42 protein-coding genes are annotated in these 41,401 nt (G+C 68.6%); 14 read left to right on the top strand and 28 right to left on the bottom strand.

The window, feature by feature from the left end:
- Positions 1-164: 164 nt before the first annotated feature.
- Positions 165-1,847, top strand: coding sequence for a bifunctional diguanylate cyclase/phosphodiesterase (locus tag C998_RS0112065; RefSeq protein WP_018871129.1), 1,683 nt, complete (start codon positions 165-167; stop codon positions 1,845-1,847).
- A gap of 83 nt (positions 1,848-1,930) precedes the next feature.
- On the top strand, positions 1,931-2,503 hold the full coding sequence (locus C998_RS0112070) for a hypothetical protein (protein WP_018871130.1): 573 nt from the start codon (positions 1,931-1,933) through the stop codon (positions 2,501-2,503).
- A gap of 36 nt (positions 2,504-2,539) precedes the next feature.
- On the opposite strand, the gene C998_RS0112075 is transcribed toward C998_RS0112070, so the two are convergent.
- The 4 genes from C998_RS0112075 to C998_RS0112090 all read right to left on the bottom strand — a co-directional run bounded on the left by C998_RS0112075 (position 2,540) and on the right by C998_RS0112090 (position 7,230).
- Complete coding sequence (locus tag C998_RS0112075) at positions 2,540-2,830, bottom strand: hypothetical protein (protein WP_018871131.1); 291 nt, start codon at positions 2,828-2,830, stop codon at positions 2,540-2,542.
- A 107-nt stretch (positions 2,831-2,937) separates the two neighbouring features.
- A complete protein-coding gene (locus C998_RS0112080; protein ID WP_018871132.1) occupies positions 2,938-4,608 on the bottom strand; it encodes a BCCT family transporter in 1,671 nt (556 codons plus the stop codon).
- 35 nt (positions 4,609-4,643) lie between these two features.
- Positions 4,644-5,816 carry a putative zinc-binding metallopeptidase gene (locus C998_RS0112085; protein ID WP_018871133.1) on the bottom strand — a complete coding sequence of 391 codons (1,173 nt, stop codon included), beginning with the start codon at positions 5,814-5,816 and terminating at the stop codon, positions 4,644-4,646.
- A 64-nt stretch (positions 5,817-5,880) separates the two neighbouring features.
- Positions 5,881-7,230 carry an alpha/beta fold hydrolase gene (locus C998_RS0112090; RefSeq protein ID WP_018871134.1) on the bottom strand — a complete coding sequence of 450 codons (1,350 nt, stop codon included), beginning with the start codon at positions 7,228-7,230 and terminating at the stop codon, positions 5,881-5,883.
- A gap of 189 nt (positions 7,231-7,419) precedes the next feature.
- Between C998_RS0112090 and gdhA the strand changes: the two genes are divergently transcribed.
- Positions 7,420-8,769 carry an NADP-specific glutamate dehydrogenase gene (gdhA, locus tag C998_RS0112095; protein ID WP_018871135.1) on the top strand — a complete coding sequence of 450 codons (1,350 nt, stop codon included), beginning with the start codon at positions 7,420-7,422 and terminating at the stop codon, positions 8,767-8,769.
- 33 nt (positions 8,770-8,802) lie between these two features.
- Here the strand turns inward: gdhA and C998_RS0112100 are convergent, their stop codons facing one another.
- Positions 8,803-9,180, bottom strand: a complete 378-nt coding sequence (locus tag C998_RS0112100) for a hypothetical protein (RefSeq protein WP_196799391.1) — start codon at positions 9,178-9,180, stop codon at positions 8,803-8,805.
- A gap of 161 nt (positions 9,181-9,341) precedes the next feature.
- Between C998_RS0112100 and C998_RS0112105 the strand changes: the two genes are divergently transcribed.
- Positions 9,342-10,592 carry a PQQ-dependent sugar dehydrogenase gene (locus C998_RS0112105; RefSeq protein ID WP_018871137.1) on the top strand — a complete coding sequence of 417 codons (1,251 nt, stop codon included), beginning with the start codon at positions 9,342-9,344 and terminating at the stop codon, positions 10,590-10,592.
- Positions 10,593-10,681: 89 nt separating this feature from the next.
- Here the strand turns inward: C998_RS0112105 and clpB are convergent, their stop codons facing one another.
- Positions 10,682-13,264 carry an ATP-dependent chaperone ClpB gene (gene clpB, locus C998_RS0112110; protein ID WP_018871138.1) on the bottom strand — a complete coding sequence of 861 codons (2,583 nt, stop codon included), beginning with the start codon at positions 13,262-13,264 and terminating at the stop codon, positions 10,682-10,684.
- A gap of 220 nt (positions 13,265-13,484) precedes the next feature.
- Here clpB and C998_RS0112115 point away from each other — a divergent pair, with 220 nt between their 5' ends.
- On the top strand, positions 13,485-14,276 hold the full coding sequence (locus C998_RS0112115; protein WP_018871139.1) for a ferredoxin--NADP reductase: 792 nt from the start codon (positions 13,485-13,487) through the stop codon (positions 14,274-14,276).
- 10 nt (positions 14,277-14,286) lie between these two features.
- On the opposite strand, the gene C998_RS0112120 is transcribed toward C998_RS0112115, so the two are convergent.
- Both C998_RS0112120 and C998_RS0112125 read right to left on the bottom strand, forming a co-directional pair.
- The gene (locus tag C998_RS0112120) at positions 14,287-14,934 is read right to left on the bottom strand and encodes a DNA-J related domain-containing protein (RefSeq protein ID WP_018871140.1); all 648 of its coding nucleotides are present in this window, start codon (positions 14,932-14,934) and stop codon (positions 14,287-14,289) included.
- On the bottom strand, positions 14,931-15,344 hold the full coding sequence (locus C998_RS0112125; RefSeq protein ID WP_018871141.1) for a YchJ family protein: 414 nt from the start codon (positions 15,342-15,344) through the stop codon (positions 14,931-14,933). The genes C998_RS0112120 and C998_RS0112125 overlap by 4 nt, the downstream gene beginning before the upstream one ends.
- Before the next feature lie 95 nt (positions 15,345-15,439).
- Here C998_RS0112125 and C998_RS0112130 point away from each other — a divergent pair, with 95 nt between their 5' ends.
- Complete coding sequence (locus C998_RS0112130) at positions 15,440-16,279, top strand: SDR family oxidoreductase (RefSeq protein ID WP_018871142.1); 840 nt, start codon at positions 15,440-15,442, stop codon at positions 16,277-16,279.
- A 114-nt stretch (positions 16,280-16,393) separates the two neighbouring features.
- Here the strand turns inward: C998_RS0112130 and C998_RS0112135 are convergent, their stop codons facing one another.
- Together C998_RS0112135 and C998_RS0112140 are read right to left on the bottom strand one after the other, a co-directional pair.
- On the bottom strand, positions 16,394-17,020 hold the full coding sequence (locus C998_RS0112135) for a peroxiredoxin (RefSeq protein WP_018871143.1): 627 nt from the start codon (positions 17,018-17,020) through the stop codon (positions 16,394-16,396).
- A 243-nt stretch (positions 17,021-17,263) separates the two neighbouring features.
- Positions 17,264-17,872 (bottom strand): DUF938 domain-containing protein, encoded by a 609-nt coding sequence (locus C998_RS0112140; RefSeq protein WP_018871144.1) that lies wholly within the window; start codon positions 17,870-17,872, stop codon positions 17,264-17,266.
- Between the two features lie 157 nt (positions 17,873-18,029).
- Between C998_RS0112140 and C998_RS0112145 the strand changes: the two genes are divergently transcribed.
- Positions 18,030-18,908, top strand: coding sequence for a bifunctional nuclease family protein (locus tag C998_RS0112145; protein ID WP_018871145.1), 879 nt, complete (start codon positions 18,030-18,032; stop codon positions 18,906-18,908).
- 31 nt (positions 18,909-18,939) lie between these two features.
- On the opposite strand, the gene pgi is transcribed toward C998_RS0112145, so the two are convergent.
- Positions 18,940-20,601, bottom strand: coding sequence for a glucose-6-phosphate isomerase (pgi, locus tag C998_RS0112150; RefSeq protein ID WP_018871146.1), 1,662 nt, complete (start codon positions 20,599-20,601; stop codon positions 18,940-18,942).
- A 123-nt stretch (positions 20,602-20,724) separates the two neighbouring features.
- Here pgi and glgA point away from each other — a divergent pair, with 123 nt between their 5' ends.
- Positions 20,725-22,203 (top strand): glycogen synthase GlgA, encoded by a 1,479-nt coding sequence (gene glgA / locus C998_RS0112155; RefSeq protein ID WP_018871147.1) that lies wholly within the window; start codon positions 20,725-20,727, stop codon positions 22,201-22,203.
- A gap of 96 nt (positions 22,204-22,299) precedes the next feature.
- Positions 22,300-25,152, top strand: a complete 2,853-nt coding sequence (gene ppc / locus C998_RS0112160; RefSeq protein ID WP_018871148.1) for a phosphoenolpyruvate carboxylase — start codon at positions 22,300-22,302, stop codon at positions 25,150-25,152.
- A gap of 69 nt (positions 25,153-25,221) precedes the next feature.
- On the opposite strand, the gene panD is transcribed toward ppc, so the two are convergent.
- From panD to C998_RS0112200, 8 genes are all read right to left on the bottom strand, one after another.
- The gene (gene panD / locus C998_RS0112165) at positions 25,222-25,602 is read right to left on the bottom strand and encodes an aspartate 1-decarboxylase (protein ID WP_018871149.1); all 381 of its coding nucleotides are present in this window, start codon (positions 25,600-25,602) and stop codon (positions 25,222-25,224) included.
- 86 nt (positions 25,603-25,688) lie between these two features.
- Positions 25,689-26,561 (bottom strand): pantoate--beta-alanine ligase, encoded by an 873-nt coding sequence (panC, locus tag C998_RS0112170; RefSeq protein WP_026279612.1) that lies wholly within the window; start codon positions 26,559-26,561, stop codon positions 25,689-25,691.
- Positions 26,562-26,594: 33 nt separating this feature from the next.
- The gene (gene panB / locus C998_RS0112175; RefSeq protein WP_018871151.1) at positions 26,595-27,389 is read right to left on the bottom strand and encodes a 3-methyl-2-oxobutanoate hydroxymethyltransferase; all 795 of its coding nucleotides are present in this window, start codon (positions 27,387-27,389) and stop codon (positions 26,595-26,597) included.
- A gap of 9 nt (positions 27,390-27,398) precedes the next feature.
- A complete protein-coding gene (locus C998_RS0112180) occupies positions 27,399-28,049 on the bottom strand; it encodes a deoxynucleoside kinase (protein ID WP_018871152.1) in 651 nt (216 codons plus the stop codon).
- On the bottom strand, positions 28,046-28,636 hold the full coding sequence (gene folK / locus C998_RS0112185; RefSeq protein ID WP_018871153.1) for a 2-amino-4-hydroxy-6-hydroxymethyldihydropteridine diphosphokinase: 591 nt from the start codon (positions 28,634-28,636) through the stop codon (positions 28,046-28,048). Before folK ends, C998_RS0112180 begins: the two co-directional genes overlap by 4 nt.
- A complete protein-coding gene (gene pcnB, locus C998_RS0112190) occupies positions 28,633-30,066 on the bottom strand; it encodes a polynucleotide adenylyltransferase PcnB (RefSeq protein ID WP_018871154.1) in 1,434 nt (477 codons plus the stop codon). The genes folK and pcnB overlap by 4 nt, the downstream gene beginning before the upstream one ends.
- A 40-nt stretch (positions 30,067-30,106) precedes the next feature.
- Positions 30,107-30,556, bottom strand: coding sequence for an NUDIX hydrolase (locus tag C998_RS0112195; protein WP_018871155.1), 450 nt, complete (start codon positions 30,554-30,556; stop codon positions 30,107-30,109).
- Positions 30,549-30,980 (bottom strand): RNA-binding S4 domain-containing protein, encoded by a 432-nt coding sequence (locus tag C998_RS0112200; protein ID WP_018871156.1) that lies wholly within the window; start codon positions 30,978-30,980, stop codon positions 30,549-30,551. The genes C998_RS0112195 and C998_RS0112200 overlap by 8 nt, the downstream gene beginning before the upstream one ends.
- Positions 30,981-31,138: 158 nt before the next feature.
- Here C998_RS0112200 and C998_RS0112205 point away from each other — a divergent pair, with 158 nt between their 5' ends.
- Complete coding sequence (locus C998_RS0112205; protein WP_018871157.1) at positions 31,139-31,825, top strand: glutathione S-transferase family protein; 687 nt, start codon at positions 31,139-31,141, stop codon at positions 31,823-31,825.
- On the opposite strand, the gene C998_RS0112210 is transcribed toward C998_RS0112205, so the two are convergent.
- Genes C998_RS0112210 through C998_RS0112220 form a run of 3 tightly spaced genes read right to left on the bottom strand, consistent with a single transcriptional unit; the run spans position 31,826 to position 33,564 of the window.
- Entirely contained in the window at positions 31,826-32,329 is a 504-nt protein-coding gene (locus C998_RS0112210) for a gamma-glutamylcyclotransferase (RefSeq protein ID WP_018871158.1), read from the bottom strand. It abuts the gene before it with no gap.
- A 21-nt stretch (positions 32,330-32,350) separates the two neighbouring features.
- Positions 32,351-32,860, bottom strand: a complete 510-nt coding sequence (locus C998_RS0112215; protein WP_018871159.1) for a YcgN family cysteine cluster protein — start codon at positions 32,858-32,860, stop codon at positions 32,351-32,353.
- Complete coding sequence (locus C998_RS0112220; protein WP_018871160.1) at positions 32,857-33,564, bottom strand: hypothetical protein; 708 nt, start codon at positions 33,562-33,564, stop codon at positions 32,857-32,859. Before C998_RS0112220 ends, C998_RS0112215 begins: the two co-directional genes overlap by 4 nt.
- Before the next feature lie 97 nt (positions 33,565-33,661).
- Between C998_RS0112220 and C998_RS0112225 the strand changes: the two genes are divergently transcribed.
- The 3 genes from C998_RS0112225 to C998_RS0112235 all read left to right on the top strand — a co-directional run bounded on the left by C998_RS0112225 (position 33,662) and on the right by C998_RS0112235 (position 35,573).
- Positions 33,662-34,825: a hypothetical protein gene (locus C998_RS0112225; RefSeq protein WP_026279613.1), complete on the top strand. Its 1,164-nt coding sequence runs from the start codon at positions 33,662-33,664 to the stop codon at positions 34,823-34,825.
- 66 nt (positions 34,826-34,891) lie between these two features.
- Entirely contained in the window at positions 34,892-35,107 is a 216-nt protein-coding gene (locus C998_RS0112230) for a hypothetical protein (RefSeq protein ID WP_018871162.1), read from the top strand.
- A 19-nt stretch (positions 35,108-35,126) separates the two neighbouring features.
- Entirely contained in the window at positions 35,127-35,573 is a 447-nt protein-coding gene (locus C998_RS0112235) for a hypothetical protein (protein WP_018871163.1), read from the top strand.
- Between the two features lie 24 nt (positions 35,574-35,597).
- Here C998_RS0112235 and C998_RS0112240 read toward each other — a convergent pair whose 3' ends face one another.
- Positions 35,598-36,263: a tetratricopeptide repeat protein gene (locus C998_RS0112240; RefSeq protein ID WP_018871164.1), complete on the bottom strand. Its 666-nt coding sequence runs from the start codon at positions 36,261-36,263 to the stop codon at positions 35,598-35,600.
- Between the two features lie 249 nt (positions 36,264-36,512).
- Between C998_RS0112240 and C998_RS0112245 the strand changes: the two genes are divergently transcribed.
- A complete protein-coding gene (locus C998_RS0112245) occupies positions 36,513-36,788 on the top strand; it encodes a hypothetical protein (protein WP_018871165.1) in 276 nt (91 codons plus the stop codon).
- A 132-nt stretch (positions 36,789-36,920) separates the two neighbouring features.
- Here C998_RS0112245 and C998_RS0112250 read toward each other — a convergent pair whose 3' ends face one another.
- From C998_RS0112250 to C998_RS0112265, 5 genes are all read right to left on the bottom strand, one after another.
- Positions 36,921-39,065 (bottom strand): TonB-dependent receptor domain-containing protein, encoded by a 2,145-nt coding sequence (locus tag C998_RS0112250; protein WP_018871166.1) that lies wholly within the window; start codon positions 39,063-39,065, stop codon positions 36,921-36,923.
- A gap of 220 nt (positions 39,066-39,285) precedes the next feature.
- Positions 39,286-39,504 carry a hemin uptake protein HemP gene (locus C998_RS14665; protein ID WP_019569228.1) on the bottom strand — a complete coding sequence of 73 codons (219 nt, stop codon included), beginning with the start codon at positions 39,502-39,504 and terminating at the stop codon, positions 39,286-39,288.
- A gap of 58 nt (positions 39,505-39,562) precedes the next feature.
- Complete coding sequence (bfr, locus tag C998_RS0112255) at positions 39,563-40,039, bottom strand: bacterioferritin (RefSeq protein WP_018871167.1); 477 nt, start codon at positions 40,037-40,039, stop codon at positions 39,563-39,565.
- A 232-nt stretch (positions 40,040-40,271) separates the two neighbouring features.
- On the bottom strand, positions 40,272-40,706 hold the full coding sequence (locus C998_RS0112260) for a hypothetical protein (RefSeq protein ID WP_026279615.1): 435 nt from the start codon (positions 40,704-40,706) through the stop codon (positions 40,272-40,274).
- Positions 40,707-40,742: 36 nt separating this feature from the next.
- Positions 40,743-41,401 (bottom strand): energy transducer TonB (locus C998_RS0112265; protein WP_018871169.1); only part of this gene is annotated, 659 nt, incomplete at its 5' end.

Here is a 41,401-nt window from a genome sequence, read left to right on the forward strand (position 1 = left end):
TCGGCCGCTTTTGCGCGCGCACGGCGTTGCGGCTCCCTTGTGCAGAATGACTGCACGGCGGTCGCCGCGCCTTGTTCACTCGCAAAAGCGACTCGAGCGCGAGCGTGTACATGGATCAGTGTTTCCCTTGCATCCACGGCAGCAATACTCCAGAAAGGGACATCATGGACATACAACAGCTGCTCGACTCCCGCTGGCGGCCCGAACCCTGGCTGGAGATTTCCGGTGGCCGACGGCTGGCCGCCCTGGTACTCATCCTCATCCAGATGGGTGCCGTGGTCGCCCTGGTCCTGCGCACCGGCGGTACCGCCACCGCCTACCTGAATTTCATCCTGATCCCGATCCTGGCCGGGGCCGCGATCTTCGGCCCGCGCGGCGGCGCCGCGCTGGGCCTGCTCGCCGGCCTGGCCCTGGGCCCGTTCATGCCCCTGGACACCAGCACCGGACAGATGCAGCCGCTGCTCAACTGGACCACCCGTGCAGGACTCTATGCCTTCCTCGGCGGGGTCACCGGCTGGATGTTCGCCCAGCTCCACGGGCACGCGCGGCGTCTGGTGGACCAGGCGCTTGCCAACCCGCTAACCGGCCTGCCGAACCGCCAAGCACTGGAGCGCGACCTGGCGGAGCCGGGCATCCCCCGCCCGGCATGGCTCGCGAGCCTGCGAATGGACAACTATGCGGATGCCGTCAGCGCCCTGGGGCTGGAAGCCGAACGCCGCCTGGTGCAGGCCATCGGCCAGCGGCTGCAGACCATGGCCGGGGAAACCGGCAGTCGCCTCTACCATATCCACGACGACCATTTCGCCCTGATCGTTCCGGCCAACGGCGAGGCCCCCTGCACCGAGATCACCCGTCTGGCCGTGGAGCGGCTGCAGGCCCCGTTCCTGGTTCGCGGCATCCCGGTTTATCTGGGGGCGCACGCCGGGGTCACGGCCTTTCCGACCGGGCCTCGCGAGGATCCTGCCGGTTTGCTGACCCGCGCCTGGATGGCCATGCACGAAGCGCGCACCAGCGGGCTTCCCTGCCGCATCTGGAACGCCGAGCAGGAAGAGCGCTCGCGGCGCACGGTCGAGCGTCTCGGCGAACTGCAGGAGGCACTCGGCCGCGACCAGCTGCACCTGTGGTATCAGCCCAAGACCCGCCCCGACGACGGCCGCCTCCTCGGGCTGGAAGGCCTGCTCCGCTGGGAGCACCCGCGGCTCGGCAACATCCCGCCCGACGAGTTCATGCCGCAGGCCGAACACACCGGCCTGATCCACCCGCTGACCCGCGAACTGCTGGATCGCGCGGCCGCCGACACGCTGCGCCTGCGCGAATCCGGGATCGACGTGCCGGTGAGCGTGAACGTGTCCGCCCGGAATTTCCTCGATCCCGAGTTCGCCGAGCGCGTGCTCGCAATCATCCGGGGGGCCGGTCTGTCACCCCGCGACCTGGAGCTGGAATTCACCGAGACCGCGGTCATGGCCAACCCCGAGGAGGTCATCGCCGCCCTCGACCGCCTGCAGAACGCCGGAGTCGACGTGGCGATCGACGACTTCGGCACCGGCCAGGCGTCGCTGTCCTACCTGCGCCGACTCCCGGTGCACGCCCTCAAGCTCGACCAGGCGTTCGTACGCGACATGACCCGGCGTCCGGTCGACGCACAGATCACCCGCGCCGCCATCGGTCTGGGCCATGACCTGGGGCTGCGGGTCGTGGCCGAGGGCGTCGAAGACGACCGGACCCTGCTGGAGCTGGAGCATCTGGGCTGCGATGCGGTTCAGGGCTACGGCATCGCCCGGCCAATGCCGCTGGACGACGTGATCCGCTGGACACACGCGAATTCGCCGCCGGCGCCGGCCACCTGAGGAGCCGGGGACGGGGCTTCCGGAAAACCCGGGGCGCCAGTGCGAATGTGCACATTGCCCGGCGTTTCCCTAGACTGCGCCGCATGAGCAAGGCCTGGAAGAAACTCGATCTGGAAGGTGGCGGGCTGCAGGCGGTCAACGCCCGGCTGGCCAGTACCATGCGCTCGCGGCCGGCGGCCTATGCCGCGTGGCTGCTGTTCCCCGTCGGCGGGCACCGTTTCTATCTCCACGAACCCGTCGGTGCGGTGGCGTTCATCGCCGGCAGCGCGGCCACCGCCGCCCTCGCCGTCCTGGCACCCGCACTCTGGTGGCTGCTCCCGGCGGCTCCGGTCGCCGCGCTGGCGGCCTTCGACCTGGTGTGGATCGACCGTCGCGTAACGCGCTACAACAAGGAACTGCGGATGCGGGCCTTTCTGCGCAAGGGCAACCGCCCGCCGCAGGACTATCGCGGACGCTACACCTCCGACGAGGACGCCCAGCGCGAGCTGCAGGAATATCAGGAGGTCAAGGAAGGCGAACGCCCGGGCCAGCCGGGCCCCGCCGGTGCCAACGACCGCGATCGCGATGCCGGGGGGAAACGCCGCATGCCCAGCTTCAACGAACAGGAGGCGATGCTGCGGCAGATGCGGCAGCGCCGTCAGGACGACGAGGACTGACCGGCTGCCCCGGCGCCCCCGTCGCCAACCGCCGGCTCAGTCGTCGCCGGGGCGCCATACGCCGCTGGCTTCCTGCGGCGCAGCGGGCTGCTGCTGCTTCTGGCCTTCCACATCGTCGAACACCGATTCGGTGAAGGCGGCGAGCTGCTTGAGGTAATCCTTGCGTTCATCCACCGACTCGGGCATCTGCGCCAGCAGAAAGCCGGTGATCGCACTCAGATACTGCACGGCCACCAGCGGCTGCTGGGCACGCGGGTCGGCCTCGGCCAGCACGCCCTGGACCTTCTGGATCAGTTCACCGGACAGCTGCAGGGTTTCGTCGCTCATGTAGCGGTCTCCGTTCGCGCTCTGAAGTTTTCGTAAGATTCGCGGCGGGCACCCTAAGCCATGCCCGGGCGCACGGAAAGTCCGCCCTTGCAGCGGCGGGCCTTTGGTCAGCCCTGGCGCGACCGCCAGCCCTCGTCATCGCGTTCGGGCGAGTCCTCCGCCAGCGGGGCGTCGTCCTCCACGTCGAAATCCTCGTAGGCCCGGTCGGGCGGCACCTGCCACGGCTCGGAGGGCACGATGTTGTGCTCGCCCGGCCGCGGCGCCCAGCGCTCCTCCTCCAGCCCGCGGATCAGGCCGACGATCATCACCAGCATCACCAGCGAGAACGGCAGGGCCGCGAGGATGACCGCGCTCTGCAGCACCTCCAGTCCGCCGGCCAGCAGCAGCACCGCGGTCAGCAGGCCCATGGCGCCACCCCAGGTCGCCAGGTGCACCGTGCGATGTTCGGTGGAGCCGTGCGCCAGCAGGGTGTTGATCACCACGATGCCGGCGTTCGCGGAGGTCAGCAGGTAGGTCGCGATCAGCACCGTGACCAGCAGGCTGCCGCCGATCGCGATTATCCCCGGCTCCAGGGTCTCCATGGTCAGGAAGGTCGCGCGGGTCATGTCCTCGCTGACCGCGGCGGCGATGCCGGCCATCCCCTCGGACTCGGCGTACAGTGCGGTCCCGCCCAGCAGGCCCAGCCACACGAAGGTGATCATGGTGGGCACCAGCAGCACGCCCATTACGAACTCGCGCAGGGTGCGCCCGCGCGAGATGCGCGCGATGAACAGCCCGACGAACGGCGCCCAGGCCAGCCACCAGCCCCAGTAGAAGACCGTCCAGTCGGCATGCCAGCCGTCGGTATGGTGGGCATGGGTGTACAGCGACAGCCCCATCAGGTTCTGCAGATAGGAGCCGGTGGACTGCACCACCAGCGCCAGCAGGTACTGGGTCGGCCCCCAGATCAACAGCAGCGCGAGCAGCCCTGCGCTGAGCCACATGTTGGCCTGCGAGATCCGCTGCACGCCGGACTGCAGCCCGGTCACCACCGACAGCACCGCAATCACCGTGAGTACCGCGGTAATCACCACCTCGGTGGTCGCCGAGGTGCCCATCCCGGTCAGGTGGTCCAGCCCCGACCCCAGCTGCTGGATGCCCAGGCCCAGGGTGGTGGCGATGCCGAACACCGTCGCGAGAATGGCCAGCAGGTCGACGATGTCGCCCGGCCAGCCGTGCACGTACTTGCCCAGCATCGGATGCAGGGCCGAACGCAGGGCCAGCGGCTGGCCCCGGCGAAAACCGAAATACGCCAGCATCAGCGCCAGCAGCGCGAACACCGCCCAGGCGTTGAGCCCCCAGTGGAAATAGGTCAGCACCATGGACATGTCCGCCGCCGCCGGGTCGCCGTCGCCGGCCACGAACGGATTGCCGCCATAGTGGCTGAGGGGTTCGGCCACCGCCCAGAACAGCAGGCCCACGCCCATGCCCGCGGCGAACAGCATCGCCAGCCAGGACAGGGTGGTGAACTCGGGGACCTCGTCGTCCCGTCCCAGGCGCACGTCCTTGTAACGGCCGATGCCCAGCCAGATCACCAGGACCAGGAAGAAGGCCATGGCGGCGACGTAATACCACTCCAGCAGGGGGCTGAGGAAATCGCGTGCCCCGCTGACTGCGGCATCCACCTGATCGGTGCGGTAGATCGCCAGCGCCACGATGATCAGCACGGCAACGATGGAGACGAAGGCGACACGGGGGTTCAGGCCCTTGAACGGACCGCGGGTGGCAACGTTGTACATGGATTCCCCTGGTTTCCGGATCCGATGCGGGCGGGTCAGGCGGACGACCGCCGGGGCGTGAACGACTCGCCGGCCGGGCTCGTCCCGCATCCCGGCCCTGCACGGTCGCGCGCGGCCCGAATGATCGCATGGACCCACCGCAGCTTCGCAATCGCGGCCGGGGTCAGCGTGAACGGGTAGATGTGGCCATGCCCCATGCTGCGGTTGAGGCTGTTGAGGGCATTGGTCAGCGGCAGCCAGTGATCCATCAGGGTATCGATGTCCGGGGCATGATAGGGATCGTAATCCGGTGCGTGGCTCATCGCCGACCCGGCCAGCCCCTCGGCGCCAACCTCGAGGCCATAGGCCCGCGCGGTGTCCAGGGTATCCACGATGTGCAGATAGTGCGCCCAGGTCTCCGCCCAGTCCTCCCACGGATGAGCACTGGCATAGGCACTGACGAAGCGCTCCTGCCAGTCGGCCGGCGGCCCCTCGCGATAATGCCGGCGCAGCGCGGCATCATAATCGGCGCGCTCGTCGCCGAACTGCCGGCGGAAATCCTCGTGCGCCGGGCCACCGCGCACCAGGCGTTCCCAGTAATGGTGGCCGCTCTCGTGGCGGAAATGTCCCAGAATGGTGCGATAGGGCTCGGCCATCGCCTCGCGCATGCGCTCGCGCACCGCCGGATCGGCCTCGGCGATATCCAGGGTGATGAGACCGGCGGCATGCCCGGTCACCACGCCACCCCCCTCCTGAAACGCCGGCGCGGTGGACGCCAGGAAATCGAATGCCAGGCCCGCGGGGTCATCGCGCCTGGGCGTCACCGGCAGGCCGAGCCGCAGCAGGCCATAGACCAGACGCCGCTTCTCCGCCTCCAGACGCGCCCACAGCGTCCGGTTCCCGGGAACACTCAGATCGGGGATGGTCCGGTTGAGACGGCACGCGCGGCAGAACGGATCCGGATCCGACTCCGGCACCATCCAGTTACAGATGCCGTCCACCGCATAATGCCGGCACTGCCGATAGCGCGGGCCGTCCGGCTCCCCGGCCACCTGCCACCATCCCCCCGCGACCTCGCGGCCCTGCCGGTCGGTGCCCGTCCCGACCGGGGCCAGGGCCGCCACCCGCATGCGGTCGGGCAGAAAACCCAGGCGGTGGCCGCAGCGGGTGCAGCGGGTATTGTCGAAATGAACCGCAAGGCCACAGGCCTCGCACTCGAACAACTGCATGGATCTTCCCCGCCGTTCCCGGTCTGCCGGTACCGCTCCAGAGTACGCCCTCCGGCGCCCCGCGTCAGGGCCCCTCGAGCAGTGTCCGCACCCGCTCAAGGGTTCGTGGATGCTCGAGGATGCCCGCATGCGTGGCATCCACCCCGTAGAGACTCGCGGCCGCCGCCTGGGCCTCCGGCCGCAACATGCTCTCGAGGCTCACCACACCGTCGGTGAGCTCGCGGCTGCGCCCGCTGTCGCGGCGATGCGCAAACAGCAGATGGGTCTCGGCCGGGATCCCGGCCGAGCCGGCGAACAGCCCTTCCAGAAATTCGCTGCCCGGCGCCATGTCACGCCAGACCGGCACCACGACCGGCGCATGCGCGACCCCGGTCGCGGCCATCCGGTGGCCACCCCAGGGCGTGGCCAGGGTCACCAGGCGCGGAACCCGGGCAGGCGCGCCGCGGCGCTCACGCTCCAGCAGGAAGCCGCGCGCCACCAGACCGCCCATGCTGTGCGCCACCACCTGATACCGTTCCAGGCCATAGCGCAGCTCCAGCTCTTCCATCACCTGCGCCAGGTGCACCGCGGCCGCTTCCAGCGGGACACCCGACGGGTAGTAATATGCCCAGGGCTGGAAACGGCGGGTATCCAGATCCTCCACCAGCGCCTCGAAGGAGACGGGCGAACCGTTCATGCCGTGGATGAACAGCACCGGCTCGCGCGCGGGGTCGTAGGGACCATCGAGGAAATACACCCCGGCGTAGCCATCGCGGACGAAATCCAGCGGCCGCCACTGACTGGCGGCGGCAATCGCCGGATCGAATCGCGGGTCCGCCAGCGTGGTGACAAGACCGAAGGCCGTAACCCGCCCGAGGCTGGGCAGCGAATCATCCTCGTGTGCCGCCCGTTCCGCCGCCGCGCCCGGGAACGTCAGTCCGCCCTCGTCGAACGCCCCGTCGATTCGCCTCGCGGGGTCGTCGACCCGGATGCGCTGGTCCAGGTAGCGCTCGCCCGCGCCGCAATCGAGCGTTGCACCGCGCTCCCAGGCATGGGCGGCCCCCGGCACGGCGCCCGCATCGCGGCCATCCTGCCAGTAACCCAGCACCGACCACACGCCCGGTTCGAGGGCAAAGAACCACTGCCCGCCGGACCCGGTGAGCACGTGATCCACTACCTCCGGCGGCAATCCCTCACCGCGCTCGCGCACCGCCAGCACCACGTAGGCCCCGTCGTCCGAATCCTTGCCAGCCTCTCCGGCCCCGGCGATGTGGCCCTCCAGTACGCAGGCCCCCTGCATCGCGGCAAACTGGCCGCGCGCCTCCAGCAGGGTGCAGCCGGTCCCGGCCACCGCCACGGCCAGCAGCACCGGCATCCACGCAAGCCGCCACATCAGCCGGCGGAACACGTCACGCACCCCTGCCCGCTCATCCATGGTTTCATCCTCCGGCCCGGCCTCCGGCGGCCCCCGACACTTCCATTCCGGGCATGTTCCCGCGCCGCGCGCCGCCCGTCCAGCCCGCACCATCCATGTGCATTCTGCACCACAAAAGAGCAGACAGGATTGTCCCGGGTACCAGGTTATGCCTTAATGCGCGCCCATGATTCACACAGGAAGACACTCATGAACGGAAGTCTCGACGAGAAACTCGAGCCGATCTATCAGGAAGTCCTGCACCGCAACCCGGGCGAGACGGAGTTTCACCAGTCCGTGCACGGGGTGCTGCAGACCCTGGGCCCGGTTCTGGTCAAGTACCCGGAATTCGCCGACCTGAAGATCATCCAGCGCGTCTGCGAACCGGAACGCCAGATCATCTTCCGCGTGCCCTGGCAGGACGATCGCGGCGAACTCCAGATCAACCGTGCCTTCCGCGTGCAGTTCAACAGCGCGCTGGGGCCGTACAAGGGCGGCATCCGCTTCCATCCATCGGTGTATCTGGGGATCGTCAAGTTTCTCGGCTTCTCCCAGGTCTTCAAGAATGCGCTTACCGGGCTGCCGATCGGCGGCGGCAAGGGCGGCAGCGACTTCGATCCCAAGGGCCGCTCCGACGGCGAGATCATGCGCTTCTGCCAGAGCCTGATCACCGAGATGTATCGCTACCTCGGCGAATACACCGACGTCCCCGCCGGCGACATCGGTGTCAGCCAGCGCGAGGTCGGCTACATGTTCGGGCAGTACAAGCGCCTGACCAATCGCTTCGAGTCGGGTGTGTTCACCGGCAAGGGTCTGGACTGGGGCGGCAGCCGCGCGCGCACCGAGGCCACCGGCTACGGCGCGGTGTTCTTCACCCAGGAGATGCTGAAGGCCCGCAACGATTCCCTCGAAGGCAAGCGGGTGGTGATCTCCGGCGCCGGCAACGTGGCGATCTTCGCCACGCAGAAGGCACAGCAGCTGGGTGCGAAGGTCATCGCCTGCTCGGACTCGCGTGGCGTGATCCTCGACGAGGACGGCCTGGATCTGGACCTGCTGCGCCAGATCAAGGAGCGTGAACGCGGCCCGGTCTCGGACTACGCCGAACGCAAGCCGAGCGCGAAATACCGCGAAAACGGCTGCATCTGGGAGATCCCCTGCGAGGTCGCCCTGCCCTGCGCCACGCAGAACGAACTGACCGGCAAGGACGCGAAGGCGCTGGTCGAAAACGGCTGCATCGCGGTCGCCGAAGGCGCCAACATGCCGGTGACCCCGGAGGGCATTCAGACCTTCCGCGAGGCGGGCATCGCGTTCGGTCCGGGCAAGGCCGCCAACGCCGGCGGCGTGGCCACCAGCGCGCTGGAAATGCAGCAGAACGCCAGCCGCGACTCCTGGACCTTCGAACACACCGAAGCACGCCTGCAGGAGATCATGGCGAACATCCACCAGACGTGCTTCGAGACGGCCGAAGAATACGGCTCACCGGGCAATTACTCGGTCGGCGCCAACATCGCCGGCTTCGTCAAGGTCGCCCGCGCCATGGAGGCCATGGGCCACATCTGAGGTCCCGGGCCCGGCGCTCCATGCGCCGGGCCCTCATGCCAGCATCATTCCCAGCAGAAAGATCCCGACGGTGAGCAGCAGCGTGCCCGCGGCCAGCACCGTTCCCAGGATCGCGAAGGTCTTCCGGCGCTCCCGCTGCAGCAACCCGCCGATCCCGAGACCGAGCCCCACCAGCAGCCCGCCCATCAGCAGAAACATGAACATGCCGATCAGCATGGCCTCTGCGGATTCCTCGTCCAGACCGCCCGGGGTCGACAGTTCCAGCATGCCGGCCACGACCAGCAGCAGGAACATCAGCACCGCGCAGGTGGCACTGACCACAAACGAGCCGATGCCCGGGCCCGATTGCCTCTGCTCGGGCATCGGCCGTTGTGCGGGCGCAGCGGGGGTACGCCATCCGTTCTGTTCCATGAGCAACCCTTCCGTAGGTGTCCGTGGGTAAATCGCACACTGCCACCGTGGCAGTCCGGCCAGATTAAGCGAAACCGCGTCCCGGCGCATGTCCGCGATTGCAACCCCGTCCATGCGGTTTCAGGATGACAGATCCAGTCAGAAAGACGGAGGCATGCGCGATGCAGACAGCTTTCCCGAACAAGCGCCCCACGGCCCGCCGCGCCGGTGCGGGCGGCCTGGCCGTGGCTCTGCTCTCGGCCAGCACGGCTGCCGGCGCCGGGGTCGCGGTCAGCGACGAAACCGTGGCCTCCGGGCTCACCACCGATGCCACCGAGCTGGACGTGGTGCGCGTGGTCGAAGGGCTGGAACACGCCTGGGCCGTGGACTGGCTGCCCGACGGGCGCAAGCTCATCACCGAACGCCCCGGCCGGCTGTGGCTGATCGACGGGGACGAGGCCACCGAGATCGGCAATCTGCCCGCCATCGAGGCTGAAGCGACTCAGAGGACCGCCCCCGAGGGCGGCAGCCAGGGCGGCCTGCTGGATGTCGCGGTGCATCCGCATTACGCCGACAACGGCTGGATCTACTTCACCTATTCCAGTCCCGGGGACACCGACAGCGTGGTCGGCGACGCCGACTACGGCACCGGGACCGCGCTGGCGCGGGCCCGCCTGAGCGACGACGGCACCGAGCTCGAGGACCGCGAGACCCTGTACGCGCAGACCCCGCGCTACGACCCCGGACGGCACTACGGCTCGCGCATCCTGTTCCCCGGCGACGGCACGGTCATCTTCAGCATCGGGGACCGCGGCCTGCGCCATCCCTCGCAGAACGTGCGCGACCCGGGCGGCGCCATGATCCGCCTGACCGAGGACGGCCGGGTCCCCGACGACAACCCGTTCGCGGATGCGGCCGATCCGGCCGGCCCGCTGCCGGAGATCTACTCCTTCGGTCATCGCAATAACCAGGGCATGGTCCGCCACCCGGAGACCGGCGAGCTGTGGACTACCGAACACGGTCCGTCCGGCGGTGACCTGCTGCATCGCCTGGAGGCCGGGGCCAATTACGGCTGGCCGCAGGTCGCCTTCGGCGACGAATATTCCACCGGCGAGGCGGTCGGGATCGGACGTCAGGCCCCCGGGGTCAACGAGCCGATCTTCTACTGGGAAGACTCGTTCGCTCCGTCCGGCCTGACCGTTTACCAGGGCGGACCGGTGAGGGCCTGGGAAGATGACCTGTTCGCCGGCTCGCTGGTGCGCGGCCAGCTGTGGCGTCTGCGGGTGGACGGCGACGAGGTGATCGAGGACGAGATCATCCTCGACGGCACCCCGGGACGCATCCGCGACGTGGCCATGGGGCCGGATGGCCATCTGTACGTGATCACTGACCACGGCGACAGCGGCCTGTACCGCCTGGACCCGGCGGACTAGCCGACAACCGGCCCGGACGCAGAAAGGCCCGCACATGGCGGGCCTTCGTGTCATCCCTGTGAAGTGGAGTCGGGACGAACCGGGGCGGCTCAGGCCGCCTCGGCGTGCTTGACGAAGCGCAGGGCCCCGCCCTCCATGTCCACGCGGATGGTGTCGCCGGAGACGAACTCGCCGGACAGCAGCTGCTGCGCCAGCGGGTTCTCCAGCTGGGTCTGGATCGCCCGCTTCAGCGGCCGCGCCCCGTATACCGGGTCGAAGCCCGCCTCGCCGAGGTGATCCAGTGCCGCGTCCGAGACCTCCAGCCCCAGTTCGCGCTCCTCCAGGCGTTCGCGCAGATAGCGCAGCTGGATCTCGGTGATCGCACGGATCTGCTCGCGCTCCAGCGGGTGGAAGACCACCACGTCGTCCACGCGGTTGATGAACTCGGGGCGGAAGTGCTGCCCGACGATCTCCATCACCGCGCCCTTCATGCGATCGTAGTTGTCCTCGCCGGCCATCTCCTGGATCTGCTGCGAGCCCAGGTTGGAGGTCATCACGATCACCGTGTTGCGGAAGTCCACGGTACGCCCGTGACCGTCGGTCAGGCGGCCGTCATCCAGCACCTGCAGCAGCACGTTGAACACGTCCGGATGCGCCTTCTCGACCTCGTCCAGCAGGATCACGGAGTACGGCTTGCGGCGCACGGCCTCGGTCAGATAGCCGCCCTCCTCGTAACCGACGTAGCCCGGGGGCGCCCCGATCAGCCGCGCCACGGAATGCTTCTCCATGAACTCCGACATGTCGATGCGCACCATGGCCTCCTCGGTGTCGAACAGGAAGCCGGCCAGCGACTTGGTCAGCTCGGTCTTGCCGACGCCGGTGGGGCCGAGGAACAGGAACGAGCCGTTCGGACGGTTGGGATCCGCCAGCCCGGCGCGTGAACGGCGGATGGCGTTGGCCACCGCGGTCACCGCCTCGTTCTGGCCGACCACGCGCTCGCCGATGGCCTCTTCCATGCGCAGCAGCTTGTCCTTCTCGCCCTCCAGCATCTTGGCCACCGGGATCCCGGTCCAGCGCGAGACGACCTCGGCGACCTCCTCGTCGGTCACCTTGTTGCGCAGCAGCTGGGTCTCCTGGCTCTCCATCTCGTGGGCCATGGCCAGGGACTTCTCCAGATCCGGGATCTTCCCGTACTGCAGCTCGGACATGCGCGACAGGTCACCGGCACGGCGCGCGGTCTCCAGCTCCTGGCGCGCGCGTTCCAGTTCTTCCTTGAGCTGCGCGGCGCCGGAAACCGAGGCCTTCTCGGACTTCCACACCTCTTCCAGGTCGGAGTACTCGCGCTCCAGGCGCTCGATCTCCTCCTCCAGCGTGCCCAGGCGCTTCTTCGAGGCCTCGTCGGATTCCTTGTTCAGCGCCTCGCGCTCGATCTTCAGCTGAATCAGCCGCCGCTCCAGCCGGTCCATGGACTCGGGCTTGGAGTCGATCTCCATCTTGATCCGGCTGGCCGCCTCGTCGATCAGGTCGATCGCCTTGTCCGGCAACTGCCTGTCGGTGATGTAGCGCTGCGACAGCTGCGCGGCGGCGACGATCGCCGGGTCGGTGATCTCGATCCCGTGATGCACCTCGTAGCGCTCCTTCAGCCCGCGCAGGATCGCAATGGTGTCCTCCTGGGTCGGCTCGTCCACCAGCACCTTCTGGAAGCGGCGCTCCAGCGCGGCGTCCTTCTCGATGTTCTCGCGGTATTCGTTGAGCGTGGTCGCACCGATGCAGTGCAGCTCGCCGCGCGCCAGCGCCGGCTTGAGCATGTTGCCGGCATCCATCGCGCCCTCGGCCTTGCCGGCGCCCACCAGGGTGTGGATCTCGTCAATGAACAGGATCACGCGACCCTCTTCCTGCGAGATCTCGTTGAGCACCGACTTCAGGCGCTCCTCGAAATCGCCGCGATACTTGGCCCCGGCCAGCAGCGAGCCCATGTCCAGCGCCAGCACGCGCTTGTCCTTGAGCCCCTCGGGCACCTCGCCGTTGACGATGCGCTGGGCCAGGCCCTCGACGATCGCGGTCTTGCCGACCCCGGGCTCGCCGATCAGCACCGGGTTGTTCTTGGTTCGCCGCTGCAGCACCTGCACCGAGCGACGGATCTCCTCGTCACGCCCGATCACCGGATCCAGCTTGCCCTGCTCCGCACGTTCGGTCAGGTCGGTGGTGTATTTCTCCAGCGCCTGCCGGTTCTCCTCGGCATTGGGGTCGTCCACCTGGGCGCCGCCGCGGATCTGGTCCACCGCGTCCTCGAGGCTGTCCTTGTTGGCCCCGGCATTGCGCAGCATCTCGCCCACGCCGGCCTTCTCGTCGATGGCGGCGAGGAGAAACAGCTCGCTGGGGATGTACTGGTCCTTACGCTCCTGGGCCAGCTTGTCACACACGTTGAGCATGCGCCCCAGGTCGCTGGACACGTGCACGTCGCCGGCGGCACCCTCTACCTTCGGCATGCGATCCAGCGCCTCGCCCAGCGCGGAGCGCAGCTGGCGCACGTTGACCCCGGCACGGTCGAGCACGTGGCGGGTGGTGCCGCCCTCCTGATCCAGCATGGCCAGCAGCAGGTGGGCGGGTTCGATGAACTGATGATCCCGGCCCACCGCCAGCGACTGGGCGTCGGAGATCGCGCTCTGGAATTTGGTCGTCAGGCGATCCATTCGCATTGGATTGATCCTCGCTTCGAAATTGGCAACTGACCTGAACCATGGGGCCACGCATACCCGGGTTCAAGTCCGCGGCCACAAATTCCCGTTTCCGTGCGCGTTCTCGGGTCCACCTGCGGCGCGCGGGAAGCCCCCGCCCTTACCGGCGCTTTCGGCAGGCCGGCCCCGCGGCTGTTAAATTGTTGAGTACAACACTAGGAGATAAGCGCTCGTCATGCCCTATTCGGAACAGCAGATCACGTCCCTGCATCGCTGGTCGGACAAGACCTTCAGCTTCACCACCACGCGGCCGGAAGGCTTCGAATTCCGCAACGGCCAGTTCGTCACCCTCGGCCTGCGCCCCGAGGGCAAGCTGATCCCGCGCGCCTATTCGATCGTGTCGGACCCGTCCAGCGAGGAACTCGAGTTCCTCAGCATCCACGTGCCCGACGGTGACCTGACCAGCCGCCTCGCCCATGTCGAACCGGGCGACTCGATCTGGATCAACAACAAGGTCACCGGCTCGCTGACGGTGGACTACGTGCAGCCCGGGCGGCATCTGTACATGCTGGCCACCGGCACCGGCATCGCGCCGTTCGTCTCCCTGGTCCGCAGCGACGAGGTGTTCGAACATTTCGAACGGGTCATCCTGGTGCACAGCGTCCGGACCGTGGAGGAACTGGCCTATCGCGAGGAACTGGAAGCGAAGATCAGCGATCGTTTCCGGTATATGCCCACCGTGACCCGCGAGGATCACGACTTCGCCTGCCCGGTGGCGCAGCAGCCGTTCGACAACAACCAGCGCGGCGCCGAGCTGTTCCGCTCGGGCGAGCTGTTCCGGGCGCTGGATCTGCCGCCGGCGGATCCGGAGCAGGATCGCGTGATGCTGTGCGGCAACCCGGCGATGAACCGCGAGATGAGCCAGTGGCTGGAGGAACACGGCTGGGTGCAGACCAGCTACAAGGGGACCGGCACCTACACCGTGGAGCAGGCCTTCGTCACCACCATGGACGACGCCGACGACTGACGCTCCCGCATCACCCCCCCAGCAGGATCCAGCGCGCCTCGTTGAGGCGTTGCAGGGTGGCCGTGTCACCGCCCCGGTCGGGGTGGTGGCGCTGGGCCAGGCGGCGGTAGCGGGACTGGATCTCCGCGTCCTCCACCGGATCCGCCAGCTCCAGCACCGCCAGCGCCGTAGCCCGGCGGTCGCCACCGCCCATCCGCCGCCAGAAGCCGTCCAGCAAGGCCTGCACCGCGGCCGCATCCATCTGATCCAGAGTGCTCAGGTCGAGGTAATAGGCCCGCAAAGGGTCCTCGCGCACCGGGGCCGCGGAGACCGTGCCGGCGGTTGCCGCGGCCCCGGCCCCGTCCATGGCCCGCGCCTGAATGCCGATATCCAGGCAGTGGATGCGCAGCCATTCGCCCTCGGCCGCCAGCCGGTCGCGCAGGCGATAGAGGCAGTGAAACAGCAGGAAATGGGTGCGGAACAGCCCCAGCGGCTCGCGCAGGTCGGCCCCGGCGAAAGGCACCACGCCGGCGTCGCGCAGGCGGGCGATCAGGGCGTGCTCGGTCTGTCCCGCGGCCTGCGCGCGCACGCCCTGCTCCACCGCCGCCAGCAGTCCCGGATCGACCTCGGTATCGACCCCGGTACGCGCATCCGCGGCGACATCGACGACGGGGTTCACGAGGCGTCCGGCGTGTCGCCGTCGATGTAGTACCAGTGGCCATCGATGCGCCGGAAGCGGCTGCGTTCGTGCAGCCGCATGCCCTGGCCGTGCAGCCGCGCGCGGGCAACGAATTCGACCACCCCGGTGGTGTGCTCGCGGCCGCCGGCCTCGGTGCCGCGTACGTTCAGGCCCAGCCAGCGCCGGTCCGGATCCAGCTCCAGCGAGGCCGGGCGGGTCTGCGGATCCCAGGTCGCCAGGATGTAGGCCTCGTTATGCTCGGTGTAGGCGGTGTAACGCGAGCGCATCAGTGCCTCGGCGGTCTCCGCCGGGGCGCTGCCGTCGATGCGCGGCCCGCAGCACCGCTCACGCGGCTGACCGGACCCGCAGGGGCAATTCACGCTGTCCGGTTTCGGCTTGCGGCTCCCCATCTCGATCCCCCGAGAAAAAATGATCAGGACGCGGGAAATCCCCCCACGCCAGTGCAGGGAGTAGCGTAACCCCCAGCCACACCGGAGTGAACCGCATGGACGATATCCTGATCCTCGGCTGCGGAGACCTGGGCACCGGGCTGGGCCGTCGGCTGCACGACGCCGGGCACCGGGTCTGGGGCCTGCGGCGCCATCCCGAACACCTGCCCGAATGGATCCGGCCCCTTCAGGGCGACCTGACGGACCCCGACGGCCTGCCGGAGCTGCCGCGAACGGCACGGGCGGTGTATTTCATCACCACGCCCGACCGGATGGACGACACGGGTTACCGTCGCGCCTATGTCGATGCGCTGCACCATGCGCTGGGCGCCCTGGAGCGCCAGGGCCTGCAGCCGGAACGCGTGATCTTCGTGTCGTCCACCGGCGTCTACGGCGTCGATGACGGCAGCCGGGTCGACGAAGACACCCCCGCCCTGCCACAACGCTTCTCCGGCCGCCGCCTGCTGGAGGCCGAACGCCTGCTGGAGGCCTCGCCGTACCGTGGCATCCGCCTGCGCCTGGGCGGGATCTACGGACCGGGGCGCGAACGCATGCTGGATCTGGCGCGCGCCGGCCAACTGGGCGATGACGAACCGCCGACCTGGACCAACCGCATCCACCGCGATGATGCGGTCGGCATCCTGCACCACCTGTTCACGCTGGCCGATCCCGATCCGGTCTATCTCGGCGTGGATACCGAACCGGCCCTGAAAAGCGAAGTGCTGCACTGGCTCGCCGCGCGCCTGGGTACCCTGCCGGCAGATGCGGCGGTCCACCGCGTGGATGCCCGCGACGGGGCCCGCGGCCGGCGCTGCGACAGCCGGCGCCTGCAGGACTCCGGCTACCGCTTCCGCTATCCCGACTACCGGGCCGGCTTCGCCCCGCTGCTGCCCTGAAGCATACGCCCGCCGCACACACGAAAAAGGCCCCGCCCGGCAGAACCGGAGGGGCCCGGAGAGACCCGGCCCGGGGAGGCAGAACCCCGGGACCGGTGGTCGGAACCCGGAGGTTCAGACCTTGGTGTAGCGCAGGTACGAGCGGATCTCGTCGAAGCCCTGCGGGAACTTCTTCTGCGCTTCTTCGTTGCTGACCGTCGGCGGGATGATCACCTGGTCACCCGGGGTCCAGTCGGCCGGCGTCGCGATGCCGTGCTTGTCGGCGGTCTGCAGGCCGTCGATGGCGCGCAGGATCTCGTCGAAGTTGCGGCCCAGCGACATCGGGTAGGTCATCATCAGACGGATCTTCTTGTTCGGATCGATGATGTAGACCGAACGCACCGCCGCGGTGTCGCTCTCGCCGGGGTGGATCATCTCGTAGAGTTCCGAGATCTTCTTGTCGGCGTCGGCGACGATCGGGAATTCGAGGGTCGTGTTCTGCGTGTCGTTCACGTCCTCGATCCACTTGTTGTGCTCTTCCACCGTATCGGTGGACAGGCCCAGCGGCTTCACGTTGCGGTCCGCGAACTGCTTCGCGAGCTGCGCGGTGCGACCCATCTCGGTGGTGCACACCGGGGTGAAGTCGGCCGGGTGGCTGAAGAAGAAGCACCAGGAATCGCCGATCCACTCGTGGAAGTCGATCTTGCCGGAGGTGGTGTCGACCTGGAAGTTCGGTGCGGTATCGCCCAGACGAAGCGTCATATCGCTATCTCCTTTGCTTGTTTCCGTTCATTCGGTTGGTGGCAGATGATCGTTATCGATCATGTGCATCACTATATCGGCGAATTCTTATGATGTGAATTCTATTATATCAATCACACCGATCGCCTGATCCTATGATTCGCCCTGGATCCATTTCCATGGCCACTTCATGGTAGACCATTGGTGTCGCCACCTCGCCCGAAGTTCCCGCCGGACAGTGACCCGGTCCACAAACCGTACGACTCAGACCGGATCCCGCCGCCAGATCAGGATCTGGTTGTTCACCGGCATGTCCACCACCGCCTGCCGGGTCAAGCCGCAGTCGCTCGCCAGCGCGTCCAGGTCGGCGCGATCGCGCACCCCCATCCCCGGGTCCTGCTGGCGCAGGGAACGGTCGAAGCGCGCATTGGATTCGGCCGTGTGCTCCCCGTCATGCGCGAACGGCCCGTACAGCGCAAACAGCCCGTCCGGTTCCAGGACCCCGGCGACCCCGGCGAACAGCGCCTCCACCCCCGGCCAGTGCAGGATGTGGACGGTGTTCGCGCTGTAGACGTAACGAAACGGACCGTCCGGCCAGGGATCAGCGGCGACGTCGAGGGCGCGCGGCGGCTGCAGGTTGGGCGCCGCCGCCTCGCGCCGCCACGCCTCGATCCCCGGCAGGTGTTCGACGACATCGGTGGGCAGCCACTGCAGATGTCCCAGGCGCGGCGCCATGAAAGCCGCATGCTGCCCGGTCCCCGCCCCCAGCTCCAGCAGGGCACCCGGACGGACGAACCACCGTTCCAGAACCTCCAGGATCGGCTCGCGGTTCTGTTCGGCCGCCGGTGCATACGGGCGCTGAGGCACTTCCATGGGATTCTCCGGATCTGCAGTGTGCGGATTCCGGCCCAGCATAAGCGACGCCCGAAGCGACCAGGTGCAAGACCGCACGTTCAGCGGGTCCGCGATGGACCCCGCAGGTGCGGGACTGCCATGATCCGTATTCAGGTCCCTTTTACGGAGAGCCCCCATGTCCCGCTACCCGCATCGTCCCGCCCGCTCCCGGATCTTTGCATGGGCCACCGCCCTGGGGCTGCTCCTCGGCGCCGTGGCCGCCACCTCCCACGCCGACGCACGCGAGCCGGCCAGCGACCCGGACACCCTCCTGCCGGTGGAGCTGGCCACCGTGGGGGTGGACTCGCACAGCGGCCTGCCCATTGCCCTGCTGCGCGACCCCGAATCCGCCGAGGTCGTGCCCATCGTCATCGGCACCGACCAGGCCCGCGCCATCCTCCTGGCCATGCAGGATGTCGACGTACCGCGGCCCATGACCCACGACCTGATGGTCGACCTGCTGCGCGAACTCGACGCGGAGCTGGAACGGGTCATCGTGGACGGGCTGGAAGACGGCACCTATCTTGGCATGCTGGAGCTGCGTGTCCCCGGCGAGGGGGCACCGCGGCGGATCGATGCCCGGCCCAGCGACGCCCTCGCGCTGGCAGTGCGCACCGGCGCGCCCATCGCGGTGGCACCGGAAATCCTCGAGGCCGACGTCCCCTTCGATTTCCAGCCCCCCGGTGACGACGAGATCGTCACCGCGCTGGGCATCACCGTGATCGAGGCCCGTGCGGATCTGCGCGAGGCCCTGGGCCTGCCGGACGAGCCCGGCGTCCTCGTCAGCCGTGCCGAGGGAGCCGCCGCCGAGGCCGGCCTGGAGCAGGGCGCGCTGATCCTGGAAGTCAACGGACGCAGCCCGGAAACCCCGATCGACTTCCTCGAGGCCGTGGGAACCACCCCGGACGACGAAGAAGCCGAATTGCGCTTCTGGCTGGACGGCGAGACCCGCACCATCACGCTGCCCACCGACGTCCCGGTGCTGCCGGACGACGAAGACGCGATTCAGGCCTGAACGCGCGCCGCCGGGTCCCTCCGCGGGCGCTTCAGCGCATGTGCCGGCGCAGCCAGTCGATGCTGGCCATGGTTGCCGGGTCGTGCGGACCCGGCTCGCCGGCCGGGTCCAGATCCGCCAGCACCCGGCCGGCCAGCTGCTTGCCCAGCTCCACGCCCCACTGATCGAAGGCGTTGATCTCCCACAGGCTCGCAAGCACGTAGATCTTGTGCTCGAACAGGGCGATCAGCGCCCCCAGGCGCTCCGGATCCAGGTCTTCCAGCAGGATCAGCGTGCTCGGACGGTCCCCGGGGAAACTGCGATGCGGCGCCAGCGCCTCGATCTCGGCCGCATCGCGACCGGCGGCGGCCATCTCCGCCCGGGCCTCGTCCTCGCTGCGCCCCAGGGCGAGCGCCTCGGCCTGGGCCACCAGATTGGCCAGCAGCATCGGGTGCTGTTGCGGCAGGTCGTGTTCGGCGCGCGCAACGCCGATGAATTCCGCCGGCACCCGCCGCGTACCCTGATGCAGCAGCTGATAGAACGCATGCTGCCCGTCGGTGCCCACCGCGCCCCAGACCAGCGCCCCGGTATCCCCCTCCACCGGCGTGCCGTCCAGCCGCACCCGCTTGCCCAGGCTTTCCATCTCCGCCTGCTGCAGATACGGCGGCATGAAGTACAGCCGCTCGTCGTAGGGCAGCACCGCGCGCGACTCCGCACCCTGGGTATCCTGATTCCACAGGTCCACCAGCGCCATGCGCACCGCCGCGTTGTCCTCCAGCGTCGCGGTGCGCACGTGTTCGTCCATCGCATGGGCTCCGGCCAGGAACCGGCGGAAACCGTCCATGCCCAGCATCAGCGCCACCGGCAGGCCAATCGCCGACCACACCGAATAGCGACCGCCGACCCAGTCCCAGAAACCGAACATGCGCTCGGGGGCGATCCCGAATTCGGCAACCCGCTCGCGCGCGGTGGACACCGCCACGAAATGGGCCGCGACCGCGGACTCGTCACCACCGGCATGGCGCACCAGCCAGTCCCGCGCGGCCCGGGCATTGGTCAGGGTTTCCTGGGTGGTGAAGGTCTTGGAGGCCACTACGAACAGAGTCGTCTCCGGATCCACCTGACGCAGCACCTGCCACAGGGCCTCGCCATCAATGTTGGAAACGAAGTGCATCTCCGGCGGACTCCCATCGGCGGTCGCGCGTGCATGCTCGGCAAGCGCCCGGCAAACCATCCGCGGCCCCAGATCGGAGCCGCCGATCCCGATGTTCACCACCGTGTCGATCGCCCGCCCGGTGAACCCCCGGTGGGTCCCGTCCTGCACCTCCCGCACGAAGGCCTCCACCCGGTCCAGGACCGCATGCACTGCCGGCACCACGTCTTCGCCGTCCAGCTCGCAGCGAGCCTCGCGGGGCAGGCGCAACGCGGTGTGCAGCGCGGCCCGCCCCTCGGTCACGTTGACCCGCTCGCCGCCGAACAGCCGCTCCAGCGCCGAAGGGATATCGGCGGCCCGCGCCGCCGCGAACAGCGCCTCCCAGGCATCGGCATCGAGCCGCTGGCGCGTCCAGTCCAGGCGCAGGCCGGCCACCTCGCGGACATCACGCTCCACCCGTTCCGGCTCGCGCGCCAGCAGTTCGCGCAGGTGCTCCTGCTCCAGGCGCCGGGCTTCGTTCTGCAGGGCTTCGCGCGCGGCGATTCGATCGGAACGGTTCATGCACTTAACTCGCGTCGTGGATACGGGTCCAGCATAATCCGCGACCCGGCGCCCGTCAGCCTGCGCGGCCGTGAACCGCCTGCGACTGCGTTACACTGGACATCCCGTCACGGAGAAGCCGTCATGCGCATCCTCTTTGCCACCAGCGAGGTCTACGGTCTGGTCAAGACCGGTGGCCTCGCCGATGTCAGCGCCAGCCTGCCCGTTGCCCTGCGGCGCCGGCGACAGGACGCGCGCCTGATCCTGCCGGCCTACCCAGAGGCGGTGCAGCGCCTGCGCCGGCCGGTCACCCACCCGGGCCCGGAAGACGCCCCGTGGCAACTGATCGAAGGCCACCTGCCGGGCACGCGCATGCCGGTCTACCTGGTCGACTGGCCGGAGTATTTCCAGCGCGCCGGCAACCCCTACACCGCCTCCAACGGTCAGGACTGGCCGGACAACGCACAGCGCTTCGCCGGCTTCGCCCGGGCCGTGGCCCGGGTGGCCGCCGACGACGCCGGACTCGACTGGGCACCGGAGATCGTCCACGGCAATGACTGGCAATGCGGCCTGCTCCCGATCTACCTGCGCGAGGCCTGCGGAACGGGGAGCTGCCCGGCGTCGGTGTTCACCATCCACAACCTGGCCTACCAGGGCCTGTTCCCTGCCGAAACCGCGACCGCGCTGGGGCTGCCCGCCGAGCTCTGGCACCCGGACGGCGTCGAGTTCCACCAGCAGCTGTCCTTCATGAAGGCCGGGCTGATGTTCAGCGACGCCATCACCACCGTCTCGCCCACCTATGCCCGCGAGATCCAACAACCGGAACACGGCATGGGCCTGGACGGCGTGCTGCGCGCGCGGGCCAACGTGTTCCACGGCATCCTCAACGGCGTCGACTACCGCGCCTGGGACCCCGCCCGCGACCCGCACATCGCCGCCGCCTACGGGCCCGACGACCTCTCCGGCAAGGCCACCTGCAAGGCCGCCCTGCAGCGTCGCCTGGGACTGGCCGAAGACCCGGACATCCCGCTGCTGGGTCACGTCGGGCGCATGGTCGAGCAGAAGGGCATGGACCTGCTGCTGGCGGTGGCCGCCCCGCTGGCCGAGGCCGGGCGCATTCAGCTGGCGCTGGTCGGCTCCGGGCAGACCGATCTGGAGCACGCCGCGGGCGCCCTGTCGCGGGCCCACCCGGGTCGGGTGGGTGTCCACATCGGCTACGACGAACCGCTGGCCCATCAGATCGAGGCCGGTGCCGACCTGTTCGCGATGCCGTCGCGCTTCGAGCCCTGCGGGCTCAACCAGCTCTACAGCCTGCGCTATGGCACCCCGCCGGTGGTGCATGCCACCGGCGGCCTGGCCGATACCGTGGTCGACGCCACCCCCGAAGCCCTGGCGGACGGCCGCGCCACCGGTTTCAGCTTCACTCCGGACAGCATCCCGGCGCTCGGCGACGCCCTGGAGCGGGCCCTGGCGCTTTACCATGCCCGCGCCGACGGCCGCTGGGAACAGCTGATGCGCACCGGGATGCAGCAGAACTTCGACTGGCAGGTCGCCGCCGGGGCCTATCTCGAACTCTATCGCGAACACCGCCCCCGGGCGCGCGCGGGCGCATCTGCGCTATAATCGCCGGCTTTCGCCGCCGACCGGCACGGGCCGGCAGGCAAGCAACCACCACGGCGGGGCCGGCTGCGGCCGGCCCCCTGCTGCGCGGGCCGCCTCATGAACCAAGCCGATCACAACGACCGTTTCCTGCCCCAGGACAAGGAACTGCGCGCGCGCGTGCGTCTGTTCGGAGAACTGCTGGGCAACGTCATCTGGAAACTCGAGGGCAAGACCGTCTTCGACGCGGTGGAAACCCTGCGCCGTGGATTCGTCAGCCTGCGCAAGGAGGAAGACCCGGAGCTGCGCCAGCGGCTGATGGATGACATCACGCAGTTCGACACGACCCTGACCGAGCGCGTGATCCGCGCCTTCAGCATCTACTTCTCGCTGGTCAACATCGCCGAGGAAGACCTGTTCTACCGCTGGCGCCGCGCCCAGGTCTCCAGTGGCGAGCCGCTGTGGCTGGGCTCCTTCGACCAGGCCCTGCGCGAACTGCACGACGATGGCGTCACCGCGCAGGAACTGGAGGAACTGCTGGGGCAGCTGCACTACCAGCCGGTGTTCACCGCGCATCCCACCGAGGCCCGGCGGCGGACCACCATGGAGAATCAGCGCCGGGTGTTCGAGACCGCCGACCGCCTCAACCAGCCGGGACTGGGCGACGAGGAACGTCGCCTGATCACCGAAGAGCTGGAGGGCCAGATCCAGATCCTGTGGCGCACCAACGAGGTCCGGGTGAGGAAGCCGGAGGTCCAGGACGAGATCAAGTACGGCCTGTTCTATTTCGAGGAGAGCCTGTTCGAGGCGGTGCCGCAGAGCTACCGCTTCCTCGAGAAGGCGATCCGCCGCATCTACGGGGTCAACCCGGACGGCTCCCTGCCGGTGCGCATCCCTGCGTTCCTGCATTTCGGCTCCTGGATCGGCGGCGACCGCGACGGCAACCCCAACGTCACCCCGGAGGTCACCGCGCTGGCCTCGCGTCTGGCGATGGAACAGGTGCTGCGCGAGTACATCAAGCGGGTCAACGAACTGCGCAACGTCCTCACGCACTCCTCCTACATGTGCGAGCCATCGGCCGAATTCCTCGCCAGCCTGAAATCGGACGCGACCATCTCCAACGCGGTGTTCCAGGGGGCCTCCGACCGCTTCGAGACCGAGCCCTACCGGCGCAAGCTCTACATCATGCGCTACCGCCTGCGCGAGACCCTGGGTACGGTCAGCCGGCGGATCCGGGGCGAGGCCGCGGTGCTGCCCACCAACAGCGCCTACGCCACGCCGGACTCTTTCCTGCACGACCTCAAGCTGATCCGCGACTCCCTGATCAGCCACGGTGACCGCAACATCGCCAGCGGCGCGCTCACCGACCTGATCCGTCTGGTCGAGACCTTCGGCTTCCACCTGCACCATCTGGACGTGCGTCAGGAATCCACCGTGCACACCGAGGCGGTCGCCGAGATCCTGCGCCACATCGATCCGGCCCTGGACTACGCGGCCATGGACGAGCCCGCCCGTCAGCAGTGTCTGGCGGAGCTGATCGGCCGCGGTGACGATCTGCCGCAGCCCGACCGCAACACGCTCGGCGAGCGCAGCCGCGAGACCCTGGAGGTGTTCGAGGTCATCCGCCGCATGCGCGGCGAGGTTGGCCCGGACGGAATCGGCACCTACGTCATCTCCATGACCCACGCGGCCTCGCACGTGCTGGAAGTCCTGCTGCTGGGGCGCCTGGCCGGACTGGCCGGCGAAGACCCGGAAACCGGAGCGTACTGCCACCTGCGCATCTCGCCGCTGTTCGAGACCATCGAGGACCTCCTGCACGTCGAGGACGTCCTGGAGGGCCTGCTGTCGAATCCGGTCTACGCGCGCCTGCTGGCCGCCTCCGGCAACGTCCAGGACGTGATGCTGGGCTACTCCGACTCCTGCAAGGACGGCGGCATCCTCGCCTCCAGCTGGAACCTGTACGAGGCGCAGAAGAAGATCGTCGGCATCACCGACCGCTACGGCGTGCGCTGCCAGCTGTTCCATGGCCGCGGCGGCACCGTCGGGCGCGGCGGCGGCCCGACCCACGAATCCATCCTCGCCCAGCCCCCGGCCACCGTGCAGGGGCGGATCAAGTTCACCGAGCAGGGCGAGGTGCTGTCGTACAAGTACTCCAACGTGGAGACCGCGGTGTACGAACTGGGCATGGGCGCGACCGGCCTGATGCTGGCCTCGCGCAGCCTGATCCGCCCGCCGCGCTGCGACCGCGACGACTACCGCGAGACCATGGAGGAACTGGCGCGCCTGGGCGAGGATGCCTACCGCGATCTGATCGACCACACCCCGGGCACGCTCGACTACTTCTACGAGATCACCCCGGTGCAGGAGATCGGCTATCTCAACATCGGCTCGCGACCCTCGCACCGGCGCAAGACCGACCGTTCCAAGAGTTCGATCCGCGCGATCCCGTGGGTCTTCGGCTGGGCCCAGTCGCGCCACACCCTGCCGGCCTGGTACGGCATCGGCACCGCGCTGCAACGCTGGCGCGGCGACGATCCGGCACGCCTGGAACAGCTGCAGCGCATGTATCAGGAGTGGCCGTTCTTCCGTTCGCTGCTGTCCAACTGCCAGATGGCCCTGACCAAGGCCGACATGCGCACCGCCGCCGAGTACGCCCGGCTGTCGCACGACACCGACCTGTCCGAGCGCATCTATTCGCGGGTACGCGAGGAACACAGCCGCACCGTCAACGAGGTGCTGCGGGTGGCTCAGCTGGACGGGCTGATGGAAGAAACGCCTCTGCTGGCGCGCTCGCTGCAGCGGCGCAACCCCTATCTGGATCCGCTCAACAGCATCCAGATCCACCTGCTGCGCCAGTCACGGGGTTTCGAGGCCGAGAACGAAGGGAACGGGGACGCCCGGGAGAACCCCTGGATCTCGCCGCTGCTGCGCTCGATCAACGCGATCGCCGCGGGTATGCGCAACACCGGCTGAGACCGGAGCGGGACACGCACTGGCCGGGGCCCGGGGCTCATGCAGGGCCCCGGGCCAATAATGCCGTACTCAGGCGGCCTGGACGGGGATATCGTGCCCGGTGCGGGCGATGGCGTTGTCGGCGTCGAGATACACCAGATCGGGGGTGAACTCGCGCGCCTCGGCGGCATCCAGCTGGCCGTAGGCACAGATGATCACGCGATCGCCCACCGATGCCTTGTGCGCAGCGGCGCCATTGACCGAGATCACCCCGGACCCGGCTTCCGCCTCGATCGCGTATGTGGTGAAGCGTTCGCCGTTGTCCACGTTGTAGATCTGGATCTGCTCGAACGGCAGGATCCCGGAGGCCTCCAGCAGACGCGTATCGATCGCGCAGGACCCCTCGTACTCGAGCTCACAGTGCGTGACTCGGGCCTTGTGCAGCTTGCCCTTGAGCATGGTGACCAGCATAAGCGTCTTCCGTCGGCGAACGGTCTTTTCACGGGGCCGGGAATTATGCGCGATGCACGCGGGAGCGGCAATGTCCCGCGTCCGACTCAGGGCCGGCGATTGTCGATCAGGCGGACGCTGTCCAGCCAGGCGGCCCCGAGGATCACGAGGTCCTGATCGCACAGGGCCTCGCCGGCTACCGGCTCGGCGAGATCCATCGCCCGGCGGATGGCCACGTATTCGGCATCCAGCCCTGCCTCGCGCAGGCGGTCGCAGGCCTCCGCCTCGATCTCGGTGACCCGGTCGGCCGCGCCGCTGCGGTCGCGCCGGCAGACGATGGCGACCTCGTCGAGCACGCGCTTGAGCGCCGGCGCCCGCGCGCGCGACTCCGCGGTCAGCCGGCTGTTGCGCGAGGAACAGGCCAGCCCGTCGGACTCGCGCACGGTCGGCACCGCATCCACCCGCACCGGCATGTCCAGCGAGCCGACCATGCGCTCGATCAGGCGGAACTGCTGGTAATCCTTCTCGCCGAACAGGGCGATGTCGGGGCGCACCAGGTTGAACAGCTTGGCGACCACCGTCGCCACACCGTCGAAATGGCCCGGACGGAACGCCCCCTCGAGGATCTCCGACAGCACCGGCACGACCACCTTCACCGGCGGCAGCCCGTCGTCCGGGTACATCACCGATTCGTCCGGGCAGAACAGGGCGTCGACGCCGGCATCCGCCAGCCGGCGGGAGTCTTCTTCCAGGCTGCGCGGGTAGTTCGCGAGGTCTTCCTCGCGGTCGAACTGCAGCGGATTGACGAAGATCGACACCACCACGCGCGACGCCCGCGCCCGCGCCTCGCGCACCAGTGCCATGTGCCCTTCGTGGAGGTGCCCCATGGTGGGCACCAGGGCAATGGTCTCCTGCCCGCCACGGCGCGACCATTCGCGGCGCATCGCCTGGATCTGGGGTCGATCTCGAAGGATTCTCATGGCCGTCCCGAGCCTCGTCTGAACCGGGGTTCTCTACAAAAAGGTATGCACGCCGGATTCGGGGAAGCGCCCCTCGCGCACCGCGCCGACATAGGCCCGCACCGCTCCGGCCAGCGAGCCGCCCTCGGCGAGGAAATCGCGGGCGAAGCGCGGCGGATTCGGGGTCAGGCCGATCACGTCGGCAATCACCAGCACCTGGCCGTCGCAGGCCGGGCTGGCCCCGATCCCGATCACCGGCACGTCGGCCGCCCGCGCCACCGCGGTGGCCAGTGCCTCGGTCACGCCCTCCAGCAGCAGGACCTGGGCCCCGGCCTGTTCCAGGCGCCCGGCCAGCGATTCCAGCTCGGCCGCCGCGGCGGCGTCGCGGCCCTGCACGCGGTACCCGCCCATGCGGTGCACCGCCTGCGGGGTCAGTCCGAGGTGGGCGCACACCGGGATGCCGGCATCCACCAGGCGTTCGACCACCGGGATCTGGGTCGCGCTGCATTCGATCTTGATCATCTGCGCCCCGGCGCGCATCAGGGCGCCGGACTGGGCCAGCGCGGTGGCCGGATCGGCGTCCCCCAGAAACGGGAGATCCGCCATGATCAGCGCCTGCTGCGTACCGCGGGCCACCGCGGCGGTGTGATAGACCATGTCCTCCAGGGTGACCGGCAGGGTGGTCGCATGTCCCTGTACCACCATGCCCAGCGAATCCCCGACCAGGATCACCTCCACGCCCTGCTCGTCCAGCAGGCGCGCGAACGCGGCGTCGTAGGCGGTCAGACAGGCAAAGCGCTCGCCGGCCCGCCGACGCTCGGCCAGGGTGTTGACGGTGATCGCGCCCATGCGTGTCCCCTACAGCGTGATCGGCAGCGGGTTGAAGTAGTGCCGCCCGCCCTGGATCGGTTCGAGAAACTGCAGCAGCTGGTCAAAATCGGCCGGGTTGTTCACCCAGTCAATCTCGGTCGCGTTGACGATCACCAGCGCCGGTCCCTCGAAATGATAGAAGAAATCCGCGTAGGCGGCGTTCAGCCGTTCCAGATAGGCGGTTTCGATCCGGCGTTCATAGGCCCGTCCGCGCTGGCGGATGCGTTCCTGCAGCACGTCCACCGGCGCCTGCAGATAGATCACCAGATCCGGCTGCGGCAGCCCCTGGCGCAGCCGGCGGAACATCTCGTGGTAGATCTCCAGCTCGTCCGGGGCCAGATTGAGTTCGGCGAACAGCGGGTCCTTGTCCATCAGGTAGTCGGCCACATGCGCCTGCTGGAACAGCCCCTTCTGCGCCACCGGGGTCAGCTGGCGCACGCGCTGCACGAGGAAATACAGCTGGGTGGCCAGGGCATGCTTGGCCGGATCCTGATAGAAACGTTCCAGGAACGGGTTCTCGTCGGGGGCCTCCTGCAGGAGCTCCGCCCGCAGGTGTTCCGCCAGCCGCTGCGCCAGCGAGGACTTGCCCACACCGATCGGGCCCTCGACCGCGATAAAGTCGAAATCCGCGAGGCTCATGCGCCCGCCCCCGCGCGACGGCCCGGTGGTGGCTCCCCCGCGTTGGCCTCCGCTGCGCTGTCGCCCGACTCCTCCACCGGGATCAGGGCGGCCGGATCAAAGGCACGGGCCAGCGCCGCCAGCGGGCCGCGCCCGGGGATCTCCAGCCCCGGTGCCAGCTCCTGCAGCGGCAGGACCACGAAATTGCGCTCGGCCACCCCAGGATGCGGCACCGCCAGCCCCGGCTCGTTCAGCACCCGGTCGCCGTACAGCAGCAGATCCAGATCCAGCAGCCGCGGCCCCCAGCGCTGGCCGTCGCGCACGCGCCCGCAGCGCTGTTCGATGGCCTGCAGCGCATGCAGCAGTTCGCGCGGCGTCAGTCGGGTGTGCAGCCGGGCCACGGCATTGACGTAGTCCGGCTGATCCGGCGGTCCCATCGGCGGATTGCGGTACAGCCGCGAGCGCCCGGCCAGACGCGTCCCGGGCACCTCGCGGGCAAGGCGGGCGAAAGAGTCGCGAACCTGTGCCACCGGATCCCCCAGGTTGGCGCCGATGCCGATGTAGGCCGACACGGCCGCAGTGCGCCTGCCGGGCTGGATCCGGGTCATGCCGAGTCTTCCCCCGCCTTCTTCCCGCCCGAGCCGCCGGCGCGACCCCGCGGCTTGCGCTTGCGGCGCTTGCGCTTGCCATCCCCGCCCGAGGCCCCGGTCATTGCCTTGCGTCCGGCCTCGTCCTTTTCCTGCAGTTCGGTCCACCAGCGGCAGGTCGCCTCGCTGGCATCCCCCACCTGCGCCCGCAGGCAGTAGAAGTCGTAACCGGCACGGAAACGCGGATGCGTCAGCAGCTTCAGGGCCCGCGCCCCGGAGTGGGTCTCCAGCCGGCTCTGCATGTCCCAGATCTCGCGAATCACCAGCGCAAAGCGGCGCGGGATGGTGATGGTCTCGCCCTGCTCGTCGAGGATCTGCGACATCGCCTGGTCCCAGGCCGGCGCCGGGTTCTCGCCTTCCTCGATGCGCGCACTGGCCTCCCACTGCAGCGGCGCCCACATCAGCGCGGCATACAAAAACGCCGGGTGCACGCCCTGGTCCTCGGCCAGCCGCTTGTCGGTGTTGCGCAGCGCCTCGACCAGGAAGGCCCGCTGGCTGAGACCGGCCTCGGGATCGTCGGGGTCGTCGAAGGCCTCGGCGGTGGACGGGAACATCGCCTCGAACAGACCGAAGCGTTCGAGCTCGTCGAGGCAGGTGACGGCCTCGCCGCTGTGGAACAGCTTGATCACCTCGTCGAACAGGCGTGCCGGCGCGACTTCCTGCATCAGCGGCGCCAGCCGGTGCATCGCCTCGTCCACCGCCGGGTCGATGCGCAGCCCCAGCTTGGCGGAGAAACGCACCGCCCGCAGCATGCGCACCGGATCCTCGCGCAGGCGCGTCTCGGGATCGTCGCCGATCAGGCGCAGAACGCCCTCGCGCAGGTCCTCGACGCCGCCGGTGTAGTCCAGCACCGAGAAGTCGTTGATGTCGTAGTACAGCGCGTTGATGCTGAAATCGCGCCGCAGGGCGTCCTGTTCGATGGTGCCGTAGCGGTTGTCGCGCAGGATGCGGCCGTCGTCGCTGAGGGCCACGTCGCCGTCGTCGTCATCGTCGTCACCGCCGGCATCGTGCGGCGCACGGAAGGTCGCGACCTCGATCACCTCGCGGCCGAACAGCACATGCGCCAGGCGGAAGCGGCGGCCGATCAGCCGGCAGTTGCGGAACTCCCCGCGAACCTCTTCAGGGGTGGCGTCGGTGGCCACGTCGAAGTCCTTGGGCTCGCGCCCCAGCAGGAGGTCGCGCACCCCGCCGCCGACCAGACAGGCGCGGTAGCCCGCGTCACGCAGGCGGTAGAGCACCTTGAGCGCGTTGTTGTCGATGGCCGCGCGCGAGATGCCGTGCTCCTCGCGGCTGTAGACGCGAGGCACGACCGATGCGTCGCCGGCGCGCGGGGCATCGTCGCGGGGGTCAGTTTCGGCCGGGGCCGGGATGTCGGTATCAGGGCGGGTCACGCAGGGCCGTCAAAATGGCTTCGGTGGCGTATCTTAACAGCTAATCCGTCCTTGTTCTCAGGGGAGCCACTTCGCCGGTAAGGCGATAGCGCAGGTAGTCGTCCACGATGCGGCGGTGATCGAAGGCCAGTGGCAGACCGGGGTCGTCCGGGTCCAGCCAGGCACAGTCGCGCGCATCGTCAGCGGCCCGCGCCTGACCGTTCCCCTGAGCCAGATACACCACGCTCACGGTGTGCCCGCGGGGGTCGCGATCGGGCGCCGAATACACCCCCAGCAGGGCCTGCAGTTCGACCTGCAGACCGGTTTCCTCGCGGGCCTCGCGCACGGCGGCATGTTCGGCGCTCTCGCCCACGTCGACAAAGCCCCCGGGAAGCGCCCACCCGTGCGGCGGGTTGTGACGCTCGATGACCAGGATCCGGCCGGGCTCGGCGGCATGCCGGATCACCAGATCCACCGCCAGGGCCGGCGTACGCGGGCGTCGGTCACTCATCGGTTCCTCCCTGATCCTGCCGCACGAAACGCCGGATCTTGCGGCGCTCGCGTTTGTCCGGACGCCCCGAGGGCGCCGGGGCCCGTGCCTCGCGTTCCAGCCGCCGGCGGGATGCCTCCTGCTCGCGCGACTCGCGGCTCTCCGGGGTTTCGGTGTAGAGCTGCTCCGCCTCGGTCGCCGGGCGCCGCCGATCATCCAGCGCCACCACGTCGACCTCCATGGACCAGCTCCCCTTGTGCACCCGTACGCGATCCCCCGGATGCAGCTTGCGCGCGGGCTTGCAGCGCTCGCCATTGACATGGACCTTGCCGCCGGACACCGCCTCCGTCGCCAGGGCGCGGGTCTTGAAGAAACGCGCCGCCCACAGCCATTTGTCCAGACGCAGGCTGGACGCAGGCGTCGCCGCTGCACCCGTCCGGCTCATGAGCACCCCCGCGCGAGCACTGCGGGCGCCCCGCGCACACCCGGGACCGGTAGTCGGCCCGGGCTTTTATCCGCGGACCGGAGCGACCAGAATGCCGCCTTCATGCACCGATATTTCCGGAGGGGGAACCGGTCGCCCGCGGGCCACCGGGCCATGCCATGGACTTTCCGCATCTGCACCTGGTCAGCTTCGATATTTGTCCTTTCGTCCAGCGTAGCCTCATCACGCTGAATTACAAGGCAGCGCCGTACGAACTCACCCGCATCGACCTCGCCGACCCGCCCGACTGGTTCCGGGAACGCTCGCCGCTGGGCAAGGTCCCGATCCTGATCGTGAACGGGGACACGGTCCTGTTCGAATCGGCGGTCATTAACGAATACATCGACGCCGTTACCCCGCCCGAACGCCTGCCTCCGGAACCGCTGGAACGCGCCCGGGCCCGCGCCTGGATCGAGTACCTGTCGGAACAGACCTTCGCGCAGTACCGCTGGATGACCGCAGCCGACGAGGACGCCTTCGAACGGGCCGCACACGAGGCGGCACGAGGTCTGGAGCGACTGGAACGCCAGATGGCCGGCGACCACGCGCTGGCCGGAGTGGAGTTCTCGCTGGTGGATGCGACCCTGGCGCCGCTGCTGATGCGCTACGCGCTGCTCACCCACGAGGACAGCCCCTGGGACCCCGAATCCTTCCCGCGCCTGGCGGCGCGCTGGCAGTGGCTGGAGGCGATGGACGCGGTACGCGACTCGGTGCCGGCGGATTTCTCGCAGCGCCTGGCCACCTACCTGGATGGCCAGACCGGCACCGCGCCCCGGCAACTGGCGGCCGCACTGCGCGACGGCTGATCACCCCTCGGGCCAGACCCCGCGCCGCAGATACCGGCCGGCGGGGATTTCGGGCATCCAGTACATCCACACCGGACGCGGCCCCGACGCAGGCCCGGAACCGGAAGAGGGGTCGGGATCGGCGAGTACCAGGGCGCGGCGATACATGCCCCGCCCGTCCGCCCGGAAGTCCTCCAGACGATCCACCGGCGGCAGACTGCGGCGTGGCTCGGGCAGACGCATGATCTCGCCCTGAATGCGGTCGTAACCGGAGACCGGCGCCGGGCTGGCCGGAGGATCATGCCGCCACTGCAGGGCCGCATCGGCCTCCGGGTCGTCCGACCCCTCGGCCAGGATACGTTCCTGCGGAATGACCGCCCCGGGGTACCCATGGGGCAGGTGATACAGCCAGCCGGGCACGCTCGCCGGAACCACCTCCAGGGCATGGCCGCAATGCGCGGCAAAGTTGGCATAACCGCGCTTCAGCGTGCCGTAGACGAACAGGTCGATGAACGGGGAAGACATGATCCGATCCCCACCTCCGCTCTATTTTGCGGTTGAGTCACCCTCCGGCTCCGACGCCGGCTGCAACAGGCGGGCAGCCAGCGGAACCTCGCCCGGCCAGTCCACCACGTAATCGATGATCGGCAGATCCGGGGCATCGCATTCGCGCAGGACCCGCCCGGCCACCGACACCCCGGCGCGGCGCACGCTGTCCGGATCGCCGGTCAGCAGCGGGTGCCAGCTCGGCAGGGGCTGCCCGGCAAAGCGCAGGCGATAGGCGCAGGTGGGCGGCAGCCAGTCGTATTGCGCCACCTTCTCCAGGGTCAGCTGCAGACAGTCCGGCACGGACTCGCGACGCCGGGCATAGTCGGAGCAATGGCCGGTCTCGCAGTCGAGCAGGTCACAGGCCAGCCAGGTGTGGGCCAGTTCGCCGGTATCCTCGTCCTCGAACTTGTGCAGGCAGCAGCGCCCGCAGCCGTCGCAAAGGGCCTCCCATTCGGCCGCGTTGAGCTCCTCCAGCGGGCGCTGGTAAAAGGGCCGTTCGTCGCTCACGGCGTCTCCGCCCGGTGGTCCTCTTCGCCCAGCCGCCGGCGCCCCTCTTCCTGCAGGCGCTGCTCGACCCGGCTCCAGCGCTCCTGCGTGGTGTAGTGCATGGTCGGCCGTCCGCGGTCGGGCAGCAGCACGGCCACACCCTGATCGGGATACAGCCAGTAGGCGTGGTCGCTGTCGATCTGCATGCGCTCGGCCGGCTCGCCGAAATGCCGGCGCAGCAGATCCGCGTCCCAGCGTGCCCGGGGAATATAGCTCATCTCCACCACCGGCACGTTACCCAGCGATGCAAGGGTGTCGTCGTCCAGGCCGTAGCGCCGGGCACCCGACGGCATCGGCCGTTCGGAGGTCGTCCCCGCCTCGATACGGTCCAGGTCGGCCTCGTCCAGATCGGGGCGCAGGATCAGGTTGGTCTCGAACGGCTCGATGCGGGCATTCACGTAATACGCCTCCACCGAGCGCGTCCCGTCGGGATCCTCGAACATCCGGATCTCGGGCACCGGCAACCGCCCCATGAGATCCGCCATGGTGGTCTCGCCCAGGGTAATCCCCAGCACCCGCGTGTGCTGCCGGTCCAGCACCTCCACCTGCCAGGGCAGACTGTCGAACTGCCGGGTCTGCTGCCCGCCGGGCTGCATGTAGACGAACATCGCCAGGGCCAGAATGCCCGCGAGGGCGACCGCCCCGATGGTCCAGCGTAGATTCATGCCGACTTCTGCTCCCGAGCCGCCCCTGCGCGAATCCTCGCGGGGTCGCTATACTGGGCGGCTCGCAAACCACCCGGCGCCCCGCGTCCGATCACGCATGATCTCACGTTTGTCTGCCTGGATCACGGCCCGCTCGGTCCCGTCCACATACACCGGCCGCACCCTGATCATCGCCTCGCACCGCGAACTCGCGCGGGCGCCCGACTGGCTCGCCGGTCTCGGCGAGACCCTGGGCCCGCTGCTGCTGGGCGTCAGCGATGCCCCCCGTGACAGGGAGGCCGCCGTGCCCGGAGCCCCCGATGATCTGCCGGCGGTGGCCCTGCCCCCCGAACTCGCCCCGGTGCGCCTGGCGCGCCTGCGCCCCCGGGCCGTGGTACTGCTGGGCCCGGTCGATCTCCCCGGCGAGGCGCTGCGGGCCGTCGTGGCCGCCGGGGCCCGCGTGGCCTGGGTCAACGCCGAGGGCCCCGCCCCGGAAGGCCTCCCCTTTGCCACCGTGCTGGCCGCCCGGGATGGCGCCGTGGACCCGGCACTGGGCGCCGAGACCACCGGCGACCCGCTCGCCGGGGCCATATCCCTGCCCCCCGCACCGGAAGACCCGGATCCCGAGCGGGCGTTCTGCGAACGCTTCGCCGAATACCGCGAGCGCGGCCACCCGATTCTGCTGGCCCCGAACACCGGCCCGGACGAGGAGGCGTTCGCCTTCGCAGTACTGTTCGCGGTCCTGCAGAAGACCGCCGCCCTGCTCCTGCTGGCGCCGGCGGACCCCGAACGCCACGAGCCGGTCTACCGCGATGCAATCAAGTACTCGCTGCCGATCGTGCGCCACAACCGGTTCATGACCTCGTACGTCCCGCGCAAGAACCGGGTCTACTACATCGAGGATCCGCAGACCCTGCAGGCCGCCTACGCCTGCGCCGACATCACCCTGCCCGGCGGCACCCTGGCAGCCACGCGGACCCCGCCGGATCTGGCACGCCCCCTGGCCTGCGGCAGTGCCGTGGTGACCGGGCCGGCCGCCAGCGGCGACGCCCCGGAAGACGAGGTCCGCCTGCGGCGTGCCGCGGAGACCACCGGCCTGATCCGCCGCGGAGAAGATCCCGATGCCGTGGCCGCCGCGATTCTCGAGACCCTTTCGACCCTGCCGGATGCCGGGCAGCGCCAGGCGCGGCTGACCCGATGGCTGGAACGACAGGCCACGGCCCGCGACCGGGTCGCGGCCCGCCTGGCCGAACATCTCGCGGCTGCCCCCGCGCCTTCCTGAGCGCCCTTAGCATATCTCCCGGGGTCTGGTCTATAATTTGAAACAAGTGCGAATCCGGACCGGAAAATGATCGACGGCAGCAGCGGCCTGCAGGGCATCCAGAAGGGCATGACGCAGATGCGTCAGCAGGCCCACACCGTGGCCACCGAGAACGCCGGCAGCCGCCAGAGCAACACGGCGATGGTCGAGATGAGCCCGAGCCAGCGTCACGTGGAAGCGAACGTGAAGACCCTGCAAGCCGAAGACCGCATGATCGGGAGCCTGCTCGACGTCCGCGCCTGACGCGGAAGCGAGGGACACCATGGAAGCACCGCTGACCAATCCGGCACCGCCGACCGTCCCGGCCACCCGGCCGAGCGGTTCGGACCGCCTGGGTCTCGGCCAGCTGTCCGCGCCATCGGAGTTCGATCGCCCGCTGAACGACCCCGAAGCCGGGGCCGCGCGCCGTCCCATCGAGGACCGCGCCGAGCAGCAGCGCAACCGCAACGGGGACGAGGGCGACCCGCGTGCCGACCTGGTTCTGCCCCGCAACGAGCGCGAAATGGCCGGCCAGGCGCGCCTGGCGGCCGAGATCGAGGCGTTTCAGTCCGGCACCGCCGACGACGCCCGTCCGGGCGAGGAGCGCATCGCCGACGGCGGCGCACTGGAGGACTCCGGGGTCGAGGCCCTGCGCCGGCGTGTGGAACTGGCCTTCAGCTTTGCCGGCCCGGCCGAGGAACCCCGCCGCGAGCTGAACATCGTTGTCTGACCGCGGCGGTGCCGCCCTGCGGACTCAGGCGTCTCCCCGCCGCGGGAACTCCGCCAGCCACTCCTGCGCCCGCTCCCCCGCATGCAGCCGCTCGTCCGCGTTGAGTTCGCGTGCCACCCGCTCGCGATAGCGCGCCGCACTGGCCACCCCCATCTCCGCCGCGATCGCATACCACTTGAAGGCGGAGACATCCGAGCGCTCCACTCCCTCGCCCATCGCGAACAGCCGCGCCAGGTTGGCGGCCCCGCGGCCCTCGCCGGCCTCGGCGGCCAGCAGATACCACTGCGCCGCCTGCTCGGAGTCCTGCGGCAACCCGCGCCCCTCGTCGAACTTCAGGCCCAGGTTGAACATCGCCTGCGGATTGCCGCCCTCGGCGGCGGCATGGAACCAGCGCGCCGCCTCGTTCGGGCTGGCCTCCACGCCGTCGCCCTGTTCGAACAGCACCGCCAGATTGAACGCGGCATCCGGCCAGCCCGCCTCGGCCGCCTGCAGATACCAGATCGCGGCACGCGCCGGGTCGCGCGGCATGTGCGTGCCTTCATCCAGCAGCACCCCCAGGTTGTAGGCCGCGAGCGGATCACCCGCGGTGGCGGCCTGCTGCCAGCGGTCCACCGCCCGCGCGGTGTCTCCGTCCCTCCAGGCCGCGCGCGCCTGCTCGAGCAGCCCGCGCGGATCATTTGATGCATTCATGGTGCGAACTCGGTTCGGGACATGTCGGCCGGCAATGTACCGACCGGACAACGCAGCGTCGATGTCCCCCACGCCAGCCGGGCACGCGAACCACAGAGCGTGACGCCATTCTCATTTTGTCACCGGTATCCCGCTTGCGTGCGGATCCGCCCGGCGCGGCTCGGGAACTCACCCCCGGGGGGCAGGAGACACAGGGGTGACGGGACCCTGTCCCTGATTCTTACCCTTGTCCCAATGAGGAGGACCTTGATGAAACGTTCCACGAAACTGCTGGCAGCCACCGCCATCGCGCCCTTTGCCCTGCTGATCGCCGGCTGCGGCGGTGACGACATGGGCATGGACGAGTTCGAAGAACAGCAGATGGAAGAAGGCGCGCCGCCGGCCGAGGACGGAATGGGTGGCGGCATGCAGGAAGGCGCCCCGCCGGAAGGTGACATGGGAGGCCAGGGAATGGAACCCGAAGGCGATGGCATGGACGACGGCATGGGTGGCGACATGGAGGGCGACGACGAACCCCAGTTCTGATTGTCCCGCCCGAATGCTCCGCCGGGACGATGCGACCACATTTCCCGGCCACCGGGGCCCGACCGGAAACCTTCTCCGGTCGGGCCTTTTTATTGCTGCCGGGATCAACCGGCGAGCGAGGTCGCCCGCGGCTCAGAACCGGTGCGTCAGTCCGACGGAAATCGTCCGGGGCTGGTTCGGACGGGCCCCGTAGGGCGTACGTGCCACGATACGCTGCTCGTCGAAGACATTGCGGGCCCGCAGGAACACGTCGGTATCCCCGGTCAGCGCATAGCGACTCACCAGATCGACGGTCATCAGGGACTCGGTCTCATCAAAATCCGAATCACTGTTGTTACAGCCGACGGAGCTGCAGGAAGCACCGGTATAGTTCAGCACCGCGTGGTTATCCCACCCGCTCGGATGCTCCAGGCCTGCCCGCAGATTCAGCTGATGGCGCGGGATATCCTGCAGACGATCGCCCTTTTCCAGGCCCGAGGCCGGGTTGTCGCTGCTGATGCGCGCCCGGGTATAGGTGTAGGCTGCCGACACCGGCACCTGGAAGGAACCTGCCGCGAACTCCGTCCCGGCCTGCACCTCGACCCCGGAGATCTCCGCCTCGCCGGTAGTGAACGTACCCGAGGTGGAACCGTCCGAGCAGGGCGAACCCACGGAGCAGTCTTCCTTCTGGTCGGTAAAGTCACTGTGGAACCCGATCGCCTCGGCGAAGAGATTCCCGGAGCGATAGCGCCCGCCCAGCTCCCAGTTGATACTGGTCTCGGGGGCGGTACCGGACTCGGCTCCACCTCCGGCCGGCGAAAAGCCGCGGTGCACACCGGCCAGCAGCTGCCAGCGATCGTCCACGTCAAAGGTCATGGAAGCCCCGGGCAGCCATTCGCTGTAAGAGTTCGACCGCCGATAGTCCACGGTATTGCGGCTGGCGTCCGCGTACTGAACCCGCGAGGTCTTCACGTCTTCGTACCGCATGGCCAGATTCAGACGCAGCCGGTCGTTCACCTGCCACTCGTCGGTAACCCACAGACTCCAGGCCTCGCCATCCTCGAAACGATTGTTGCCCCCGGAGGGCTCGACCCGGCCCTGACGCACCAGCGAACCGTTGACCTGATCGTAGATCTCCACGGGCTGGAACCGATCCATCTCGTCTTCGTGGTACCGCACGCCGGTCCGGATCCAGTGGTCGCCGAGCGCCAGATCGAACTCGGTCTGCACGCCCTGCGAGACGTACTCCCGATTGTTGTTCTTGTACTCGAGACCCGTAGTGTCCCGGGTGCCCCGCAAGGTACCAAGCGCGTCCGCATCGCCTTCATTGGCGTCCGCCACCAGGTTGCCATCGAGCTTGAACCAGTTGCGCGCGAACTCGTTACGATAGACGGTCGATGTCTGCCGCACTTCCGGGGTCCAGTCGAACTCGTGAATGAGGCTGACACCCTGATGATCGTTGTTCATCTGGTCGATCTCGGACAGCCCGTAACGGCGATTGGGATCACGCGAAAAATCATCGTCAGTCAGGCCCAGATAGGTCTCGTTGGACGTCTCCTCGGAATGCTGGGCCTTCAGTTCAACGCTCTGGCGCGCCCCGTCCCAGCGCAACTTGGCCACGTAGTCCTCGATGCGGAAGCCCGTGTCACGGCTGCTGCGGTCGATGTCCTTGAAACCATCGCTGCGACGCTGGACCGTTTCGATCATGTAACTCCAGTCACCGATACGATCTCCCCAGGTCGCGTGCACGTCGAGACCGCCGTGTTCCCCGGCCACGGTCTCGATGCTGCCGGCGCGTTCGGCCGGAATCGGCGTGGAACGCAGGTTGATCACGCCACCGGTGGTCTGCGGCCCGTGCCGCAGAAGCGGCGCCCCCTTGAGAACCTCGATGGAATGGAGACGCTTGGTGGTGGGGAAATAATAGGCCGCCGGATTGGAATACGGCGCCGGAGCCATCAGCACACCGTCTTCCATGATCGTCACCTTGCTGCTGCGCCCCGGAGGTGCGGCACGCACCCCGATGTTCGGCCGCAGGCCGAAGCCCTCTTCCTCGCGAACGTACATGCCCGGGACGGTTTTCAGCGCCTGGTGGATGTCGGTCGTCCCGTCGAGCTCCAGCTGTTCGGGTTCCACGACGGCCCCCGAACCCGGCAGCTCCCGCGCCTGAGCCGAATCGCCGATGATCTCCACCGGTGCCAGACGATCGGTATCGGCATCCTGAGCGTTGGCTATCGGCATCCCGGCGACGCCCAGGACCGCCAGTGCTACCGCGCGATGGCGCCAGCTTGCCGGCCCCATTCCGCGCTCCCGATCAACGCCGGCCTCACACCCGTAACTAAAGGAATGAACGATTCGCATTCGTTCTCTGCGAGCCATTTCTTTCTCCCTTCGGTTTGCACGACAGCGCACCGCCTCGACCGGTGACATGTCGCGGTTCAAGTAACGAAAAATGGCTGGCTGAGGGAGCGGGTCCCCTGGCTGGCGGGTGCCGTGGCGGCCGCCACGGCGTGGAATGCTTTTATTTGGTCAGGATCAGCTTCCTGCTGGACGTCACCCGGAGGGTGTAACACTGGCCTTCATGGCGGATATACAGTCGATCAGCATCACACAGCAGCTCGCTCGAGGCGATTTCCCGTGGAACGCCGGCGGGCCGGCCTTCCGGCCCGGCCCCGGCACGAGGCTGCCCGGTGTGCTCCGGAACGGATCCCGGCTGGTGGCGGTTTTCGCTGGAACTCATTCTGCCTCCCCGGCCGCCCCGCCCCTTGCGGGACGGCCGCATTGAATGCCCCGGAGCCTTACTCGGCGGAGCCCGTCTGGCTCTGTTCGTAGTTCTGCAGGCCGATCCGGTCGATCAACTGCAATTGGGTCTCCAGCCAGTCGATATGGCTTTCCTCGCTGTCCAGGATCTTCTGGAGCAGATCGCGGCTCCCGTAGTCCCGGACCTGTTCACAGTGGGCGATCGCGTCGCGGTAGACCGCTTCCCCCTCGTGCTCCAGCGCCAGGTCCGCCTCGAGGATCTCGCGCGTGGTCTCCCCGATTCTCAGCGTGCCCAGATCCTGCAGGTTGGGCAGGCCGTCGAGGAACAGGATGCGGTTGATCAGCTCGTCCGCATGCTTCATCTCGTCGATCGATTCTTCGTATTCGGCCGCGGCCAGCTTCTCCAGGCCCCAGTCCCGGAACATGCGGGAATGGAGGAAATACTGGTTGATGGCCGTCAGTTCGCCCTTGAGCGCCTGGTTGAGGTAACGGATTACTTCCTTATCACCCTGCATCGTGACTCTCCTTCTCGTTCTCGTTGTGTTGCTGATTGCGGCGAGCACCGCGCGTCCGGCAGCCGCGCCATGAAGCGGCCTGCGCCCCCTGTCAGGATCCTGCGCGGGGGCTCCGCGATGCAAGATGGCCTCAAGGTATGGGAATGCTATAGCGAATGAGAACTGTTTTCAATAGCTCCATATAAAACCAGAAACGGCAGGGGCTGGCGGCGCCTGTTCCCGGAACGGTGCTTCAGCGAATCAGCGGCGGTTCCGCCAGGCTTTCAGGCCGGATGCGGTCGGCACAGTCCGCGACCGCGCCGTCGGGGCCCTCGCAGGCGGCGACGTCGTTGACGAGGATGCGCCCGACGCGATCACAGGACGTATCCGTCATGCGGAAGGCCCGCACCGAGGTGCTCCCCGCCCGCAGCGGTGCCATCTCGAGCAGCGTCCGGCTCTGGATGATGCCGTCATCGCCGAACACCACCAGATCCAGCTGCAGCGACTCCAGCGCCTGATCCAGGCCGTTCTCCAGTACCAGATGGGCGCGACAGTCGTCGCCGTCGGGCTCCAGCTTGTTCAGCTGGACGCCGATCCCGCCGCCGTCCTCCGCCAGTGCCGGCAGCGCCAGGACCAGCCCCAGCACGCCTGCCGCAAGTCCGCCGTGAATCTGCCGCTTTCGTGTCATCTCGCCTGCCTCCACAACGCGTCGATCCGTCGTTCGTCAGCGCACCGAAAAATTCACCGGCACCACGATCTCGTAGCCGTCCAGACCGATACTGTCCGGCGCCGGAAACGGGTCGGCCCGCTGCACCATGTCTTCCACCGCGCGATCCAGGATCCCGGAGCCGGAACTCTCCTGGATCTCGTAGTCGATCACCGAACCATCACGGGCGAGCTGCAGCCGGACCTCCACGGTACCTTCCTGCCGGCGACGCTGGGCCGCTCTGGGATAACGCTTGTGCTGCTCGACCCAGGCCTGCAGTTCGGCAAGGTAGTCCCTCTCCGCCCCGGGGTCGCCACCGCCCGTGGCATCCGTCTCGGCAGCCCCCTCCGCGTCCCCGGCGGGGCCGGACTCGTCGGCCGTCGGGTCCGTTTCGCCCGGCTCATCGGCCACAGCATCGGTTTCGGCGACCGTCTCGGCCGTGCCAGCGGGCTCCGGTTCGGGTTCCGGTTCGGGTTCCGGTTCGGGTTCCGGTTCGGGTTCCGGTTCGGGTTCCGGTTCGGGTTCCGGTTCGGGCTCGGGCTCGGGCTCGGGCTCGGGCTCGGGCTCGGGCTCGGGCTCGGGCTCGGGCTCGGGCTCGGGCTCGGGCTCCGGCTCGGGCTCGGGTTCCGGCTCGGGTTCCGGCTCGGGTTCAGGTTCGGGCTCGGGTTCGGGCTCGA

Origin of the sequence: Thioalkalivibrio sp. ALgr3 (assembly GCF_000377325.1) — a bacterium.
Classification (GTDB): Bacteria; Pseudomonadota; Gammaproteobacteria; order Ectothiorhodospirales; family Ectothiorhodospiraceae; genus Thioalkalivibrio.

Excerpts from the sequence above, each read along its gene's own strand:
- C998_RS0112070 (WP_018871130.1), top strand. The coding sequence starts at position 1,931 with ATGAGCAAGGCCTGGAAGAAACTCGATCTGGAAGGTGGCGGGCTGCAG.
- gdhA (WP_018871135.1), top strand. The coding sequence starts at position 7,420 with ATGAACGGAAGTCTCGACGAGAAACTCGAGCCGATCTATCAGGAAGTC.
- C998_RS0112235 (WP_018871163.1), top strand. The coding sequence starts at position 35,127 with ATGGAAGCACCGCTGACCAATCCGGCACCGCCGACCGTCCCGGCCACC.
- C998_RS0112125 (WP_018871141.1), bottom strand. The coding sequence starts at position 15,344 with ATGGGGAGCCGCAAGCCGAAACCGGACAGCGTGAATTGCCCCTGCGGG.
- C998_RS0112130 (WP_018871142.1), top strand. The coding sequence starts at position 15,440 with ATGGACGATATCCTGATCCTCGGCTGCGGAGACCTGGGCACCGGGCTG.
- folK (WP_018871153.1), bottom strand. The coding sequence starts at position 28,636 with ATGACCCGGATCCAGCCCGGCAGGCGCACTGCGGCCGTGTCGGCCTAC.
- C998_RS0112225 (WP_026279613.1), top strand. The coding sequence starts at position 33,662 with ATGATCTCACGTTTGTCTGCCTGGATCACGGCCCGCTCGGTCCCGTCC.
- C998_RS0112090 (WP_018871134.1), bottom strand. The coding sequence starts at position 7,230 with ATGGATGAGCGGGCAGGGGTGCGTGACGTGTTCCGCCGGCTGATGTGG.
- C998_RS0112145 (WP_018871145.1), top strand. The coding sequence starts at position 18,030 with ATGTCCCGCTACCCGCATCGTCCCGCCCGCTCCCGGATCTTTGCATGG.
- C998_RS0112080 (WP_018871132.1), bottom strand. The coding sequence starts at position 4,608 with ATGTACAACGTTGCCACCCGCGGTCCGTTCAAGGGCCTGAACCCCCGT.
- C998_RS0112065 (WP_018871129.1), top strand. The coding sequence starts at position 165 with ATGGACATACAACAGCTGCTCGACTCCCGCTGGCGGCCCGAACCCTGG.
- C998_RS0112100 (WP_196799391.1), bottom strand. The coding sequence starts at position 9,180 with ATGGAACAGAACGGATGGCGTACCCCCGCTGCGCCCGCACAACGGCCG.
- C998_RS0112075 (WP_018871131.1), bottom strand. The coding sequence starts at position 2,830 with ATGAGCGACGAAACCCTGCAGCTGTCCGGTGAACTGATCCAGAAGGTC.
- C998_RS14665 (WP_019569228.1), bottom strand. The coding sequence starts at position 39,504 with ATGAGTTCCAGCGAAAACCGCCACCAGCCGGGATCCGTTCCGGAGCAC.
- bfr (WP_018871167.1), bottom strand. The coding sequence starts at position 40,039 with ATGCAGGGTGATAAGGAAGTAATCCGTTACCTCAACCAGGCGCTCAAG.
- C998_RS0112245 (WP_018871165.1), top strand. The coding sequence starts at position 36,513 with ATGAAACGTTCCACGAAACTGCTGGCAGCCACCGCCATCGCGCCCTTT.
- C998_RS0112180 (WP_018871152.1), bottom strand. The coding sequence starts at position 28,049 with ATGAGCCTCGCGGATTTCGACTTTATCGCGGTCGAGGGCCCGATCGGT.
- C998_RS0112085 (WP_018871133.1), bottom strand. The coding sequence starts at position 5,816 with ATGCAGTTGTTCGAGTGCGAGGCCTGTGGCCTTGCGGTTCATTTCGAC.
- C998_RS0112200 (WP_018871156.1), bottom strand. The coding sequence starts at position 30,980 with ATGAGCCGGACGGGTGCAGCGGCGACGCCTGCGTCCAGCCTGCGTCTG.
- panB (WP_018871151.1), bottom strand. The coding sequence starts at position 27,389 with ATGGGCGCGATCACCGTCAACACCCTGGCCGAGCGTCGGCGGGCCGGC.
- panC (WP_026279612.1), bottom strand. The coding sequence starts at position 26,561 with ATGAGAATCCTTCGAGATCGACCCCAGATCCAGGCGATGCGCCGCGAA.
- panD (WP_018871149.1), bottom strand. The coding sequence starts at position 25,602 with ATGCTGGTCACCATGCTCAAGGGCAAGCTGCACAAGGCCCGAGTCACG.
- C998_RS0112195 (WP_018871155.1), bottom strand. The coding sequence starts at position 30,556 with ATGAGTGACCGACGCCCGCGTACGCCGGCCCTGGCGGTGGATCTGGTG.
- glgA (WP_018871147.1), top strand. The coding sequence starts at position 20,725 with ATGCGCATCCTCTTTGCCACCAGCGAGGTCTACGGTCTGGTCAAGACC.
- C998_RS0112135 (WP_018871143.1), bottom strand. The coding sequence starts at position 17,020 with ATGACGCTTCGTCTGGGCGATACCGCACCGAACTTCCAGGTCGACACC.
- C998_RS0112115 (WP_018871139.1), top strand. The coding sequence starts at position 13,485 with ATGCCCTATTCGGAACAGCAGATCACGTCCCTGCATCGCTGGTCGGAC.
- C998_RS0112250 (WP_018871166.1), bottom strand. The coding sequence starts at position 39,065 with ATGGGGCCGGCAAGCTGGCGCCATCGCGCGGTAGCACTGGCGGTCCTG.
- C998_RS0112260 (WP_026279615.1), bottom strand. The coding sequence starts at position 40,706 with ATGACACGAAAGCGGCAGATTCACGGCGGACTTGCGGCAGGCGTGCTG.
- C998_RS0112230 (WP_018871162.1), top strand. The coding sequence starts at position 34,892 with ATGATCGACGGCAGCAGCGGCCTGCAGGGCATCCAGAAGGGCATGACG.
- C998_RS0112210 (WP_018871158.1), bottom strand. The coding sequence starts at position 32,329 with ATGTCTTCCCCGTTCATCGACCTGTTCGTCTACGGCACGCTGAAGCGC.
- clpB (WP_018871138.1), bottom strand. The coding sequence starts at position 13,264 with ATGGATCGCCTGACGACCAAATTCCAGAGCGCGATCTCCGACGCCCAG.
- C998_RS0112140 (WP_018871144.1), bottom strand. The coding sequence starts at position 17,872 with ATGGAAGTGCCTCAGCGCCCGTATGCACCGGCGGCCGAACAGAACCGC.
- C998_RS0112105 (WP_018871137.1), top strand. The coding sequence starts at position 9,342 with ATGCAGACAGCTTTCCCGAACAAGCGCCCCACGGCCCGCCGCGCCGGT.
- ppc (WP_018871148.1), top strand. The coding sequence starts at position 22,300 with ATGAACCAAGCCGATCACAACGACCGTTTCCTGCCCCAGGACAAGGAA.
- C998_RS0112240 (WP_018871164.1), bottom strand. The coding sequence starts at position 36,263 with ATGAATGCATCAAATGATCCGCGCGGGCTGCTCGAGCAGGCGCGCGCG.
- pgi (WP_018871146.1), bottom strand. The coding sequence starts at position 20,601 with ATGAACCGTTCCGATCGAATCGCCGCGCGCGAAGCCCTGCAGAACGAA.
- C998_RS0112205 (WP_018871157.1), top strand. The coding sequence starts at position 31,139 with ATGGACTTTCCGCATCTGCACCTGGTCAGCTTCGATATTTGTCCTTTC.
- C998_RS0112220 (WP_018871160.1), bottom strand. The coding sequence starts at position 33,564 with ATGAATCTACGCTGGACCATCGGGGCGGTCGCCCTCGCGGGCATTCTG.